Annotated in this window: 43 protein-coding genes (1 of these 43 cut by a window edge); 17 read left to right on the top strand and 26 right to left on the bottom strand. The window is 71.6% G+C overall.

Going from position 1 to position 46,879, the window contains the following annotated elements; translation table 11 throughout:
• Nucleotides 1-247, top strand: a 247-nt coding sequence (locus ACFYW5_RS12990; protein ID WP_389416990.1) for a hypothetical protein, incomplete at its 5' end; no start/stop codon positions are given.
• 420 nt (nucleotides 248-667) lie between these two features.
• Entirely contained in the window at nucleotides 668-1,687 is a 1,020-nt protein-coding gene (gene trpS, locus ACFYW5_RS12985) for a tryptophan--tRNA ligase (protein WP_389416989.1), read from the top strand.
• 42 nt (nucleotides 1,688-1,729) lie between these two features.
• On the opposite strand, the gene proC is transcribed toward trpS, so the two are convergent.
• The 6 genes from proC to ACFYW5_RS12955 all read right to left on the bottom strand — a co-directional run bounded on the left by proC (nucleotide 1,730) and on the right by ACFYW5_RS12955 (nucleotide 6,332).
• Nucleotides 1,730-2,542 carry a pyrroline-5-carboxylate reductase gene (gene proC / locus ACFYW5_RS12980; protein ID WP_389416988.1) on the bottom strand — a complete coding sequence of 271 codons (813 nt, stop codon included), beginning with the start codon at nucleotides 2,540-2,542 and terminating at the stop codon, nucleotides 1,730-1,732.
• A 109-nt stretch (nucleotides 2,543-2,651) separates the two neighbouring features.
• Complete coding sequence (locus ACFYW5_RS12975) at nucleotides 2,652-3,449, bottom strand: ABC transporter permease (RefSeq protein WP_389416987.1); 798 nt, start codon at nucleotides 3,447-3,449, stop codon at nucleotides 2,652-2,654.
• Complete coding sequence (locus ACFYW5_RS12970) at nucleotides 3,446-4,219, bottom strand: ABC transporter ATP-binding protein (protein ID WP_389416986.1); 774 nt, start codon at nucleotides 4,217-4,219, stop codon at nucleotides 3,446-3,448. Before ACFYW5_RS12970 ends, ACFYW5_RS12975 begins: the two co-directional genes overlap by 4 nt.
• A gap of 326 nt (nucleotides 4,220-4,545) precedes the next feature.
• Entirely contained in the window at nucleotides 4,546-5,313 is a 768-nt protein-coding gene (locus tag ACFYW5_RS12965; protein WP_389416985.1) for a class I SAM-dependent methyltransferase, read from the bottom strand.
• 70 nt (nucleotides 5,314-5,383) lie between these two features.
• Entirely contained in the window at nucleotides 5,384-5,878 is a 495-nt protein-coding gene (locus ACFYW5_RS12960; RefSeq protein ID WP_389416984.1) for an EamA/RhaT family transporter, read from the bottom strand.
• Nucleotides 5,879-5,999: 121 nt separating this feature from the next.
• Nucleotides 6,000-6,332 (bottom strand): SH3 domain-containing protein, encoded by a 333-nt coding sequence (locus ACFYW5_RS12955; protein WP_389416983.1) that lies wholly within the window; start codon nucleotides 6,330-6,332, stop codon nucleotides 6,000-6,002.
• Nucleotides 6,333-6,511: 179 nt separating this feature from the next.
• On the opposite strand from ACFYW5_RS12955, the gene ACFYW5_RS12950 reads away from it, so the two are divergent.
• Nucleotides 6,512-8,695 (top strand): serine/threonine-protein kinase, encoded by a 2,184-nt coding sequence (locus tag ACFYW5_RS12950; protein WP_389416982.1) that lies wholly within the window; start codon nucleotides 6,512-6,514, stop codon nucleotides 8,693-8,695.
• A 46-nt stretch (nucleotides 8,696-8,741) separates the two neighbouring features.
• Here ACFYW5_RS12950 and ilvD read toward each other — a convergent pair whose 3' ends face one another.
• The 4 genes from ilvD to ACFYW5_RS12930 form a co-directional block, all read right to left on the bottom strand.
• A complete protein-coding gene (ilvD, locus tag ACFYW5_RS12945; protein ID WP_389416981.1) occupies nucleotides 8,742-10,595 on the bottom strand; it encodes a dihydroxy-acid dehydratase in 1,854 nt (617 codons plus the stop codon).
• Nucleotides 10,596-10,712: 117 nt separating this feature from the next.
• A complete protein-coding gene (locus ACFYW5_RS12940; RefSeq protein WP_389416980.1) occupies nucleotides 10,713-11,324 on the bottom strand; it encodes a TetR family transcriptional regulator in 612 nt (203 codons plus the stop codon).
• The gene (locus tag ACFYW5_RS12935) at nucleotides 11,321-12,145 is read right to left on the bottom strand and encodes a sugar phosphate isomerase/epimerase family protein (RefSeq protein WP_389416979.1); all 825 of its coding nucleotides are present in this window, start codon (nucleotides 12,143-12,145) and stop codon (nucleotides 11,321-11,323) included. Before ACFYW5_RS12935 ends, ACFYW5_RS12940 begins: the two co-directional genes overlap by 4 nt.
• 437 nt (nucleotides 12,146-12,582) lie before the next feature.
• Nucleotides 12,583-13,515: a Ppx/GppA family phosphatase gene (locus ACFYW5_RS12930; RefSeq protein ID WP_389416978.1), complete on the bottom strand. Its 933-nt coding sequence runs from the start codon at nucleotides 13,513-13,515 to the stop codon at nucleotides 12,583-12,585.
• Between the two features lie 84 nt (nucleotides 13,516-13,599).
• On the opposite strand from ACFYW5_RS12930, the gene ACFYW5_RS12925 reads away from it, so the two are divergent.
• On the top strand, nucleotides 13,600-14,451 hold the full coding sequence (locus tag ACFYW5_RS12925) for a hypothetical protein (protein WP_389416977.1): 852 nt from the start codon (nucleotides 13,600-13,602) through the stop codon (nucleotides 14,449-14,451).
• Between the two features lie 11 nt (nucleotides 14,452-14,462).
• Here ACFYW5_RS12925 and ACFYW5_RS12920 read toward each other — a convergent pair whose 3' ends face one another.
• Nucleotides 14,463-16,217 carry a hypothetical protein gene (locus tag ACFYW5_RS12920; protein WP_389416976.1) on the bottom strand — a complete coding sequence of 585 codons (1,755 nt, stop codon included), beginning with the start codon at nucleotides 16,215-16,217 and terminating at the stop codon, nucleotides 14,463-14,465.
• A gap of 243 nt (nucleotides 16,218-16,460) precedes the next feature.
• On the opposite strand from ACFYW5_RS12920, the gene radA reads away from it, so the two are divergent.
• Entirely contained in the window at nucleotides 16,461-17,870 is a 1,410-nt protein-coding gene (gene radA, locus ACFYW5_RS12915; RefSeq protein ID WP_389416975.1) for a DNA repair protein RadA, read from the top strand.
• 81 nt (nucleotides 17,871-17,951) lie between these two features.
• The gene (gene disA / locus ACFYW5_RS12910) at nucleotides 17,952-19,076 is read left to right on the top strand and encodes a DNA integrity scanning diadenylate cyclase DisA (protein WP_389416974.1); all 1,125 of its coding nucleotides are present in this window, start codon (nucleotides 17,952-17,954) and stop codon (nucleotides 19,074-19,076) included.
• A 43-nt stretch (nucleotides 19,077-19,119) separates the two neighbouring features.
• On the opposite strand, the gene ACFYW5_RS12905 is transcribed toward disA, so the two are convergent.
• On the bottom strand, nucleotides 19,120-19,974 hold the full coding sequence (locus ACFYW5_RS12905; RefSeq protein WP_389416973.1) for a hypothetical protein: 855 nt from the start codon (nucleotides 19,972-19,974) through the stop codon (nucleotides 19,120-19,122).
• A 268-nt stretch (nucleotides 19,975-20,242) separates the two neighbouring features.
• Here ACFYW5_RS12905 and ACFYW5_RS12900 point away from each other — a divergent pair, with 268 nt between their 5' ends.
• The 5 genes from ACFYW5_RS12900 to cseC all read left to right on the top strand — a co-directional run bounded on the left by ACFYW5_RS12900 (nucleotide 20,243) and on the right by cseC (nucleotide 24,728).
• A complete protein-coding gene (locus ACFYW5_RS12900; protein WP_389416972.1) occupies nucleotides 20,243-21,172 on the top strand; it encodes an A/G-specific adenine glycosylase in 930 nt (309 codons plus the stop codon).
• A 202-nt stretch (nucleotides 21,173-21,374) separates the two neighbouring features.
• Nucleotides 21,375-21,914 (top strand): SigE family RNA polymerase sigma factor, encoded by a 540-nt coding sequence (locus ACFYW5_RS12895; protein ID WP_250079574.1) that lies wholly within the window; start codon nucleotides 21,375-21,377, stop codon nucleotides 21,912-21,914.
• The gene (locus ACFYW5_RS12890; protein ID WP_389416971.1) at nucleotides 21,902-22,573 is read left to right on the top strand and encodes a hypothetical protein; all 672 of its coding nucleotides are present in this window, start codon (nucleotides 21,902-21,904) and stop codon (nucleotides 22,571-22,573) included. The genes ACFYW5_RS12895 and ACFYW5_RS12890 overlap by 13 nt, the downstream gene beginning before the upstream one ends.
• Nucleotides 22,574-22,676: 103 nt before the next feature.
• Nucleotides 22,677-23,381, top strand: a complete 705-nt coding sequence (gene cseB, locus ACFYW5_RS12885; RefSeq protein WP_389416970.1) for a two-component system response regulator CseB — start codon at nucleotides 22,677-22,679, stop codon at nucleotides 23,379-23,381.
• A 12-nt stretch (nucleotides 23,382-23,393) separates the two neighbouring features.
• Nucleotides 23,394-24,728, top strand: a complete 1,335-nt coding sequence (cseC, locus tag ACFYW5_RS12880; protein ID WP_389416969.1) for a two-component system sensor histidine kinase CseC — start codon at nucleotides 23,394-23,396, stop codon at nucleotides 24,726-24,728.
• 816 nt (nucleotides 24,729-25,544) lie between these two features.
• Here cseC and ACFYW5_RS12875 read toward each other — a convergent pair.
• Complete coding sequence (locus ACFYW5_RS12875) at nucleotides 25,545-27,110, bottom strand: MDR family MFS transporter (protein WP_389416968.1); 1,566 nt, start codon at nucleotides 27,108-27,110, stop codon at nucleotides 25,545-25,547.
• A gap of 134 nt (nucleotides 27,111-27,244) precedes the next feature.
• On the opposite strand from ACFYW5_RS12875, the gene ACFYW5_RS12870 reads away from it, so the two are divergent.
• The gene (locus ACFYW5_RS12870; RefSeq protein ID WP_389416967.1) at nucleotides 27,245-27,838 is read left to right on the top strand and encodes a TetR/AcrR family transcriptional regulator; all 594 of its coding nucleotides are present in this window, start codon (nucleotides 27,245-27,247) and stop codon (nucleotides 27,836-27,838) included.
• On the opposite strand, the gene ACFYW5_RS12865 is transcribed toward ACFYW5_RS12870, so the two are convergent.
• Nucleotides 27,835-28,467 (bottom strand): M23 family metallopeptidase, encoded by a 633-nt coding sequence (locus tag ACFYW5_RS12865; RefSeq protein WP_389416966.1) that lies wholly within the window; start codon nucleotides 28,465-28,467, stop codon nucleotides 27,835-27,837. The genes ACFYW5_RS12870 and ACFYW5_RS12865 overlap by 4 nt on opposite strands.
• 374 nt (nucleotides 28,468-28,841) lie before the next feature.
• Between ACFYW5_RS12865 and ACFYW5_RS12860 the strand changes: the two genes are divergently transcribed.
• Together ACFYW5_RS12860 and ACFYW5_RS12855 are read left to right on the top strand one after the other, a co-directional pair.
• Nucleotides 28,842-31,958, top strand: a complete 3,117-nt coding sequence (locus ACFYW5_RS12860) for an NACHT domain-containing protein (protein WP_389416965.1) — start codon at nucleotides 28,842-28,844, stop codon at nucleotides 31,956-31,958.
• Nucleotides 31,959-32,072: 114 nt separating this feature from the next.
• Nucleotides 32,073-32,705: an HAD family acid phosphatase gene (locus ACFYW5_RS12855; protein ID WP_389416964.1), complete on the top strand. Its 633-nt coding sequence runs from the start codon at nucleotides 32,073-32,075 to the stop codon at nucleotides 32,703-32,705.
• A gap of 74 nt (nucleotides 32,706-32,779) precedes the next feature.
• Here ACFYW5_RS12855 and ACFYW5_RS12850 read toward each other — a convergent pair whose 3' ends face one another.
• Nucleotides 32,780-35,308: an ATP-dependent Clp protease ATP-binding subunit gene (locus ACFYW5_RS12850; protein ID WP_250077158.1), complete on the bottom strand. Its 2,529-nt coding sequence runs from the start codon at nucleotides 35,306-35,308 to the stop codon at nucleotides 32,780-32,782.
• Nucleotides 35,309-35,740: 432 nt separating this feature from the next.
• Here ACFYW5_RS12850 and ACFYW5_RS12845 point away from each other — a divergent pair, with 432 nt between their 5' ends.
• Nucleotides 35,741-36,349 (top strand): SCO3374 family protein, encoded by a 609-nt coding sequence (locus tag ACFYW5_RS12845; protein ID WP_389416963.1) that lies wholly within the window; start codon nucleotides 35,741-35,743, stop codon nucleotides 36,347-36,349.
• On the opposite strand, the gene ACFYW5_RS12840 is transcribed toward ACFYW5_RS12845, so the two are convergent.
• The 10 genes from ACFYW5_RS12840 to ACFYW5_RS12795 all read right to left on the bottom strand — a co-directional run bounded on the left by ACFYW5_RS12840 (nucleotide 36,328) and on the right by ACFYW5_RS12795 (nucleotide 44,451).
• Nucleotides 36,328-36,663: an Lsr2 family protein gene (locus tag ACFYW5_RS12840; RefSeq protein ID WP_389416962.1), complete on the bottom strand. Its 336-nt coding sequence runs from the start codon at nucleotides 36,661-36,663 to the stop codon at nucleotides 36,328-36,330. The two genes, ACFYW5_RS12845 and ACFYW5_RS12840, sit on opposite strands and share 22 nt — an antisense overlap.
• Before the next feature lie 217 nt (nucleotides 36,664-36,880).
• Complete coding sequence (locus tag ACFYW5_RS12835) at nucleotides 36,881-37,429, bottom strand: amino-acid N-acetyltransferase (RefSeq protein WP_389416961.1); 549 nt, start codon at nucleotides 37,427-37,429, stop codon at nucleotides 36,881-36,883.
• A gap of 9 nt (nucleotides 37,430-37,438) precedes the next feature.
• Complete coding sequence (locus ACFYW5_RS12830; RefSeq protein ID WP_389416960.1) at nucleotides 37,439-37,867, bottom strand: BlaI/MecI/CopY family transcriptional regulator; 429 nt, start codon at nucleotides 37,865-37,867, stop codon at nucleotides 37,439-37,441.
• A gap of 140 nt (nucleotides 37,868-38,007) precedes the next feature.
• Complete coding sequence (locus ACFYW5_RS12825) at nucleotides 38,008-38,187, bottom strand: hypothetical protein (RefSeq protein WP_389416959.1); 180 nt, start codon at nucleotides 38,185-38,187, stop codon at nucleotides 38,008-38,010.
• 48 nt (nucleotides 38,188-38,235) lie between these two features.
• Nucleotides 38,236-38,892 carry a hypothetical protein gene (locus ACFYW5_RS12820; RefSeq protein WP_389417016.1) on the bottom strand — a complete coding sequence of 219 codons (657 nt, stop codon included), beginning with the start codon at nucleotides 38,890-38,892 and terminating at the stop codon, nucleotides 38,236-38,238.
• Nucleotides 38,893-39,035: 143 nt separating this feature from the next.
• Complete coding sequence (locus tag ACFYW5_RS12815) at nucleotides 39,036-39,833, bottom strand: type III pantothenate kinase (RefSeq protein ID WP_389416958.1); 798 nt, start codon at nucleotides 39,831-39,833, stop codon at nucleotides 39,036-39,038.
• Nucleotides 39,834-39,849: 16 nt separating this feature from the next.
• Nucleotides 39,850-40,827 carry a carboxylating nicotinate-nucleotide diphosphorylase gene (gene nadC / locus ACFYW5_RS12810; RefSeq protein WP_389416957.1) on the bottom strand — a complete coding sequence of 326 codons (978 nt, stop codon included), beginning with the start codon at nucleotides 40,825-40,827 and terminating at the stop codon, nucleotides 39,850-39,852.
• A 5-nt stretch (nucleotides 40,828-40,832) separates the two neighbouring features.
• Nucleotides 40,833-42,545 carry an L-aspartate oxidase gene (locus ACFYW5_RS12805; protein WP_389416956.1) on the bottom strand — a complete coding sequence of 571 codons (1,713 nt, stop codon included), beginning with the start codon at nucleotides 42,543-42,545 and terminating at the stop codon, nucleotides 40,833-40,835.
• A complete protein-coding gene (panC, locus tag ACFYW5_RS12800) occupies nucleotides 42,542-43,534 on the bottom strand; it encodes a pantoate--beta-alanine ligase (RefSeq protein WP_389416955.1) in 993 nt (330 codons plus the stop codon). Before panC ends, ACFYW5_RS12805 begins: the two co-directional genes overlap by 4 nt.
• Entirely contained in the window at nucleotides 43,531-44,451 is a 921-nt protein-coding gene (locus tag ACFYW5_RS12795) for a Rossmann-like and DUF2520 domain-containing protein (protein WP_389416954.1), read from the bottom strand. The genes panC and ACFYW5_RS12795 overlap by 4 nt, the downstream gene beginning before the upstream one ends.
• Nucleotides 44,452-44,637: 186 nt before the next feature.
• Between ACFYW5_RS12795 and ACFYW5_RS12790 the strand changes: the two genes are divergently transcribed.
• The gene (locus ACFYW5_RS12790; protein WP_389416953.1) at nucleotides 44,638-45,831 is read left to right on the top strand and encodes a threonine aldolase family protein; all 1,194 of its coding nucleotides are present in this window, start codon (nucleotides 44,638-44,640) and stop codon (nucleotides 45,829-45,831) included.
• On the opposite strand, the gene ACFYW5_RS12785 is transcribed toward ACFYW5_RS12790, so the two are convergent.
• Entirely contained in the window at nucleotides 45,821-46,024 is a 204-nt protein-coding gene (locus ACFYW5_RS12785; protein WP_389416952.1) for a hypothetical protein, read from the bottom strand. The two genes, ACFYW5_RS12790 and ACFYW5_RS12785, sit on opposite strands and share 11 nt — an antisense overlap.
• Nucleotides 46,025-46,187: 163 nt before the next feature.
• Here ACFYW5_RS12785 and ACFYW5_RS12780 point away from each other — a divergent pair, with 163 nt between their 5' ends.
• Nucleotides 46,188-46,879, top strand: partial view of a DUF5937 family protein gene (locus ACFYW5_RS12780; RefSeq protein WP_389416951.1) — the 5' portion only. Its footprint extends 415 nt past the window's final position; the window shows 692 of its 1,107 coding nt (coding positions 1-692); it begins with the start codon at nucleotides 46,188-46,190; its stop codon lies off the right edge, out of view.

The following is a 46,879-nucleotide window of genomic DNA, read 5'->3' as shown; positions in this document are numbered from 1 at the left end:
GTTGAGTTCTCAAGGAACGGTCGCTTCCTTTGTACTCACCCTCTCGGGCTTTCCTCCGGGCTTCCCTTCGGTCTTGCGTTTCCGACTCTATCAGATCCTTTTCCGATCCGATTTCCTCGGCGCTTTCCAGGTTTCCGCTTTCGCGTTTCCCTTTCCGGCGGTTCCGACTCTATCAGATCCTTTCGGGCCTGATTCCCAGTCAGCGGGATTTGTCTGCCCGGCCGTTGCGGGCCGTTCCGACGAGTGAGACTTTAGCGGATTCCCGGCTCCCGAAGCCAATCGGGGGCCGCGTCCTTTCGAACGTGGATTCCTCATTTCGCAAATACACATGCCAATGACACGACGGCAGACAGATCGACTGTGTCGAGTGTTGGTTGGGACTTGCGAAATGGCTGTCCGGGGACCGACCGGAGTCGGCGCTCACGTCGGACAACTCGGAGAACAGTACGGACCGCGCCGAGGAGTGTCAACTCGGCTCCGTATGGCCCCCTGGAGGCGTAGCCTGGCCTGCATGACAACGCGTACGTGCACCCAGCTGTGGTGGGCCGCCTGACGGCGGCCGTAGTCACGTATGCACGCAACGGCCGCCGCTTCGGCGGCCGTTCTTGTATCTCCCTCCAGAGGGTCGGCCGGCCGGGGGCGGCGGTCTCGACCAGGAGGTGGAGAGATGACGCGGGTCTTCAGCGGGGTCAAGCCGACCGGGCATCTGACGCTGGGGAACTACCTGGGAGCCATGCGGCGGTGGGCGGAGGTCGACCAGCACCGGGCCGACGCGCTGTTCTGCATCGTCGATCTGCATGCGCTCACCGTGGAGCACGATCCGGCGCGGGTGCGCCGACTGAGTCGGCAGGCGGCGACGCTGCTGCTCGCGTCCGGGCTCGATCCGGCGCTGTGCACCGTGTTCGTACAGAGTCATGTCGACGAGCACGCGCGACTGTCCTATGTACTGGAGTGCGTGGCCACCGACGGCGAGATGCGCCGGATGATCCAGTACAAGGAGAAGGCCGGGCGGGAACGGGAGCGCGGGGGGAGCGTGCGGCTGTCGCTGTTCACCTATCCGGTGCTGATGGCGGCGGACATCCTGGCGTACGGCAGTGACGAGGTGCCGGTCGGGGACGACCAGGCGCAGCACGTGGAGCTGACGCGGGATCTGGCGGTGCGGTTCAACCAGCGGTACGGGAACACCTTCGTGGTGCCGCGGGCCACGCATCCCGCGGTGGCGGCTCGGGTGATGAACCTGCAGGAGCCGACGTCGAAGATGGGCAAGAGCGATGACGTCGGGCCGGGCATCGTCTACCTGCTCGATGAGCCGGACGTGGTGCGGAAGAAGGTCATGCGGGCGGTCACCGACAGCGGCCGGGAGGTCGTGTACGACCGGGAGGGGCGGCCTGGCCCGGCGAATCTGCTGGAGATCCTCGCGGCGTGCACGGGTGGGAACCCCGAGGACCTGAGCGGTGTATATGAGTCGTATGGCGCTTTGAAGAAGGACACCGCGGAGGCCGTGGTGGAGGTTCTCAGGCCCGTGCAGGAGAGGCACAGGGAGCTGTGCGCTGATCCTGGCTATGTGGAGGGGGTGCTGCGGGATGGTGCGGAGAGGGCTCGGGCGATGGCGCGGCCGACCGTGGATGCCGCGTATCGGGCGATCGGACTGCTGCCCGCGGCCGCGGATATCGGGGTGACCTCTTAGGGCGGCGTGCTGGGCCGCCCCTGGGACAGGGGCGGCCGGGCGTCAGCTGTTGTTGCCGGAGGCCAGTTCGCGGCTGCGGTCGCGGGCGGCTTCGAGGGCGGCGATGAGGGCGGCCCGTACGCCATGATTCTCCAGCTCGCGGATGGCGTTGATGGTGGTGCCGGCCGGGGAGGTGACGTTCTCGCGCAGCTTCACGGGGTGCTCGCCGCTGTCGCGGAGCATCGTCGCGGCGCCGATCGCGGACTGGACGATCAGGTCGTGGGCCTTGTCGCGGGGCAGGCCGAGCAGGATGCCGGCGTCGGTCATGGCTTCGACCAGATAGAAGAAGTACGCCGGACCCGAGCCGGAGAGGGCGGTGCAGGCGTCCTGCTGGGACTCGGGGACGCGGAGCGTCTTGCCGACGGCGCCGAAGATCTCCTCGGTGTGGGTGAGGTGGTCCTCGGTGGCGTGGCTGCCGGCGGAGATGACGGACATGGCCTCGTCGACGAGGGCGGGGGTGTTCGTCATGACACGGACGACGGGGGTGCCCGCGGTGAGGCGGTCCTCGAAGAAGGAGGTGGGGATGCCCGCGGCTCCGCTGATGACCAGGCGGTCGGCGGGGACGTGGGGGGCGAGTTCGTCGAGGAGGGTGCCCATGTCCTGCGGCTTGACCGTGAGGATCAGGGTGTCGGCGGTCTTGGCGGCTTCCGGGTTGCTGACCGGGGTGACGCCGTAGCGGCTGCGGAGCTCCTCGGCTCGCTCCTGACGGCGGGCGGTGACCAGGAGGTCGGCCGGGCCCCAGCCTGCTCGGATCATTCCGCTGAGCAGGGCTTCGCCGATCTTGCCGGTGCCGAGGACTGCGACTTTCTGCGTCATGGCTGAGCGCCCTCCGGGGTTGCGTCGTCCGGTGTTCATCCTCCCATCGGGGGCTTGAGTGCGGGTGGGGTGTCCGGTGGGCGGGACGTCTCCGGGCGGTGCGGGCCGGCTATGCCGTGCGGCGTCGCAGGGTGGCGGCTCCGAGGGTGAGGACGAGGAGGGCGCAGCCCGCCACGACCAGGGCGTCGCGCACGAAGGCGCCCGTCATGTCGGTGTGCTTGAGGACTTCGTTCATGCCGTCGACGGCGTAGGACATGGGAAGGACGTTGGAGATGGCCTCCAGGACGGGGTGCATGTGGTCGCGGGGGGTGAACAGACCGCAGAGGAGGATCTGGGGGAAGATCACGGCCGGCATGAACTGGACGGCCTGGAACTCGGAGGCGGCGAAGGCCGAGACGAAGAGGCCGAGTGCGGTGCCCAGGAGGGCGTCGAGGAGCGCGACCAGCAGGAGCAGCCAGGGGCTGCCGGTGACGTCCAGACCGAGGCCCCACAGGGCGAGGGCGGTGGCGAGGACGGACTGGACGATCGCGACGGTGCCGAAGGCGAGGGCGTAGCCGGCGATCAGGTCACCCTTGCCGAGGGGCATGGCGAGGAGGCGTTCCAGGGTGCCGGAGGTGCGTTCGCGCAGGGTGGCGATGGAGGTGACCAGGAACATCGTGATCAGCGGGAAGATCCCGAGGAGGGAGGCGCCGATGTTGTCGAAGGTGCGGGGGTCGCCGTCGAAGACGTAGCGCAGCAAGAAGAGCATCACGCAGGGGACGAGGATCATCAGCGCGATGCTGCGGGGGTCGTGGCGGAGCTGGCGCAGGACCCGGCCGGCGGTGGCGGTGGTGCGGGAGAGGTTGAGGGCGCTGGTCGGGGCCGGGGTGACGGTAGCGGTGCCGGATGTGGGGGTGGTGGTGCTCATCGGGTGGTCTCTTTCTCGCGGGCGGCGGCCGCGACGGCCTCGTCCACCAGGTGCAGGAACGCCGCTTCGACGGTCTCGGAGTCGGTGCGGGTGCGCAGGGCGTCGGGGGTGTCGTCGGCGAGGATCTGGCCCTCGCGCATCAGGAGGAGGCGGTGGCAGCGCTCGGCCTCGTCCATGACGTGGGAGGAGATGAGCAGGGTCGCGCCGCGCTGGTCGGCGATGGTGTGGAAGAGGCTCCACAGGTCGCGGCGCAGGACGGGGTCGAGGCCGACGGTGGGTTCGTCGAGGACCAGGAGTTCGGGGGTGCCGAGGAGGGCGACCGCGAGGGAGACGCGGCTGCGCTGGCCGCCGGAGAGGTTGCCGGCGAGGGAGTCGGCGTGGCTGGTGAGGTCGATGTCGTCGATGGCCCGGGTGACGTTCTCGTGGCGCTGGTCGGCGGCGGCGTGGCCGGGGGTGAGGACCGCCGCGAAGTAGTCGAGGTTCTGGCGGACCGTCAGGTCGTCGTAGACGGAGGGGGCTTGGGTGACGTAGCCGATGCGGGTGCGCAGTGCGGGGTGGCCCGCGGGGTGGCCGAGGACGTCGAGGGTGCCGGTGACCTTGGCCTGGGTGCCGACGATCGAGCGCATGAGGGTGGACTTGCCGCAGCCGGAGGGGCCGAGGAGGCCGGTGATCTGGCCGCGCGGGACGGTGAAGTCGATGCCGCGCAGGACGGTGCGGGGGCCGCGGGCGACGGTGAGGCCGTCGGCGCGGACGGCGGGTGAGGTGTCCATGTGCGGGGGTGCTCCGGTGGGTGGCGAGTCGGGATGGATATTCATCATGTGCGGATTAACCCTCCGGCCGAGGGGTGCCGTCAAGGGGTGGGGCTCGATGGCCTGGGTGCGTGCAGGGGTGACCGGAGGCGGGCGGTCCGGTTTGTGCGCCTTCATGGGTGCCGGAGCATGACTGCGCCGCGGCCCTGGAGGGGTGGGCCGCGGCGCGGGAAGTCGGGTGGAGGGGGGCAGGTATCGAGGCGGCCAGGGACTCAGGTGTTGCGGGTGATCAGGGGTTCAGGTGTTGAGGATGATCAGGGACTCATGTGTTGCGGGTGATCAGGGACTCAGGTGTTCAGGGCGACCAGGAGGTCCACGTCGTAGCTCTCCTCGACGATGCCGTCGGGGAAGGTTTCCAGCAGGCGGGTCCGTTCCGCGGTGAGGAAGGTGGTGCTCGCCTTCTCGCCGTGGACCAGGAAGATCGAGTGGCTGCCGAGATTGGCCAGGTGGGTGTCGATCGGGATGCGGCGGCTCCAGCGGACCACGCGCCGGGCGAAGTCGACTTCGCCCTCGGGGTCGGCGGTGCGGGCGCTGGTGCCGTTCTTCTCCTCGATGGGGTCGATGCCGAAGTGGCTCTCGATGCGACGGGCCTGGGCGGCTATCCAGGGGATGTCGAGGACGTAGGTGTTCCACCACAGGGCGAGCGCGCCGCCCGGGCGCAGGACGCGCAGGGCCTCCGGGATCGAGTGCTCCGGGTCGGTCCAGTGCCAGGCCTGGGCGTAGGTGAGCAGGTCGGCGGAGGAGTCGGCCAGGGGGAGGGTGTCGCCGGTGCCGCGGACCAGCGGGATCGCGGGGTGGGCTCGGCGGAACTGGGCCGCCATGCCCTCGCCGGGTTCCACGGCGAGCACCTCGGCGCCGCGCGCGTGCAGGAGGGCCGTGGCGATGCCCGTACCGGCCCCGACGTCCACCACGCGCGCGCCGGTGAGGGGGCGGCCGGCCAGGTCCTCGACGGCGTCGAGGAGGGCGGGCGGGTAGGAGGGGCGGTTGGCGGCGTACTGGGCCGCGGCGGCGTTGAAGGAGTGGGCGCGGGTGGAGTGGGAAGAGGCTGCCGTCATACGGCCATGGTGGCGGGGTGAGGGGCGGCGGGGGTCTAGTTCTGGAGAGAGGGGTTCCCGCCGGTCGGTATCAGGACTTGCGGCGCTTCTTCGAGGGGTTGCCCGAGCGGCGCTTGGTGCGCTTCGCGTACTGCTCGCGGGCTGTCTCGTACTCCTCGCGGTGGAGCTTCTCGCCGGGGGCCTCGGTGAGGGAGCGGAAGAAGTAGGCGAGGAGGGAGCCGACGAAGCCGATGGCCAGCAGACCGCGCAGGGACGCCTGGCGTTCGGGGTCGGGGCGCTTGCGGAAGCTCTCCCAGGTGTGGCGGAAGGCGAGGGCGCTGCAGATCGCGAACATCACCGTCATGAGCATGCTGACCAGGCCCTCGACGGCGGCGATCTGCAAGCCCTCGTAGGCGAAGCGGAGGACCAGGCAGGCGCCGACCGCCGCGGCGAGGGAGCCGACGGCGACGCCGATACGGCGGACCCCGTAGCCGTCGCTGTGCTCGACCCAGGTCGTGCCGAAGAAGCGGATGGGTTCGGGGCGGGGGCCCGCGGCCGGGTCGGGGGTGCCGTTGTCGTCGCTCACGCGTCGATTATGGCTCCGGTCGGACGCGGGCCCCGCGCGGGTCGGCCGCAGGGCGCGGTCAGGCGGCCGGCGCTGCCGTCCTCACGGGCCGATCACCCGCGCGCCCTGCTCGGCAGTGGTGTCAGAGCGCGCAGCGCGGCCGGATGTAGCCGTCGCTGCCCGTGTTCACGTAGGTGTCCGAGACGAACTCACTGTCGGCGATGTTGTCCCAGATGTTCGACGTGCCGTACGGACCGCTCACGGTCGTGCCCGGCGTCTGGCAGAAGATCGGCACCTTGGCGCCCTCGGAGAGGACGCGGGTGACGGGATAGTTGGTGCCGGGCCCTCTGCGGACGTTCAGGCGGACGCCCGGGGCGACCGAGTAGTAGCGCAGCGATGTCGCCACCATGGTCGCGGCTTCCGTCTCCTCGGCGCTCTGTGCCTCGGGTATCTCTTCCATACGCTCGACAGACATGACAGTCCTCCCCCGTTGCTCCCCATGCTGGTCATGGGCCCCGTTGATTCCCCCGAATCACGCCGGGAAACACTCATACGAAATTCGCACAGAGAGGCTAGCAAGCCGCCTCTGTCTCGTACGCCTCATCGACTAGGCTCCCTGCGTCGCGCGCGCGGACGAACAGCACGGGGGGTCCCATGGCGCCACAGCGGAACGCCGGAGCGGGCGCGGAAGCGGAACTTCCCGATTACGCCGGTCACTACCGTCTTGAGTCATGTCTCGGCTCCGGCGGCATGGGCGTCGTGCATCTGGCCCGCAGCACCTCGGGGATGAAGCTCGCGGTGAAGGTGATCCATGCCGAGTTCGCCAGGGACCGGGAGTTCAGGGGGCGGTTCCGGCAGGAGATAGCCGCGGCCCGGCGGGTGAGCGGTGCCTTCACGGCGTCGGTCGTCGATGCGGATCCGGAGGCCGACCGGCCCTGGATGGCCACGCTGTTCATCCCGGGGCCGACGCTCTCCGATCATGTGAAGCGGAACGGTCCGATGACTCCGGAGCAGTTGCGGCGGCTGATGGCCGGCCTGGCGGAGGCGCTGCGGGACATCCATCGGGTCGGGGTCGTGCACCGGGATCTGAAACCGAGCAACGTGCTCCTCGCCGAGGACGGTCCGAAGGTCATCGACTTCGGCATCTCCCGGCCCAAGGACAGCGAACTGCGGACCGAGACCGGCAAGTTGATCGGCACACCGCCGTTCATGGCGCCCGAGCAGTTCCGGCGACCGCGGGAGGTCGGACCGGCAGCGGACATCTTCGCGCTGGGGTCGGTCATGGTGCACGCGGCGACGGGACAGGGGCCGTTCGACTCTGACAGCCCGTATGTGGTGGCCTACCAAGTCGTCCACGACGAGCCCGACTTGACCGGCGTACCGGAGAATCTCGGCCCGCTGATCCAGCGGTGTCTCGCCAAGGAGCCCGACGGCCGTCCCACACCCGACGAGCTGATGCGGGAACTGCGGTCGGTGGCCGCCTCGTACGACACCCAGGCCTTCATCCCCACCCAGCGCACCGGGGAGGACGCCCGGCGTTCCGGCGAGGACCCCCAGAGCTCCGGTGAAGGCCCGCTGCGTACCGGCGATGGCCCTCTGCGTACGGGCGAGGAGTCCGGGCCGGCCCGGCCCCGCCCCGCCGACGGGCCGGAGGCACCCCGCTCCGGCAGGTTCCGGGGCCGGCGAACGGCCTGGGCGGCCGCCGCCCTGGCGCTCGTCCTGGGCGGGGTGTTCACGACCGTGCGGCTGCTGGGCGACGGTGACCCGGCACCGGCGGGAAGCGCCACCCGGAACACCCCGGCCGCCTTCAGCCCGTGGGAAGCGGAGTCGGTGTCCGCGACGGCGTCCACGCCCCAGTGCTCGTACGGCGCGGGCAAGGTGCTCTGCGCGCAGTCCGGCGTGGTGTTCGCCCTCGACGCCTCGGACGGCCGGCTGCTGTGGCGGCACACCGCCCCCGGAACCTGGGCCGGTCCGCCTGTCGTCGCCGGCGGCCTCGTACAGCCCGGACTCGGCCTGAGCCGCAGCCTTCAGGCCCTCGACCCAGGCACGGGCAAGCCCCGATGGCAGCGGGACGTGCCCCCGTACAGCGGCCTGGCCATGGCGGGCGACAGTCTCCTGTTCACCGGCACCGACGGCACGGTCACCGGGGTGGACGCCGCGTCGGGCGAACAGCGGTGGAGCCACCGGGTGCCCGGTCACCGGACGCCCTACTTCGTCTCCTATCCCGGGGACCCGCTGGCCTACGCCGTGAGCCGGTCCGAGAACGGCGGGACCACGCAGGTCACCGCGGTGGACCCGGAATCCGGTGCCGTGCGGTGGGCGGAGCGGCTGGACGGCGCGCTGAACCCGGTCGGCACGGCCGACGGGTCCGTCTTCCTCACCTCGGTCGGCACCGTCTACGAGGACGCCAGGGAGGTGGTCCGCTACACGCCCGGCACCGGGGCCTCCCGGCGTGTGCCGCTGCCCGTAGCGATCCAGCAGGCGCACGGCACCGTGCGCGGGAACGTCGTCTACCTCCTGGGCAACGGCGGATCGCTCGTGGCCGTCGACATGGCCGCGGGCGAGCAGCGGTGGAGCCTGGAGACCGGGGTGAGCCGGGGCTCGACCCCGGTGGCCGACGACCGGCACGTGTACTTCACGGCCCCGGACGGCCGGCTGGTCGCCGTGGACGCCGACGGTGACGGGCTCGCCGGGCAGACGTCCCCTCGGCTCGGCAGGAGCGCGGACCAGGTCGCGGCCGGGCTGCCCGAGCCGCTGGTCGTCGGCGACCGCGTCTACTCCGCCGCCCCCGACGGCACCGTCTTCGCCGTGGACACCCGGCGCCCCGCCGACTGGTGACGAAAGGGCCGGCCGGAAACCCGGCCGGCCCCGCTCGATCGGTCCGTCAGCCCAGCTTGGTCACGTCCCGCACCGCGCCCTTGTCGGCGCTCGTCGCCATCGCGGCGTACGCGCGAAGGGCCGCCGAGACCTTGCGCTCGCGGTTCTTGGGCGCGTACATCCCGTTCAACGCCTGCTCGCGGCGCGCGAGTTCCGCGTCGTCGACGAGCAACTCGATCGTGCGGTTCGGGATGTCGATGCGGATGCGGTCGCCGTCCTCCACGAGCGCGATGGTGCCGCCGGCCGCCGCCTCCGGGGAGGCGTGCCCGATGGACAGGCCCGAGGTGCCGCCGGAGAAGCGGCCGTCGGTGACCAGGGCGCAGGCCTTTCCGAGGCCCCGGCCCTTGAGGTACGAGGTCGGGTAGAGCATCTCCTGCATGCCGGGCCCGCCCTTGGGGCCCTCGTAGCGGATGACGACGACGTCCCCCTCCTTGACCTGCTGGGTCAGGATCTTCTGGACGGCCTCCTCCTGCGACTCGCAGACGACCGCCGGGCCCTCGAAGGTCCAGATCGACTCGTCGACGCCGGCCGTCTTCACCACGCAGCCGTCGACCGCGAGGTTGCCGCGCAGCACCGCGAGGCCGCCGTCCTTGGAGTACGCGTGCTCGGCGCTGCGGATGCAGCCGCCCTCGGCGTCCTCGTCCAGCGCCTCCCAGCGCTCGGACTGGGAGAAGGCCTCGGCGGAGCGGACACAGCCGGGGGCCGCGTGCCACAGCTCCACCGCCTCCGCCGACGGAGAGCCGCCGCGGACGTCCCAGGTCTTCATCCAGTCCGCGAGGGACGGGCTGTGGACCGCGTGCACGTCCTCGTTCAGCAGGCCCGCGCGGTGCAGCTCGCCGAGCAGGGCGGGGATGCCGCCGGCGCGGTGCACGTCCTCCATGTAGTACGTGCGGTCCTTGGCGACGTTCGGGGCAACCTTCGCGAGGCAGGGCACGCGCCGCGAGACCTCGTTGATCTCCTCCAGGCCGAAGGGGACGCCCGCCTCCTGGGCCGCGGCCAGCAGGTGCAGGATCGTGTTGGTCGAGCCGCCCATGGCGATGTCCAGGGCCATGGCGTTCTCGAAGGCGGCGATGGTGGCGACGTTGCGGGGCAGGACCGTCTCGTCGTCCTGCTCGTAGTAGCGGCGGGTGATGTCCATGACCGTGCGGGCGGCGTCGACGTAGAGCCGCTTGCGCGCGGTGTGGGTGGCGAGGACCGAGCCGTTGCCGGGCAGGGAGAGGCCGATGGCCTCCGTCAGGCAGTTCATCGAGTTGGCGGTGAACATGCCGGAGCAGGAGCCGCAGGTCGGACAGGCGTTCTCCTCGATACGGAGGATGTCCTCGTCCGAGATCTTGTCGTTCACCGCGTCGGAGATCGCGTCGACCAGGTCGAGCGTACGGACCGTGCCGTCGACCAGCGTGGCGCGGCCGGACTCCATCGGGCCGCCGGAGACGAAGACCGTCGGGATGTTCAGGCGCAGGGCCGCGTTGAGCATGCCCGGGGTGATCTTGTCGCAGTTGGAGATGCAGACCATGGCGTCGGCGCAGTGGGCCTCGACCATGTACTCGACCGAGTCCGCGATCAGGTCGCGGGACGGCAGGCTGTAGAGCATGCCGCCGTGGCCCATCGCGATGCCGTCGTCCACCGCGATGGTGTTGAACTCGCGCGGGATGCCGCCCGCCTCACGGATCGCCTCGCTGACGATCCGGCCGACCGGCTGGAGGTGGGTGTGGCCCGGCACGAACTCGGTGAAGCTGTTGGCGACCGCGATGATCGGCTTACGGCCGATGTCCGCACCGGGTACACCGGAGGCGCGCATAAGGGCGCGGGCGCCCGCCATGTTGCGTCCGTGGGTGACTGTGCGGGACCTCAGCTCGGGCATCGTCGCTCGCTCCTTCAGACAGATAGGGCTGCTATTGAGCGTACGCCGGTCATCCACGGTCCGGACACGGTGTCCGGAATGCGGGATGTACGTCTCGGTCGGCGGCCGGTGTGGGCTTCAGGGGCTCGTCAGATGGCCCTGCACGACCGGTGCCAGCCTCGCGATGAGCCGCTCCGGGTCCGCGGAGGCGATCGGCTCGATCTTGATGACGTACCGCATCATGGCGATGCCGACGAGCTGGGCCGCGGCCAGGTCGGCGCGCAGTTCGGCGTCCGGGAGGTCGAGCTGTTCGGCGATGCGGCGCAGCAACTGGGCCGCGACCAGCTTGCGGAAGACGGCGGCCGCGCTGTCGTTGTTGACGGCCGAGCGGACGATCGCGAGCAGCGGAGCCCTGGTCACGGGGTTCTCCCAGAGCCCGAAGATCATCCGGGTCAGCCGCTCGCCGGCACTGTCGAGGGGGCCGTCGAGGACGATGTCGCGGGCCTGGAACGCGGGGGCGAAGGCGACCTCGACGGCCGCCTCGAAGATCTGTTCCTTGGTGCCGAAGTAGTGGTGCACCAGCGCGGAGTCGACACCGGCCGCCTTGGCGATGCCGCGCACGGACGTCTTCTCGTAACCCCGCTCGGAGAACTCCTCGCGGGCCACGGCCAGGATCCGGGCGCGGGTGTCGGCGGCTTCACTGCGGGTACGGCGGCCCCGGCCCCTGCGTGGTGCTGCGGTGTCGGTCACGGCCGGGGCACCCTCACCGCCGAGGCCAGATGGAGCCGGGTGAAGGCCAGCGCCTCGGCGAGGTCGGCCTCCCGCTCGGCCCCGGACATCGCCCGGCGGGTGTTGACCTCGATGACGACATGGCCGTCGAAACCGGTCCGGGCGAGACGTTCCAGCACCTCGGCACAGGGCTGGTCGCCGCGGCCGGGGACGAGGTGCTCGTCCTTCGCCGAACCCCGGCCGTCCGCGAGGTGGACATGGCCGAGCCGGTCGCCCATGCGGTCGATCATGTGGATCGCGTCGGTGCGGGCGGTCGAGGTGTGGCTGAGATCGATCGTGAAGTGACGGTAGTCGTCCTTGGTGACGTCCCAGTCGGGGGCGTACGCGAGCATCTCGCGGTCCCGGTAGCGCCAGGGATACATGTTCTCTACGGCGAACCGCACGTCCGTCTCGTTCGCCATGCGCCAGATTCCGGCCACGAAGTCGCGCGCGTACTGGCGCTGCCAGCGGAACGGCGGGTGCACGACGACTGTGCTCGCGCCCAGTTTCTCGGCCGCCGCCCGGGCGCGCTGGAGCTTGGTCCAGGGGTCCGTGGACCACACCCGCTGGGTGATGAGCAGACAGGGGGCGTGCACGGCGAGGATCGGGATGTGGTGGTAGTCACTGAGCCGGCGCAGTGCCTCGATGTCCTGGCTGACCGGGTCGGTCCACACCATGACCTCGACCCCGTCGTACCCGAGGCGCGCCGCGATCTCGAAGGCCGTCGCCGTCGACTCCGGATAGACCGAGGCCGTGGACAGCGCGACCTTCGCATCCGGGATGCGCACCACTGGTTCTGCCACGAGGGACAGGGTACGGGGACTCGCTCGGCACCGGGGAGCCGATGGCCGCGGGCGGGCGGTGAAGGAGCGGCAATCGGCCAGGTGGGGCGGGTTGGGCCCGTCGGGGTCGGGTGGGTGACGGTGGTGCGGGGTGGCGCACTTCACTGCGCGTGCGCGAGGCGCGCGGGTCACTGGGCATGCGCCAGGCGGTGCGGGTCACTGGGCATGCGCTGAGGCACGCGGGTCACTGCGGTGCGCTGAGGCGTGCGGGTCACTGCGGTGCGCTGAGGCACGCGGGTCACTGCGCATGCGCTGAGGCGCACGAGTCACTGCACGTGCGCGAGGCATGCGGGTCACTGCGCGTGCCCGAGGCGTGCGGGTCACTGCGCGTGCGCTGAGGCACGCGGGTCGGATTCCAGCGCCGGGGGCGCACCCGCCGTAGGAGCGCGGGCGCTGCCTCACACGGCCGGAAGGTGGTCCATCCTGCGCAGGATCACGCCCTCCCGCAGGGCCCAGGGGCAGATCTCCAGGGTTTCCACGCCGAACAGGTCCATCGCGGCCTCGGCGACCAGGGCGCCCGCGAGGATCTGACCCGCGCGGCCCTCGGAGACGCCGGGGAGCTCGGCACGCTGCGCCGTCGTCATGCCGGCGAGCCGGGGGACCCAGGCCTCCAGGGACTCGCGCTTCAGGTCGCGCTGGGCGTACGGGCCGTCGGCGGAGCGGGCGGCGCCGGCGATGCGGGCGAGCTGCTTGAAGGTCTTGGAGGTGGCGACGACATGGTCGGGCCGTCCGAAGCGGCTGAACTCACCGACCGTGCGCGCTATCTCGGTGCGGACATGCCGGCGCAGGGCGCGGATGTCCTCCGGGTCGGGCGGATCGCCGGGCAGCCACCCGGCGGTGAGCCGGCCCGCGCCGAGCGGCAGCGACACCGCGGTGTCCGGCTCCTCGTCGATGCCGTAGGCGATCTCCAGGGAGCCGCCGCCGATGTCCAGGACCAGCAGTTTCCCGGCCGACCAGCCGAACCAGCGGCGGACCGCGAGGAAGGTGAGCCGGGCCTCCTCGGCGCCGCTGAGGACCTGGAGCTCCACCCCGGTCTCGGCCTTCACGCGCGCGAGGACGTCATCGGCGTTGGTGGCCTCGCGCACCGCTGAGGTGGCGAACGGCAGTACGTTCTCCACGCCCTTGTCCTCGGCGGCCTGCAGCGCTTCCTTGACGACCGATATGAGTTTGTCGATCCCGTCGGACCCGATGGCCCCGCTCTCGTCGAGCAGCTGGGCCAGGCGCAGCTCCGCCTTGTGCGAGTGCGCGGGCAGCGGGCGCGCACCGGGGTGCGCGTCCACCACCAGCAGATGCACCGTGTTCGATCCCACGTCGAGGACACCGAGTCTCATGTACGGAACGCTACTGCCCGCCGGACCGTGCACCGCCCCCCGGTACGGTCCCGGCCTGGGTCCCGGGCGACTTACTCTGGACACGTGCCAAAGACGAAAAAGGCGAAGGACCAGAAGACGGCCAAATCATCCGGCGGTTCTTCGCAGGTGATGCTGTCGAAGAAGGCGAAGAAGAAGATCCTGGTCGCGGATGAGAAGGGGCTCGACTTCGCACGCGCGTGGGTGGAGTTCCCCGATCCGGGAGACGACGAGCAGATCTTCCGGTGCGATCTGACCTGGCTGACCTCTCGCTGGAACTGCATCTTCGGCAGCGGCTGCCAGGGCATCCAGCCGGGCCGCGCCGCGGATGGGTGCTGCACCCTGGGCGCCCACTTCTCCGACGAGGACGACGAGAAGCGGGTGGCGGAGCACGTGGCGAGGCTCACGCCGGAGATCTGGCAGCACCATGACGTGGGCACACAGACCGGGTGGATCTCGGAGGACGACGAGGGCTCCCGGCAGACCCGCCCCTACGAGGGCTCGTGCATCTTCCAGAACCGGCCCGGCTTCGCGGGCGGCGCGGGCTGCTCGCTGCACATCCTGGCCCTCGCGGAGGGCCGCGAGCCGCTGGAGACCAAGCCGGACGTCTGCTGGCAGCTTCCGGTCCGGCGGACCTACGACTGGATCGACCGGCCCGACGACACCCGGGTGCTGCAGGTGTCGATCGGCGAGTACGACCGCCGCGGCTGGGGCCCCGGCGGCCATGATCTGCACTGGTGGTGCACCTCGGCGACCTCGGCACACGGCGCCGGTGACCCGGTGTACGTCTCCTACCGGGCGGAGCTGACCGAGCTGATGGGCAAGGCCGGCTACGACCGCCTGGTCGAGCTGTGCGAGGAGCGGCTGGCCTCGCAGCTGCCGTTGCTCGCACCGCATCCGGCGGATCCGGTGGTCTGACGGCCCGCGGACTACGACGTGGACGGGCTCGGGTCGCCGCTGCTTTCCGGCGGCGCGGAACCGGACGGATCGGCCGAGTCGGACGGGGGCGGATCCGGGTCGGACGACGAGGGCGGCGGGTCGCTCGGGGTGGGGTCCGTGGGCGGCGGGTCGGTCGGGGTCGGCTCGGGGTCGGTGGGCGTCGGGTCCGGGGACGTCGGGGGCGGGTCGCTCGGCGTGGGATCCGTCGGCCGCGGATCGGGGTCGGAGGGCCCAGGGTCGGAGGGTCCTGGGTCGGAGGGGCTGGGCGCGGTGCCGTAGCCCTCGATGCGGACGACGGCTCCGGCGGGTGAGACGGCGACTCGTGCGGTCCAGTACCCGGACGGCTCGCGCAGCGGGTCGACGTACACCTTGATCGTCAACGATTCGCCGGGGGCGAGGGTTCCCGACGACCGGCTCAGGTAGAGCCAGTGGGCGCCGGTGGTGGCGGACCAGCGGACCGGGGCGTCGCCGGTCGCGGTCAGCGTGATGAGCGTGGTGTCGCCGCGGTGGCCCGCCGTGACCTCCAGGTGTCCCGCGCCCTTCTTCCCGGCCCCGGTGACGCTGATCACCTCCACCGTGACATCGGGCCTGCCACCCTTGGTGAAGCCGCCGCCGGGGCGGGCGCCGGCGTTGCCCGCGTTCTCGTAACCCCCGCCCGCCGCGGCGCTGTTCAGGGCGTCCGGGCCGTGCGCCTCGCTCGCGCCGGCCGCCCGGCCCTCGGTGGCCTCGCCGGTGGGCGTGCCCCGGTAGGCCGCCCACAGGGCCAGCACGGGGGCGGCGACGACGGTGGCGACGACGGTCGTCGTGACGGCACGCGCGCGGAGGCGGTCCCGGCGGGCGGCCCGGTCCTTGGGGTCCATCGGGAAGCCGCGGCGGTCGAAGCGGGGAGCAGTGCCCCGCGCGCGCGGGACGCGCGCCATGGCCACGCACAGGGCCGCGCGGGGTGCCTCCAGGACGGGCAGTTCGGCGGGGGTGACGGTGGCGCCGGGCCAGCGGCCGGGGACCGCGCGCTCGGCGGTGCGGCGGCAGTGGGGGCAGTCGTCGACGTGGCGCACCAGCTCGCGGCGCAGGGCGCTGCTGAGGACCAGCTGGTGGTCGCCGGTGAGGCGGGCGACGCCCGGGCAGCTGCCGGTCTCCACCACGGCGAGGGCCGCGCGCGTGCGCTCGACCTCGCAGGCGGCGGAGGCGAGCAGTTCGCGGGCGGCGGCGGGGTCCATGCCGAGGACGGCGGCGACCTCGTGGGCGGCGAGATGGTGGCGAACCGCGAGTTCGAGCGCCTCACGCTGCTCGGGAGTGGTCCCGGCGGCCTCCGGCCAGGCCAGCAGGGCGAGTTGGCGCCTGCGCTCCTCCTGGGCCTGCTCGGAGACGGGCGGGGTGACGGACTGCCGGGGGGTGCCGGAGCGGCCCGCCGCGTGACCGGCCTGACGTTTCTGCTTGGCCTCGGCCAGCTTGCGCAGACAGGACCAGCGGGCCAGCGCGTACAGCCAGGCGCGGCGGTCGGCGGCGGACTCGGGGACGCGCTGGCCCCGGCGCTCGGCCAGGGCGAGGACGTCGCCGAGGGCGGCGGTCGCGGTGTCGTGGTCGCACAGGACGGAGAGGCAGTAGGTGAACAGGCCGTCCAGGTACGGCTCGTAACGCGCGGGCGGGCGCTGCGCGAGGGTGCGCGCGGCGCCTCGGTCGCGCGCCTCGCGGTGCGCTCGGTGTGCGCCGGTGGTGCGGGTCGTGGTCTCCGGTCGGCTGCTCATCACCCGTGGACCGTAGGCGGGTCGGGGAGGCGGCTTCCTCCACCTTGAGCACATTTAATCCGTACGGGTGAAACGATCCCTCATAAGGGGACACCGGCCTCGGATTCCATGGCCGGTTCCCATGGGTCGTGGCCGGTTCGTGAGGCCGGCCGGGGTGGTGCGGGGCGGTTCCCGCTCCCCCGCGGCCGCTCGGCACCGGCGGCGCCGAGGGCATTGTCAGTGGGGGCCTATACCGTTCCGTCCATGGCCACCCGTACGAAGTCCGCCAAAGAGCGTCCGTCCTACCGCTGCACCGAGTGCGGGTGGCAGACGGCCAAGTGGCTCGGGCGGTGCCCGGAGTGCCAGGCCTGGGGCACCGTCGAGGAGTACGGCGCGCCCGCGGTCCGGACGACCGCGCCGGGGCGCGTCACCAGTTCCGCGCTGCCCATCGGGCAGGTCGACGGGCGGCAGGCGACCGCCCGGTCCACCGGCGTGCCCGAGCTGGACCGGGTGCTCGGCGGCGGGCTGGTGCCGGGGGCCGTGGTGCTGCTCGCGGGTGAGCCCGGCGTCGGCAAGTCCACCCTGCTGCTGGACGTCGCGGCCAAGGCGGCCAGTGACGAACATCCCACGCTCTATGTCACCGGCGAGGAGTCGGCGAGCCAGGTGCGGCTGCGCGCCGACCGCATCAAGGCCCTGGCCGACCATCTGTACCTCGCCGCCGAGACCGACCTGTCGGCGGTGCTCGGCCACCTGGACGCGGTCAAGCCGTCCCTGCTGATCCTCGACTCCGTGCAGACGGTGGCCTCCCCCGAGATCGACGGCGCCCCGGGCGGCATGGCCCAGGTGCGGGAGGTGGCGGGGGCGCTGATCCGGGCCTCCAAGGAGCGCGGGATGTCCACGCTCCTGGTGGGCCATGTCACCAAGGACGGCGCCATCGCCGGACCCCGGCTGCTGGAACACCTGGTGGACGTCGTGCTGCACTTCGAGGGCGACCGGCACGCGCGCCTGCGCCTGGTGCGCGGCGTCAAGAACCGGTACGGCGCGACCGACGAGGTCGGCTGCTTCGAACTGCACGACGAGGGCATCACCGGACTTACCGACCCAAGCGGACTTTTCCTGACCCGGCGTGACGAACCGGTCCCCGGCACCTGTCTGACGGTCACCCTGGAGGGCCGCCGCCCGCTGGTCGCCGAAGTGCAGGCGCTCACCGTCGACTCGCAGATCCCCTCCCCGCGCCGCACCACCTCCGGTCTGGAGACCTCCCGGGTCTCGATGATGCTGGCCGTACTGGAACAGCGGGGCCGGATCAGCGCCCTGGGCAAGCGGGACATCTACTCCGCGACGGTCGGCGGAGTGAAACTCTCGGAGCCCGCCGCGGACCTCGCCATCGCCCTCGCGCTGGCCAGCGCGGCCAGTGACACCCCGCTGCCGAAGAACCTGGTCGCGATCGGCGAAGTGGGCCTTGCGGGCGAGGTCAGACGGGTCACGGGCGTCCAGCGCCGGCTCTCCGAAGCACACCGCCTGGGCTTCACCCACGCGCTCGTACCGGGCGATCCCGGGAAGGTCCCCGCGGGCATGAAGGTACTGGAAGTCGCGGACATAGGGGACGCCCTGCGCGTGCTTCCGCGCTCCCGTCGGCGAGAGGCCCCACGGGACGACGAGGACCGCCGGTAGACTTTGCCCTGGTCTCGCCCGTCCGTACGAACCGAGTATGCGAAACGGGAGCGCCCCAGAACTTGCGACCGGAGGAGTGCAGTGGCAGCCAACGACCGGGCAGCAGCTCCCGGAAAGTCCGGTGGGAGCTCCGGTGCCGATGCCCTGATGCGCGCCTCACTGAGCGCCGTGGCACCAGGCACGGCACTGCGCGACGGCCTTGAGCGGATCCTCCGCGGCAACACCGGAGGGCTCATCGTGCTGGGCTCCGACAAGACCGTCGAAGCCATGTGCACCGGCGGATTCGTCCTGGACGTCGAGTTCACGGCCACCCGCCTGCGGGAGCTGTGCAAGCTCGACGGCGGCATCGTGCTCTCCTCCGACCTGTCCAAGATCCTGCGCGCGGGAGTGCAGCTGGTGCCGGATCCGACGATCCCCACCGAGGAGACAGGCACCCGGCACCGTACGGCGGACCGGGTCAGCAAGCAGGTCGGGTTCCCCGTGGTCTCCGTCTCGCAGTCCATGCGGCTGGTCGCGCTCTACGTCGACGGGCAGCGGCGGGTGCTGGAGGACTCGGCGGCGATCCTGTCCCGGGCGAACCAGGCGCTGGCGACCCTGGAGCGGTACAAGCTGCGGCTCGACGAGGTCGCGGGCACGCTGTCGGCGCTGGAGATCGAGGACCTCGTGACGGTCCGGGACGTCTCGGCCGTCGCGCAGCGGCTGGAGATGGTGCGGCGGATCGCCACCGAAATCGCCGAGTACGTGGTGGAGCTGGGCACCGACGGACGGCTGCTGGCGCTTCAGCTGGACGAGTTGATCGCGGGCGTCGAGCCCGAGCGGGAGCTGGTCGTCCGGGACTACGTGCCCGAGCCGACGGCGAAGCGGTCCCGCACGGTCGAGGAGGCGCTGTACGAGCTGGACGCGCTGAGCCATGCGGAGCTGCTGGAAATGCCCACGGTGGCCCGGGCCTTGGGGTACACCGGGTCGCCCGAGGCGCTGGACTCGGCGGTGTCGCCGCGCGGGTTCCGGCTGCTGGCGAAGGTGCCGCGGCTGCCCGGGGCGATCATCGACCGCCTGGTGGAGCACTTCGGGGGACTGCAGAAGCTGCTCGCCGCGAGCGTGGACGACCTCCAGACCGTGGACGGCGTCGGCGAGGCCCGGGCCCGGAGCGTGCGCGAGGGGCTGTCGCGGCTGGCGGAGTCCTCGATCCTGGAGCGCTACGTCTGAGTTCGCAGCGTGCCGGTAGCCACCGGCACGCTGCTGGCAGGACCTAGTCCTTCGCCAGCACGAACGACGTCTGCGCCTTCGCGAAGCCCGGAGTCTTCGCTTCCACCAGGTAGGTGCCGGCCGCAGCCGAACCCGCCGGGGGCGTGGCGCACCGATCGGCGCTCGGCTTGCGGTCCCACTTGACGGCGTAGGTGACGCTGCTGTCGGCCGCGACCCGGAACATCAGGTGGCCGGCGGTCCTGGGGCAGTCCGCCGAGGACCAGTACTCCTCGTCGCCGCCCGCCTGAGTGATCGTCACCACCGCGTTCTTCGGGCCCAGATCGACCTTGCAGTCGCTCCCCGACGAGTTGGTCGCCGTGAGCCGAAGCGTCGGCGTCTCGCCGGGCCCGTAGGTGTTCCGGACACTCCGTACCGTCAACTTCACTGCGCCCGCAGTGCAGTTGGGCAGGGAAGAGCCCGCCGGAAGCGCGTCGCCCGCCCCCACGCCGGTACCGCCGCCCGTCGAGCCGCCGCCCGCGCTGCCGTCGGAGGAACCGGAACCCGACCCGTCCCCGGACCCCGCCGCATCGCCGGAGCCAGAGCCAGATCCGGAGCCGGAACCGTCACCGGACCCCGAGTCCGATCCCGACCCCCCGCCGGTCTCCTCGTCGCCCGACTCGTCCCGCCCGCCCGGGGCTTGGCTGATCGCCGGCCCGGAGCCGGACGGTCCCGGCGTGATCGTCGAGGGTGCGGGATTCTTGCCGTTGCCTCCGTCGGCGCCGTTGTCGCCGCCTCCGCCCGAGGCGAGCACCCAGGCGATCAGCAGCGCCAACAGGGCGAGCACGGACAGCAGTACGGCCCTCCGACGCCAGTAGATGGAGGAGGGAAGCGGCCCGACCGGATTGCGCAGAGATCCCACGGCGCAAACTGTACGAGAGATCGGCGCGTTAGCCGGCGCCACCCGCCGCCCCGGGCCGCAACTTTTCCGGATCATCATCCCGGACCGTCACCCCAACCGCCGTACCCACCCCGGCCTTTGGTGGGGTCGGGCGCGCGACGGTCGCAGCACGTTACGGTACCGGCCCGACGATCACCGTCCGTGATCACGGTCCGCGGGACCCGCCGTACCTCCAAGGGGTGGCGGTCCCCCCGTGCCCCCGCCCCCGCATGGCAGGATCGGTAGGGCCATGACTGCGCCCACGAAGCCCGACGCCCTCCCGGCCGCCCCCTCCGACTCCCCCGGCGGCGAGCCCCTGCACACCCCCGTCATCGACTGGTTCGACGGCCACGCCCGCGATCTGCCCTGGCGGCGGCCCGAAGCCGGGCCGTGGGGGGTGATGGTCAGCGAGTTCATGCTGCAGCAGACGCCCGTGAACCGGGTCCTGCCCGTCTACGAGCAGTGGCTCGCCCGCTGGCCGCGCCCCGCCGACCTGGCCGCCGAGGCCCCCGGCGAGGCCGTGCGCGCCTGGGGCCGGCTCGGCTATCCGCGCCGCGCGCTGCGGCTGCACGGCGCCGCGGTCGCGATAACGGAACGGCACGGCGGCGACGTACCGACCGACCACGCGCAGCTCCTGGCGCTGCCCGGGATCGGCGAGTACACGGCGGCGGCGGTCGCCTCCTTCGCGTACGGGCAGCGGCACCCGGTGCTCGACACCAACGTCCGTCGCGTCTTCGCGCGGGCGGTGACCGGCGTGCGGTACCCGCCGAACGCCACCACCGCCGCCGAGCGCAGGCTCGCCCGCGCGCTGCTGCCCGAGGACGAGCGGACCGCCGCGCGCTGGGCCGCAGCCTCCATGGAGCTGGGCGCGCTGGTGTGCACGGCGAAGAACGAGTCGTGCCACCGCTGCCCGATCGCCGCGCAGTGCGCCTGGCGGCTCGCGGGCAAGCCGGAGCACGAGGGACCGCCGCGCCGCGGCCAGACCTACGCCGGCACCGACCGCCAGGTCCGCGGCAAGCTGCTCGCCGTGCTCCGCGAGGCGCACGCGCCCGTGCCGCAGGCGGTCCTGGACCGCGTATGGCACGAGCCGGTACAGCGCGCCCGGGCGCTGGACGGTCTGGTGGCGGACGGTCTGGTGGAGCCGCTGCCCGGTGGTTCGTATCGGCTGCCGTTGACCTGACGCGACCGACAAATCACCCCGTACCACACCAATGCAGTGCGCTCCTTTACCCCTGGCCTACTTCCGTTACACAACCGACGGACAGCCGATTGCCAGCCGCGGGCTGCTTCGGACACCGCCGTGACAACGCCTCCGTAGCTTCAGTGCCGTGCCCGACGGGGTGGCACGGCAGCGAGTACACGGGGAAGCGGAGGCGGTCAACATGGCGCAGGGCGAGGTGCTCGAATTCGAGGAGTACGTCCGCACCCGGCAGGACGCGTTGCTGCGCAGCGCGCGCCGGCTGGTCCCGGACCCCGTGGACGCCCAGGACCTCCTCCAGACGGCACTGGCCCGGACGTACGGCCGCTGGGAGACCATCGAGGACAAGCGGCTCGCCGACGCCTACCTGCGCCGGGTGATGATCAATACGCGGACCGAGTGGTGGCGGGCGCGCAAGCTGGAGGAGGTGCCGACCGAGCAGCTCCCGGACGCCTCGGTCGACGACTCCACCGAGCAGCACGCGGACCGCGCCCTGCTGATGGACGTCCTGAAGGTGCTCGCCCCCAAGCAGCGCAGTGTGGTCGTGCTGCGACACTGGGAGCAGATGTCCACGGAGGAGACGGCCGCCGCCCTCGGCATGTCGGCCGGAACGGTCAAGAGCACGCTGCACCGGGCGCTCGCCCGGCTCCGCGAGGAGCTGGAGAGCCGCGATCTGGGCGCACGCGCGCTGGAGCGTGAGGAGCGGGAGCGTTGCGCGGCCTAGCCAGTGCGGCCACCGGGACGACCGGGCCCCGGGGGACCTCCCAGGCGGTGATCACGGCGGTGGCCGTGTTCGCCGCCCTCGCCCTTTTCACCTCAGCCTGCGGCACCGGCGGCACCGGCGCCCGCGACGAGGGCCCGGCACACGACGAGGCCGTGGCGGGCGCGGCCGTGGCCCCGCAGGGCTCGCCCTCGCCGTCGGCGGCCGGACGCCCCGGGGCGACCGAGCTCGTCCGGCTGATCAAGGCGGACCCGAAGGTGTCGACCGAGGTCAAGCGCGGCCTCAAGCCCTGCGCCGCCGACGCCTACCCCCTCGACACGTCCTTCGGCGACCTGACCGGCGGCACCGCCGACGATGTCGTCGTCAACGTCCTGACCTGCGGAGACGGTGTCGGCGTCGGCTCGTATGTGTATCGCGAGCAGAACGGCGCGTACGAGAATGTGTTCAAGGCGGAGGAACCGCCGGTGTACGCGCAGATCGACCGCGGTGATCTGGTGGTGAGCAAGCAGGTGTACGAGAAGGGCGACCCGGTGTCGAGTCCGTCCGGCGAGAACGTGATCACGTACCGCTGGCGCCAGGGCCGCTTCGCCCAGGAGTACTTCTGGCACAACGACTACGGCACGGTCGTCGGCGACGCGCCCTCGCCGGTGCCGGAGGCCTGAGCGCGGCCGGGATGAACCGATCGGGCGCTCGAATGAACCGATCGGGCGCTCGGACCGATCTCCTAGTAGGACACCCACCACCACGAGGACTGAGAGCACCGGGATGGCAGACCAGACCCACGTTCTGTTCGTCGAGGACGACGACGTCATCCGCGAGGCCACCCAGCTCGCCCTGGAGCGGGACGGCTTCGCGGTCACCGCCATGCCCGACGGCCTGTCGGGCCTGGAGGCGTTCCGGGCGGACCGGCCCGACATCGCCCTGCTGGACGTGATGGTGCCCGGACTGGACGGCGTCAGCCTGTGCCGGCGGATCCGGGACGAGTCGACCGTGCCGGTGATCATGCTGTCGGCGCGTGCCGACTCCATCGACGTCGTGCTGGGTCTGGAGGCGGGCGCGGACGACTACGTCACCAAGCCGTTCGACGGTGCCGTGCTGGTCGCGCGCATCCGCGCGGTGCTGCGCCGGTTCGGGCACGCGAGCGGCGGTGACCGGGGCGAGGAGCCGGGGGCGGCGGCGGCCGGCGGGGTGCTGACCTTCGGTGAGCTGGAGATCGACACCGAGGGCATGGAGGTGCGCCGGGCGGGCCGGACGGTCGCGCTCACGCCGACCGAGATGCGGCTGCTGCTGGAGTTTTCCTCCGCGCCGGGCACCGTGCTCTCCCGGGACAAGCTCCTGGAGCGGGTGTGGGACTACGGCTGGGGCGGGGACACCCGGGTCATCGACGTTCATGTGCAGCGGCTGCGCACGAAGATCGGCCAGGACCGGATCGAGACGGTCCGCGGCTTCGGCTACAAGCTCAAGGCCTGAACGGGGCGGGGAATGCGGGGGATCACCTGGCGCCGCGCGGATCTGCGCGCGGCCGATATCCGTACCGGGCTGAAGTGGAAGCTGAGTGCGGCCATCGCGCTGGTCGGCGCGCTGGTGGCGGTCGCGCTCAGCCTGGTCGTGCACAACGCGGCGCGGGTGTCGATGCTGGACAACGCGCGCGATCTCGCCGACGAGCGGATCCAGATCGCGCAGCGCAACTACGAGCTGTCCGGGCGCCCGAACTTCCCGAACGTCAAGGTCGACGACCGGCGGCTGCCCGAGCCGCTGCGGGAGAAGGTCGAGCAGGGGCGGCGGGCGACGTACGTCACCGACGCGGACGGCGGACCGGACATCTGGGCGGCCGTGCCGGTGCAGGACGGGCGGGTGCTGTCCCTGCACACCGGGTTCACCGACCGCAGCACCGACATCCTCAACGACCTCGACCAGGCCCTGGTGATCGGCTCCATCGCGGTCGTCCTCGGTGGCAGCGCGATCGGTGTGCTGATCGGCGGGCAGATGTCGCGCCGGCTGCGCAAGGCGGCGGCCGCGGCGGGGCAGGTCGCCCAGGGCGAGCCGGACGTGCGGGTGCGGGACGCGATCGGCGGCGTGGTCCGGGACGAGACGGACGATCTCGCGCGGGCGGTGGACGCGATGGCGGACGCGCTCCAGCAGCGGCTGGAGGCGGAGCGGCGGGTCACCGCGGACATCGCGCACGAGCTGCGTACCCCGGTGACCGGGCTGCTCACCGCGGCGGAGCTGCTGCCGCCGGGCCGGCCGACCGAGCTGGTCCTGGACCGGGCGAAGGCCATGCGCACGCTGGTGGAGGACGTCCTGGAGGTGGCCCGGCTCGACGGCGCCTCGGAGCGGGCGGAGCTGCAGGACATCCTGCTGGGCGAGTTCATCACCCGACGGGTCGCGGCGAAGGATCCGCACGCCGAGGTCCGCGTCGTGCACGAGTCGGAGGTCACCACCGACCCGCGGCGCCTGGAGCGCGTGCTGTTCAACCTCCTCGCCAACGCCTCCCGGCACGGCAAACCGCCGGTCGAGGTCACCGTCGAGGGGCGGGTCATCCGGGTCCGCGACCACGGCCCCGGGTTCCCGGAGGCGCTGCTCGCGGAGGGGCCGAGCCGGTTCCGCACCGGGAGCAGCGACCGGGCCGGCCGCGGGCACGGGCTGGGCCTGACCATCGCGGCCGGCCAGGCCCGGGTCCTCGGCGCCCGCCTCACCTTCCGCAACATCCGCCCGGCCGGCGCCCCGGAGCACGTACCGGCGGAGGGGGCGGTGGCGGTCCTGTGGCTCCCGGAACACGCACCGACGAACACGGGGAGCTACCCGATGCTGCCGTAACCCGCGGCAAGCCGAGCGATACGGACGAACACGGGGAGCTACCAGATGCTGCCGTTAGCCCCCGGCAAGCCGAGCGATACGGACGAACACGGGGAGCTACCAGATGCTGCCGTTAGCCCCCGGCAAACCGAGCGATACGGCCACGGGAGCCGACCGGATGCCACTGGGGAAACCTGGCAGGCACCGCCGTAGAACTCGGCCCGGTGCCGCCGCGTGGGCCTGCCCGATGCCGCCACGCGGACCTGCCGACGCCGCAGCAGAAGCCGCCCCGTCACCGCCGAGCACACCTGACCGGTCCCGCCGAGCGGAGCTGTCGGAGCTGCCACGCAGACCCGCCCGGGCCCGCCGAGCGGAGTTCTCGGATGCCGCTGCGCAGACCTGCCCCGCCACGCCGAGCAAAGCCACCGGATGCCGCTGCGCAGACCCGCCGACCCCGCCGCAGAAGCCCACCCGACACCGCCGAGCACACCTGGGCCGACCCCGCCGTAGAACCCAACCCAATACCACCGCGTAGACCTGCCCCGCCACGCCGAGCGGAGCCACCGGATGCCGCTGCGCAGACCCGCCCGACCCCGCCGCAGAAGCCCACCCGACACCGCCGAACGCACCTGGGCCGACCCCGCCGTAGAACCCAACCCAATACCACCGCGCAGATCTGCCGATGCCACCGCGCGGACCCGCCGATACCGCCGTAGAAGCCAGCCGCCGAGCAGACCCGGCCCCTGCCGCCGCGCCGACCCGCCGATACCGCCCCGCCGCCCGCCGACGCCCCCGCAGAACCCAGCCCCCGAGCACCCCCGCCCGCTCCCGGCGGCGTCAGACCGCCTCCGCCACCGGTGCCGTCGGCGTCGGGGCGTCGTCCTTCGGGCCCGCCCCCTTCAGCGGGACCTCCTTCACGAAGACCGCGGCGATCAGGGAGACCACCGCCACCACGGCCCCGAGCAGGAACGCCGAGTGGGTGCCCGCGGACACCGCGTGCTGGTACGCCTCCCGCGCCGCCTCCGGCAGCTTCGCCAGGCTCGCCGCGTCCAGTTGCGCGGACTGCTCGGTCACCTGGGAGCCGAGGGAGCCGGCCCGTTCGGCCATGACGTCGCCGACCCGGTGGTTGAACAGCGCGCCCATGATCGCGACGCCGAAGGAGGAGCCGAGGGTGCGGAAGAGGGTGGTGGAGGAGGACGCGACGCCCATGTCCTTCATCTCCACGCTGTTCTGCGCCACCAGCATGGTGATCTGCATCAGACAGCCCATGCCGAGACCGACCACGGCCATGAACACCCCGGAGACCAGCCGCGAGGTCCCGGTGTCCATCGTGGACAGCAGGTACAGCCCGACGACCATCAGCACACTGCCGACGACCGGGAAGACGTAGTAGCGCCCGGTGTTGGTGGTCACCCGGCCCGCGACCATCGAGGTCACCAGCATCGCGCCGAGCATCGGCAGGAGCAGCAGCCCGGAGTTCGTGGCGGACGCCCCCTGCACGGACTGCTGGTACAGCGGCAGGAAGAGCGTGGCGCCGAACATCACGAAGCCGGTAATGAAGCCGATGACGGACATCAGCGTGAAGTTGCGGCTGCGGAAGATGTGCAGCGGCAGCACCGGCTCCGCGGCCTTGGTCTGCCAGAACACGAACCCGACGAGCGCGGCGACGCCGATGCCGATCAGCTCCATGATCCGCGCGGACGTCCAGGCGTACTCGGTGCCGCCCCAGGTGGTGACCAGCACGATCGCGGTGATGCCGACGGTCAGCAGCGCGGCGCCCAGATAGTCGATCCGCGCCTGCGCCCGCTTCTTCGGCAGGTGCAGGACCGCGCTGATGGCGAGCAGGGCGACTATGCCGAGGGGGAGGTTGATGTAGAAGGCCCAGCGCCAGCCCCAGTGGTCGGTGATGGTGCCGCCGACCAGCGGTCCGCCGATCATCGCGAGCGCCATGACGCCGGCCATCATGCCCTGGTACTTGCCGCGCTCGCGGGGCGGGATCAGGTCGCCGATGATCGCCATCACGCCGACCATGAGTCCGCCCGCGCCGAGGCCCTGGACGGCCCGGAAGCCGATCAGCTGGCCCATGTCCTGGGCCATGCCGCTGAGCATGGAGCCGATCAGGAAGAGCACGATCGAGCCCATGAAGACGCCCTTGCGCCCGTACATGTCACCGAGCTTGCCCCACAGCGGGGTGGAGGCGGCGGTGGCGAGGGTGTACGCGGTGACGACCCACGAGAGATGTTCGAGCCCGCCCAGTTCACCCACGATCGTCGGCATCGCCGTACCGATGATCATGTTGTCGAGCATCGCCAGCATCATCGTGATCATGAGCGCGAGCAGGACCACCCGCACGCTCCTGGCCGGTTTCTCCGGTACCGCGTCCACGGCCTGTGTCTGCGCCATGACTCCCACTCCCCCAGCTCCCGCTACTTACTTGCCGACCGGCTAGTTGTCTACACTGCAGGAAAGTAGAGGCGTAACTAGCCGGGCGTCAAGTAAGTTTTTGCCAAGCGTCGAGGAGTACGAGGATGGGCGGCATGGGCGGCACGGATGGCACCAAGCAGGGGCGCCGCGGCAACACCCGCCAGCGCATCCAGGACGTGGCGCTCGCGCTCTTCGCCGAGCAGGGGTACGAGAAGACCTCGCTGCGGGAGATCGCCGAGCATCTCGACGTCACCAAGGCGGCGCTCTACTACCACTTCAAGACCAAGGAAGAGATCCTGGTCAGCATCTACGACGATCTGACCCGGCCGATCCTGGACCTGATCGAGTGGGGCAAGGGCCAGCCGCACACCCTGGAGACCAAGCAGGAGATCGTACGGCGCTACAACGACGCCCTGACCGACGCGGCCCCGCTGTTCCGCTTCATGCAGGAGAACCAGGCGACGGTACGGGAGCTGCGCGTCGGCGAGACCTTCAAGGAGCGCATGAAGGGCCTGCGGGAGATCATCATCGACCCCGACGCCCCGCTGGTCGAGCAGGTCCGCTACGTCAGCGCGATCTTCGCCCTGCACGCCGGGATGTTCTTCCTCCAGGACCTCGACGCGGATCCCGAGGACAAGCGCGAGGCCGTTCTGGAGGTGGCGATGGACCTGGTGATCCAGGCCCATCGCGGAAGCACGCGGGGTTAGAGCGACAGGCCCTTGGCGCGCAGGAAGGCCACCGGGTCGACGGCCGTGCCGTAGTTGGCGGTCGTACGGATCTCGAAGTGCAGGTGCGGGCCGCTGGAGTTGCCGGTGTTGCCGGACAGGGCGATGCGCTGGCCGGTCTTGACGATCTGGCCGGCCTTGACCTGGATCTTCGACAGGTGGGCGTACTGGGAGTACGTGCCGTTGCCGTGCTTGATGACGACGGCGTTGCCGTAGGCCGGGCCGTCACCGGCGCCGTTGGAACCGGCCTTGACCACGGTGCCGCCGCGGGCGGCGTAGACCTGGGTGCCGGTGGCGACGGCGAAGTCCTGGCCGCTGTGGGTGGACTGCCACATGCCGCCGCTCTGGGCGTAGCTCGCCGACTTCGTGTACTTCTTCACCGGCTTGACCCAGGAGGCGGCCTTGGCTGCCTTGGTCGCCTTGGTCGCCTTGGCGGTCGCGACGGCCTTCGCGGTCGTGGCGGTCTTCGCGGTCTGGGCGACGGCGGGCTCCGCGGCCGAGGCGACTCCGGCCCCCAGCACGACCGACGCCCCCAGGGCGGCGGCCACGGCGGCGACGCGAGTGCGGAGCGTGGACGTACGGGAAGAACGGACGGAGACGCGCTGGGACATCGAAAACCTCGTGAGGTGGGGGACATGAGAACCACCCGGCGCTCAGACAGCTGCCGGATGGGGCCACTCCTTGGTACCGCCGAGGCCCATCCCCGCCCAAACCCCCCATCTACGAGTCAAGCTAGTACTTGACCGTAAAACCGTCTTCCTTCTTGACACAGCTCTCATCCAGGACGAATCAGTCCATGACTGGAAAAGCGGGGTGGAGGTTCCGGGCCAAAAGTCCTTTTTGCCCGAACGGACCTTTCCACTACTCCGCCTAGTAACGGACAAATCGCCTGTGCGGCATGTCACCGGGCCCCAAGATCCAGGGACGCCGGAATGTGACCGGCGCTACGCTGACCTGCGTTCATGTGACGACGGGGGAGGGCGGGTTGGACCCGGCAGTACTCGGCGCCAGGCTGGCGTCCGGCTTGATCGGTCCGCTGGTGCGCAAGCTGTTCGTCAAGGAGGGCCCGGGCGCGGCCCTGGTCGACCGGCCGGTCCGGCTCTCGGCGCTGGTGTCCTTCCGGGGCGAGCGGAGCACCCTGGACCGGCCCGCCCTGCACAAGCTCTCCGCCGAGCTGGTCCGCCAGGCCCTCAAGGGCGGTGAGCGGCCCATCGGCGCCGACGAGGAACAGGCCGTCGCGCACGCCCTCACCGACACCCTGTACGCCCTGGGCGACCTGGCCATGACGGACGTGCAGGCGGTGGACCTCGGGCACGAGCACCTGGCCACGGCCCTGCGCCGCGCGAGCGGCCACCCGGACCGCGAACTCTCCTATGACGCAGGTCACTTCTACGCCCGCCTGCTCACCTCCGCCTGCCTGCACATCGTGCACTTCTTCACCCAGCGCTCCGCCTTCGTCCCCCGCACCCTGGTCGAGCAGTCCCGGCGCCAGCGCGAGCTCATCGCCAAGGTCGACGAGCTGATCGCCCGCACCCCGCCCACCGGCGGCACCGACACCGCCTTCGAGCGGCGCTATCTGTCGTACGTCCCCACCAGGCACGGCCGGCTCACGATCTACGGCATCGACCTGGCCCACTCCCCCGACCGCTGGCCCCTGGACGCCGCCTACCTCAGCCTCCAGGCCCTCGGCCCCGCCGAGGACGACCGCGCCACCGGCCCCGGCGGGCTGCACATCGCCTCCGCCGACGGCGCCCTCCCAGCCGAACAGGCCTTCGCGGAACACGACCGGGTGCTGCTGCGCGGGGTGGCCGGCTCCGGCAAGACCACCCTCGTGCAGTGGCTCGCGGTGACCGCGGCCCGCGGCGAGCGCGGCGACCGGGTCCCGTTCGTCCTGCCGCTGCGCACCCTGGTCCGCCGGGGCCTCCCGGCGCCCGACGCCTTCTTGTCCGCCGTGCAGGTCCCCTTCCACGGGAACCAGCCGGACGGCTGGGCCGACCGTGTCCTGACCGCCGGCCGGGGGCTGCTGCTGGTCGACGGCATCGACGAGATACCCGAGCGCGAACGGGAACGCACCCGCCGCTGGCTGCGCGACCTCCTCGACGTCTACCCCGGCAACCAGTGGCTGGTCACCTCCCGCCCCTCCGCCGTGCACGAGGACTGGCTCTCCGCGGACGGCTTCGCGGAGCTGGCGCTCACCCCGATGAGCCAGGACGACGTCGCCGCGTTCATCGACCGCTGGCACGCGGCGGCCCGGATCGACGCGCCCGACCCGGAGCGCCTGGACGGGTACCGGCGCTCCCTGCTCGACGCCGTCCGCACCAAGCCGGACCTCGGGCGGCTCGCCACCAACCCGCTGATGTGCGGACTGATCTGCGCCCTGCACCGGGACCGGCGCGGGTATCTCCCGCACGGCCGCAAGGAGTTGTACGACGCCGCCCTGTCGATGCTGCTGGCACGGCGGGACGAGGAGCGGGACATGTTCCCGCCCGGGGAACCGGGCGGAGTGTTCCTCACGGAGCTGCCCCAGATCCAGCTGCTGCAGCGGCTCGCCTACTGGCTGATCCGCAACAACCAGTCCGAGCTGGACCGCGACCGCGCCGAGCGGATCATCGCCGACGTCCTGCCGTCCCTGCCGGTCGCCGGCGAGCAGGGCGACGCCGGTCAGATCCTGCGCCATCTGCTGGTCCGCAGCGGCCTGCTGCGCGAACCGGCCGCCGGGACCGTGGAGTTCGTCCACCGCACCTTCCAGGACTACCTGGGCGCCAAGGCCGCCGTGGAGGACGGCGACTTCGGACTGCTGGTGCGCGGCGCGGCGGACGAGCAGTGGGCGGACGTGCTCCGGATGGCGGTGGCGCATGCGCGCCCACGCGAACGGGCGGATCTGCTACGGGACTTGAGTACGGCGGCACAGCGGGCGGACGGAGCGGTGAGCGCGCGGATCCGGCTGCTGGCGCTGGCGTCCCTGGAGCACGCGACGGAGCTGGACCCGCGGGTGCGGGCGGAGGTCGAACGCAACGCGGCCTCGCTCATCCCGCCCCGCACCACGGAGGAAGCCCGCGCCCTGGCCTCCGTAGGACCGCTCGTCCTGGAGCTGCTGCCCGGCCCGGAGGGGCTGGACGAGGAGGAGGCGCGGGCGGTCGTCGTCACGGCGTCCCTCATCGGCACGGAGGCGGCACTGCCGGTGCTGGCCCGGTTCCGGAGCCATCCGGGGCTCGACGTACGCGCCCAGCTCTCCTGGAGCTGGTCCCGGTTCGCCACGCGCCGGTACGGCGAGGAGATCGTCGCGCATCTCCGGCAGGAGGAGCTGTTCTTCACCGCACGCTCGGCCGAACAGCTGCGTTTTCTGAGGCAGTTGGGCGGCAGGCCTTCGGTCCAGCTCGTCGGCGGTATCGCGGCGGACGAGATCGGCGCCGGGCTCGTCCCGGAGGCCACGACCGAACTCGTCCTGCGTGCCAATGACGAGCTGCGTGATCTGAGGTGCCTGGCGGGCCTGCACCGGCTGAGCTATCTGGACGTGAGCAGATGCTCCCACCTGGAGAGTCTGTCCGCGGTGGCCCGTCTCCCGCTGATCTGGCTCTCCCTGGACCTGCTGCCCCGGGGCCTCGACCTGTCCGTCCTCGCCGGCTCGCCGACGCTGGACCAGCTCGACCTCGGTGTCCTGCTGGAGGGCGCCTCCCTCGACGAGGCGCTGCCGCGGGACCTGGGACTGCGCTACCTGCGCTTCACCAAGCACGCTCTGGAGCTGACCGGCCTGCGCGGCCTGCGTCACTTCCGCTCGCTGAAGCGGCTGAGCCTCGCCAAGCTGACCTCCGCGCTCTCCCCCGCCGACCACGAGGAGATCGCCCGGCTCCCGGAGTTGCGGCATCTGCACATCGACTGGCAGCACAACGGCGGCTGGCAGGGCCCGCCCCTGCCGGGGGTCACCCACCTCCGCCTCAACAACCTCCAGGGCACCGAGGATCTGTCAGCCGTCCCGGACCGGTTCCCCGACCTGCGCTCGGTCACCGTCGTCTACGCCCCGGACGTCACCGAGATCCCCCCGGCCGTCCTCGCCCCCCTCCCGGTGACCCCGTCCTTCGAACGGATCCGCCGCGTCGTGTGACGCGCACGCCTCTAGCCACCTACCGTCCAGTAACCCTACGGTTCCCCTCGCGCCACCCGCTCGCACGAACATGCACACGACATGCCGGCCGTACGCGAAGGGACCCCCACCCACATGACCACCCGACGCCCCTGGGCGCTCCGCACAGGTGCCACCGCCGCCTCCGCCGCCGCCCTGGTGGCTTTCGCCGTACCCGCGCAGGCCGCGACGAGCACCGGCACCCCGACCGTCGCCACCGCCGCCGCCACCGCGGACGTCGACTACGACACCTGGCAGAAGGACTGCCGGCTGGTGATGAACCAGGCACTGCCCCAGCTGCAGCAGCGGATCGCGAACCCCAGGCCGGGCGAGAAGCAGGCGATCGTGCTCGACATAGACAACACCAGCCTGGAGACCGACTTCGGCTTCAGCTACCCCCAGCCGGCCAACAAGCCGGTCCTGGAGGTCGCCAAGTACGCGCAGGAGCACGGCGTCGCCCTGTTCTTCGTGACCGCCCGCCCGGGGATCATCCAGTCGGTCACGGACTACAACCTCAAGTACCGCGGCTACAAGGTCGCCGGACTCTACGTCCGCGGCTTCCTCGACCTGTTCAGGAACGTCGGCGACTACAAGACGGCCCAGCGCGTCGACATCGAGAACAAGGGCTACACGATCATCGCGAACATCGGCAACAGCTCCACCGACCTCTCGGGCGGCCACGCCGAGAAGACGTACAAGTTGCCGGACTACGACGGCCAGCTGTCCTGAGCGACGGCATGAAAAGGGGCTGCCCCAGGACGAGGTCCCGGGGCAGCCCCTTTGGTTCAAGCCCAGCGCGGCGGCTAGGCCTCCTTGCTCAGGTTGGGCCCGGCACCGCCGGCCGCCTGCTCGATCGGCGGGACGTCGGGCAGCGCCGACTTCTCCTCACCGCGGAAGGTGAAGGTCTGGGTCTCGCCCTCGCCCTCGGTGTCCACGACCACGATGTGACCGGGGCGCAGCTCGCCGAAGAGGATCTTCTCCGACAGCGTGTCCTCGATCTCGCGCTGGATGGTGCGGCGCAGCGGACGCGCACCCAGCACCGGGTCGTAACCCTTCCTGGAGAGCAGCTCCTTGGCGGACTGGGAGAGCTCGATGCCCATGTCCCGGTCCTTCAGGCGCTCGTCCACCTTGCCGATCATCAGGTCGACGATCGCGAGGATGTCGGCCTGGGTCAGCTGCGGGAAGACGACCACGTCGTCGACGCGGTTGAGGAACTCGGGCCGGAAGTGCTGCTTGAGCTCGTCCGAGACCTTGTTCTTCATGCGCTCGTAGTTGGTCTTCTTGTCGCCCGAGGCCGCGAAGCCCAGGTTGAAGCCCTTGGAGATGTCCCGGGTGCCGAGGTTGGTCGTCATGATGATGACCGTGTTCTTGAAGTCCACGACCCGGCCCTGGGAGTCGGTCAGCCGACCGTCCTCCAGGATCTGCAGCAGCGAGTTGAAGATGTCCGGGTGGGCCTTCTCGACCTCGTCGAAGAGGACCACGGAGAACGGCTTGCGGCGGACCTTCTCGGTCAGCTGGCCGCCCTCTTCGTAGCCCACGTAGCCGGGGGGCGAACCGAAGAGCCGGGAGACCGTGTGCTTCTCGCTGAACTCCGACATGTCGAGGGAGATCAGCGCGTCCTCGTCGCCGAAGAGGAACTCGGCGAGCGCCTTGGACAGCTCGGTCTTACCGACACCGGAGGGGCCGGCGAAGATGAACGAGCCACCGGGACGCTTGGGGTCCTTCAGACCCGCACGGGTACGACGGATCGCCTTCGACAGCGCCTTGACGGCGTCGACCTGGCCGATGACCCGCTTGTGGAGCTCGTCCTCCATGCGGAGCAGACGCGAGGACTCCTCCTCGGTCAGCTTGAAGACCGGGATGCCGGTGGCGGTCGCGAGGACCTCGGCGATCAGCTCGCCGTCGACCTCGGCGACGACGTCCATGTCGCCGGCCTTCCACTCCTTCTCCCGCTTGGCCTTCGCGGCGAGGAGCTGCTTCTCCTTGTCACGCAGGGAGGCGGCCTTCTCGAAGTCCTGCGAGTCGATCGCGGACTCCTTGTCCCGGCGGACCCCGGCGATCTTCTCGTCGAACTCGCGCAGGTCCGGCGGCGCGGTCATCCGGCGGATGCGCATCCGGGAACCGGCCTCGTCGATCAGGTCGATCGCCTTGTCCGGCAGGAAGCGGTCCGAGATGTACCGGTCGGCCAGGGTGGCGGCCTGGACCAGCGCCTCGTCGGTGATGGAGACGCGGTGGTGCGCCTCGTACCGGTCACGCAGACCCTTGAGGATCTCGATCGTGTGCGGCAGCGACGGCTCGGCGACCTGGATGGGCTGGAAGCGGCGCTCCAGGGCCGCGTCCTTCTCCAGGTGCTTGCGGTACTCGTCGAGCGTGGTGGCACCGATGGTCTGGAGCTCACCGCGGGCCAGCATCGGCTTGAGGATGCTGGCGGCGTCGATCGCGCCCTCGGCGGCACCCGCACCCACCAGGGTGTGGAGCTCGTCGATGAACAGGATGATGTCGCCGCGGGTGCGGATCTCCTTGAGCACCTTCTTCAGGCGCTCCTCGAAGTCACCGCGGTAGCGGGAGCCGGCGACCAGGGCGCCGAGGTCCAGGGTGTAGAGGTGCTTGTCCTTGAGGGTCTCGGGCACCTCGCCCTTGACGATGGCCTGGGCGAGGCCCTCGACGACGGCGGTCTTGCCGACACCGGGCTCACCGATCAGGACCGGGTTGTTCTTGGTCCGGCGGGACAGCACCTGCATGACCCGCTCGATCTCCTTCTCGCGCCCGATGACCGGGTCGAGCTTGGATTCGCGGGCCGCCTGGGTGAGATTGCGGCCGAACTGGTCGAGGACCAGGGAGGTCGAGGGCGTGCCCTCGGCCGGGCCGCCCGCCGTGGCGGCCTCCTTGCCCCCGGAGTAGCCGGAGAGCAGCTGGATGACCTGCTGCCGCACCCGGTTGAGATCTGCGCCCAGCTTGACGAGGACCTGGGCGGCGACGCCCTCGCCCTCGCGGATCAGGCCGAGCAGGATGTGCTCCGTGCCGATGTAGTTGTGGCCCAGCTGAAGAGCCTCGCGGAGCGAAAGCTCCAGGACCTTCTTGGCACGGGGGGTGAAGGGGATGTGCCCGGACGGGGCCTGCTGGCCCTGGCCGATGATCTCCTCCACCTGCTGGCGGACCGCCTCGAGCGAAATCCCGAGGCTCTCAAGGGCCTTGGCGGCGACACCCTCACCCTCGTGGATCAGGCCCAGGAGGATGTGCTCGGTGCCGATGTAGTTGTGGTTGAGCATCCGGGCTTCTTCCTGAGCCAGGACGACAACCCGCCGCGCGCGGTCGGTGAACCTCTCGAACATCGTTAATCGCTCCTCAGAGCGGTCAGGCAGTGGGGGGAACTTCCCCTCCCTGTCCTTCCGCAGCTTAGTCCCGCAAGCGGGGACCGCTCATTCCAACTGCCGACACCGTCGATGGCCTCCTGACCCCGCTAACGCCGACATCTCCTCCAACCCGATGGTGCGAGACGATGTTCCCGCAGGCCAGGCAGTTACCCGCTTCGCCAGTACGCCGATGGCGAACGTGAGACGCCCGGTCCTGCGTGTCGCCCCCTCCCACTAGGGATGTCTTACCCGCAGGCACCGACAGTCCATGCCGCGCAGACCCGTTCCCTCCGCTACGGGCGAACAACCTCGCTCCTCCGCGCACCCCCGCACGCCCCCTCCATCGGCACTCTGTGCATTCGCAAGACCACCCAGCGTAACCCGGACGCTCTTCGGACGGTTGCACTTGGCATGGTTGGCACCCCCCGCCCGGTCACCACGGTCCCGTCCCCCCGCCGGCCGCTCGATCCGAGCGATCAGGTCCGCCGGTGGTACGAGAACGAACTGGGGTGGCCGACAGTGCCCGGGAGCCCGCTGGGGCTGCGGCTGGGCGAGCGCTTCGACGTCCTGGACGTGCCGGCCGAGGCGGGCCGCGCGGCGCTGCGTCATCTGGCGCCGGGTTCTCCGGTGGCGATGCGGGGCGACCGGATGCGGCTGCTGGTGGCCGCGGGCAGCGCGGAGGAGCTGCCCGGGGTGCTGGCCTGGCTGGAGTGGGGCGGGCTCGCCCTCGATCTCACGGTGACCGGCGAGGGCGGCGTCATAGAGGCGCCGGAACCCGGTGGGGCGGGGGCAACCGACAGGCGGCCGTCCCGGGGCCACGCCGGCACGCCGCAGGGGGCCGCTGTCTGGCTGCGGCCCCCCGAGCCGGGGCGCGAGGTCGAGGCCTCGCTGCCGACGCTGTCGGCCTTGGGGGGCGGTGGGGGCGCCCCCGATCTCGTACGACTGCTGGACACGGTGGCCACCCAGTGCCACCGGCTGCGGCTGCGGCGCTTGTGCGCTCAGCCGTTGGCCTTCTCGTAAGCCTCGCGAATGGACGCGGGAACACGGCCGCGGTCGTTGACGTCGTAGCCGTTCTCCTTCGCCCAGGCACGGATCTGGGCGGTGTCCTGGCTGCCGCCGGACGCGGCACGTGCCTTTCCACGCCCACCCGAAGCACGGCCTCCGGTACGCCGACCACCCTTCACGTAAGGCTCGAGAAGGCCACGGAGCTTGTCCGCATTGGCGGTCGTGAGGTCGATCTCGTACGTCTTGCCGTCCAGCGCGAACGTCACGGTCTCGTCCGCCTCGCCACCGTCGAGGTCGTCGACAAGAAGGACCTGAACCTTCTGTGCCACCGGATTTCCTTTCATCGATAACTTGAGGACTGGGGCCCGCGGCGTCCGCCGTTTCGCCGTCCCCTTGTTATATGCAGTACTGCAGTACGTCGGAAAGCAAACCGCTTTTGCTGGAAAAACACAAACCCCTGGCAGAGACTCACAGCCCGCTCCCCGCCCGGAAACATGCGCGTTTCGGACATAGGGCACCGGGAGTCCGGTTCGGCTTACCCGGCGATCACAGATGCAGAAGCATCCGACTGTTGCCCAAGGTGTTCGGTTTCACTCGTTCGAGACCGAGGAACTCCGCGACGCCCTCGTCATAGGAACGCATCAGCTCCGCGTACACATCGGTGTCGACCGGCGTCTCACCGATCTCGACGAAGCCGTGCTTGCCGAAGAAGTCCACTTCGAAGGTCAGGCAGAAAACCCGGCGAACACCGAGCCAACGCGCGGTCTGGAGCAACTTCTCCAGCAACTGGTGACCGACGCCCGCGCCCTTCAGTCCGGGCTTCACCGCGAGAGTGCGGACTTCCGCGAGGTCTTCCCACATCACATGCAGGGCGCCGCAGCCGACGACCTCCGCGTTGTCGTCACGTTCCGCGACCCAGAACTCCTGGATGTCCTCGTAAAGGGTCACCGTCGCTTTGTCGAGCAGGATGCCGCCGCGGACGTACGCGTCAAGCAGGCGGCGCACCGCCGGGACATCGCTGGTGCGGGCCCGGCGGACGGTGAGGGCTTTTGCGGTGACTTCGGGGCTCTGAGCCGGTGAGCTCTGTGCGGACATGAGCGGACGCTATCGCCCGTCGGCCTCCGGCGCCGAGCCGGGGTTCTCCGGGGCCGTATCGGGGCGGGTATCGCCTTGCTCGGTTTGTTCCGGTCCTTGGGCGATGCGGACGGCGTCGCGGAGAGCAGTTCGCTGTTCGTCGCTCATCATCCCGAAGAAGGCGACGAGGGCGGCGGCGGGGTTGTCGCTCTGCGACCACGCCTCGTTCATGAGGGCGGCGGCGTAGGCGGCCCGTGTGGAGACCGCCTCATATCGATAGGCCCGGCCTTCCGCCTCGCGGCGCACCCAGCCCTTCTGATGGAGATTGTCCAAAACGGTCATCACCGTGGTGTAGGCGATGGACCGTTCCTGCTGAAGATCTTCAAGGACTTCCCGAACGGTCACCGGGCGGTTCCACTTCCACACCCGCGTCATGACCGCGTCTTCGAGTTCTCCCAATGGGCGAGGCACAGTTCAGCACAATAGTGGGAGATGCCGGGATTGACCTGCCGGACGTGCGCTTTCGGCAGCAAAAAGGCACAAAAAGGGCGTACGACTCGGAAAGCGAGGAGTCGTACGCCGGGAACGGTCCGCCTGGGTCAGCCGTCGCTCCGCACGGAGGTCTGACGGGCCCCCTCGGCCCGGGCGAGCGCCGCGTCCACCACGGCGTCCTCCTTGGCCTTGTTGGCACCGCCCTGAGTCTTCACGATCACCCGGATCACCCCGCCGAAGAACACGGCCATGACGACGGGGGGCAGCAGCGCGGAGACGTAGTCCATGACTTCAGGGTAGCGAGGGGGACGGGTGGTCCGGGGCCGGGGTGGGGCTCAGCCCGCGGCCAGTTGCTGCGGCGGCCGGGCGGGGGGCTCGGCGGGTTTGCGGCGGGGGAAGACCTCGCCCGGAGTGGGGACGGGGCGGCGGGGCTGCTGGGGCTCGGCGGGGCCGGGGGTGGCCGGTTTCTCGGCGGGCCGGGTCGCGGGTTTCTTCGCGGGCTGCCGGTCGGGGTCCTGCCCGGCGGCGGGGGGCGCGGCCGCGAGGCCCCCAGGGAGGGCCAGAAGGCGGGTACGGGAGGCGGGGACGCTCGGGGCGGCCGTGGCCACCCGGCGGCCCGTCCCGCGCGCGAGACGGGCCCGTACGTCCTGTTCTGCGAGGACCAGGCAGCGGCTCAGCAGGGCGGCGGCGACGGGGTTGCCGCGCAGGGCGCGCAGGGCGGCGAGATCGTCCGGCTCGGGCCGGTAGCCGGCGCCCAGGGCCTCCTCCATGAGGGCGAGGTAACCGGCGGCGGTGCCGGGCAGGGCGGCGCGGTACCGGGCGAGGTCGGCCACCAGGAAGGCGCGCAGCCGTGCGCCCTCGCGCATCGCTTCGTCCAGCGACTGGGCGAGGGAGAGACAGTCCTGGACATCCTCGGCCGGGGCAGGGGCGGGGTTCAGGGCAAGAGCGAGCGCGCGGCGGAGCACACGCAGCTCCTCCACACCGAACGCCATGCCGCCTCGGGATCCGTATGGCGTGGGCATGCGGCGACGATACGCGCTAATCAGACAAGCCCGACATAGGGGATGGGCGTGGCGCGGGGGAGTTACCCGGTTGGGCCGCCGCTACGGGGACCCCGCCGCACGCACGCGTGCCGTCACATCCGGGACACGTTCCGCTCGTAGACCAGCCGCAGTCCGATCAGCGTCAGCCAGGGCTCGTGCTCGTCGATCACCGACGACTCGCCCAGCACCATCGGTGCCAGACCGCCCGTCGCGATCACCGTGACCTCTTCCGGGTCGTCCGCCAGCTCCCGGGCCATCCGGCTCACCACGCCGTCCACCTGCCCGGCGAAGCCGTAGACGATCCCGGACTGCATGGCCTCGACCGTGTTCTTGCCGATCACGCTCCGGGGCCGGGCGACCTCGATCTTCCGCAGCTGCGCGCCCTTCACCCCGAGCGCCTCCACCGAGATCTCGATCCCCGGCGCGATGACCCCGCCGACGTACTCCCCGCGCGCGCTGACCGCGTCGAAGGTCGTCGCCGTTCCGAAGTCCACGACGATCGCGGGACCGCCGTACAGCTCGACGGCGGCCACCGCGTTGATGATCCGGTCCGCGCCGACCTCCTTGGGGTTGTCCGTGAGGATCGGCACCCCGGTCTTCACCCCGGGCTCGACGAGCACGGCCGGCACGTCGCCGTAGTACCGCCGCGTCACCTCCCGCAGCTCGTGCAGCACGGACGGCACGGTCGCGCAGATGGCGATCCCGTCGATGCCGTCGCCCAGCTCCTCCCCGAGGAGCGGGTGCATGCCCATCAGGCCCTGGAGCAGCACCGCCAGCTCGTCGGCGGTGCGGCGCGCGTCCGTGGAGATGCGCCAGTGCTCGACGATGTCCTCGCCGTCGAACAGGCCGAGGACGGTGTGGGTGTTTCCTACGTCGATCGTCAGCAGCATGGCCGCTTCCCGCTCCCTACTCCGCCGCTCGCAGGTCCAGCCCGATGTCCAGGATCGGCGCGGAGTGGGTCAGCGCCCCGACGGCCAGGTAGTCGACGCCCGTGTCCGCGTACGCCCTGGCGTTGTCCAGGGTCAGCCGGCCCGACGCCTCCAGCGCCGCGCGGCCGTGCACCAGCGCCACCGCCTCCTCGCACTCCCCCGGCGTGAAGTTGTCCAGCAGGATCAGGTCGGCGCCCGCGTCCACCGTCTCGCGCAGCTGGTGCAGGGTGTCCACCTCGACCTCGATGGGCAGCTGGGGGAAGGCCTCCCGCACCGCCTTGAAGGCCTGCGCGACTCCGCCCGCGGCGACCACGTGGTTGTCCTTGACCAGGGCCGCGTCGGACAGCGACATCCGGTGGTTGACGCCCCCGCCGCAGCGGACCGCGTACTTCTCCAGGGCGCGCAGTCCGGGCGTGGTCTTGCGGGTGTCCCGTACGCGTGCCTTGGTGCCCTCCAGGGCGTCCGCCCACGCGCGGGTGGCGGTCGCGATGCCGGAGAGGCGGCACAGCAGGTTCAGCGCGCTGCGCTCGGCGGTCAGCAGGTCGCGCGTGCGCGTGGTGACCGACAGCAGCTTCTGACCGGCCGCGACCCGGTCGCCGTCCTCCACGTGCCGCTCGACCTCGAACTCGTCGGTGCAGACCACGGAGATCACCGCCTCGGCGACCCGGAGGCCGGCCACGACACCGGCCTCGCGCGCGGTGAAGTCGGCGGTGGCGACCGCGTCCTCGGGGATGGTCGCGACCGTCGTCACGTCCACGCCGTTGTCCAGGTCCTCCTGGATGGCGACGTTCGCGATGTCCTCGATCTCCAGCGGGTCCAGGCCCGCGTCGATCAGGAGCTGCGCGAGCGCGGGGTCGAGCCCGCACTCCAGATACGTCTCGTCGGTGTCCGCCCCGCAGGCGCAGCCGTCGCCGCAGCCGTCGTCCTGGACGAGGGGAAGGTCGGGGGTGCTCACGTCTGTCACTGCTCCTGGGGCTGCCGGGTCGGGGGGAAGTCTGCGGTATCGGTGGGGTGCACGGCGAGTGTGCGGTCCGGATTCAGCCGTACGACGATGTGGCGGCGCCATGCCGTGTCGTCGCGCTCGGGCCGGTCCTCGCGCCAGTGGCAGCCGCGCGTCTCCTCGCGCAGCACGGCGGCGGCGACCAGGACCCGGGCCACGCACAGGAGGTTGGTGGCCTCCCAGGTGTCGACGCCGGGCTCCGCGGTCTTGCCGTTCTCGACGAGGGCCTCACGCGCGTCGGAGTGCAGCCGCTGGAGCTGCTCGCCCGCCCGCGTGAGGGAGTCGGCGGAGCGCAGGACGCCCGCGCCCTCGGTCATGATCCGCTGGATGGCGAAGCGGGCCTCGGCCGCGAGCAGCGGATGCGCGGGCACCTCCGGGGACGGCACCGGGTGCGGCACCCGCGCGTGGAGGGCGTTTCCGGCGTGGCCCGCCGCGATGTCGGCGGCGATGCGCTCGGCGTAGACCAGTCCCTCCAGCAGGGAGTTGGAGGCGAGCCGGTTCGCGCCGTGCACGCCGGTGCACGCGACCTCGCCGCACGCGTACAGGCCGGGCACGGTCGTACGGCCCTGGGAGTCGGTGCGCACGCCACCGGAGGCGTAGTGGGCGGCCGGGGCGATCGGGATGGGTTCGTGGACGGGGTCGATGCCGTGGGCGCGGCAGGCGGCGAGGATCGTCGGGAAGCGGTGCTCCCACATCTCGGCGCCGAAGTGCCGGGCGTCGAGGAACATGTGCTCGGCGTCCTGCTCCTGCATCCGGCGCATGATGCCCTTGGCGACGATGTCCCGGGGCGCGAGCTCGGCCAGCTCGTGCTGGCCGACCATGAAGCGCACGCCGTCGGCGTCGACCAGGTGGGCGCCCTCGCCGCGCACGGCCTCGGAGACCAGCGGCTGCTGGCCCTCGGCGTCCGCGCCGAGGAACAGCACGGTGGGGTGGAACTGCACGAACTCCAGGTCGGAGACCTCCGCACCGGCGCGCAGGGCGAGCGCCACGCCGTCGCCGGTGGACACCGACGGGTTGGTGGTCGCGGAGAAGACCTGCCCCATGCCGCCGGTCGCGAGGACCACCGCGGGGGCGTGCACGGCGCCCACGCCGTCGTGCTGGCCCTCGCCCATCACGTGCAGGGTCACGCCCGCGGTGCGGCCGTCGGCGTCCGTGAGCAGGTCCAGGACGAGCGCGTTCTCGATGGTGCGCAGCCCCTTCGCGCGGACCGCCTCGACCAGTGCGCGGGAGATCTCCGCACCGGTCGCGTCGCCGCCCGCGTGCGCGATCCGGCGCCGGTGGTGGCCGCCCTCGCGGGTGAGCTCCAGGCCGCCCTCCTCCGACTCGTCGAAGTGGGCGCCCGTCTCGATCAGGCGGTGCACGGCGTCCGGGCCCTCGGTGACCAGGAGGCGTACCGCGTCCTCGTCGCACAGCCCGGCGCCCGCCACCAGGGTGTCGGCCAGGTGCTGCTCGGGGGTGTCGCCCTCGCCGAGGGCCGCGGCGATGCCGCCCTGCGCCCAGCGGGTGGAGCCGTCGTCGAGGCGGGCCTTGGTGACGACGACCGTCGTCAGACCGGCGGCCTCGCAGCGCAGGGCCGCGGTCAGTCCGGCGACGCCGGAGCCGACGACCACCACGTCCGCGTCGATGGACCACCCGGGCGCGGGCGCGTGCAGTCGTATGCCTGTGCTGGTCACGAGGCGGCTCCGAAGGTGAGGGGGAGGTTGTCGATCAGCCGGGTCGTCCCGACCCGGGCGGCGACCGCGAGAACGGCCTCGCCGGTGAAGTCGTCGTCGATCTCGGTGAAGTCGGTGGGGTCGACGAGGGCGAGGTAGTCCAGCACGAGCGGCGGGGTGAGCCGGGCGGCCTCGTCCAGGACCAGACGGGCGGCGGCGCGGACGGCGGCCGGGCCGGCCGGGGCCGCCTTGGCGACGGCGTGCGTGTCGGCGGCGGCGCGGGACTCCCCGAGGGCGCTGAGCGCCTCGGCACGAGCGTGCGTGGCGGGCACTTCCCGGGCCCGCGCGCGCAGCGCCTCCTGCGCCGCGTGCCGGTCCTGGCCGGCGAACAGCGCCCGGGACAGGGCGAGCGCGGTGCGCCGGTCGGCGGGCGAGAGATAGCGGTTGCGGCTGGACAGGGCCAGGCCGTCGTCCTCGCGCACGGTGGGCACGCCGACGATCTCGGTGCCGAAGTTCAGGTCGCGGACCATGCGGCGGATCAGGGCGAGCTGCTGGGCGTCCTTCTGGCCGAAGAGCGCGATGTCGGGGCGGGTGAGGTGGAGCAGTTTGGCGACGACGGTGAGCATGCCGTCGAAGTGGCCGGGGCGGGCGGCGCCCTCCAGCCGCTCGCCCATGGGGCCCGCGCTGACCCGCACCTGCGGTTCGCCGCCCGGGTAGACCTCGTCGACGGAGGGCGCGAACACCACGTCCGCACCGGCCTCCCCGGCGATCTTGAGGTCGGCTTCCAGGGTGCGCGGGTAGCGGTCGAGGTCCTCGCCCGCGCCGAACTGGAGGGGGTTGACGAAGACGGTCACCACGACCTCGCCGTCCGCTCCGGCGAGCTCGCGCGCGGAGCGGACCAGGGTGGCGTGGCCCTCGTGCAGGGCGCCCATGGTCATCACAACCGCGCGCCTGGCCGTACGCGCGCGTGCGGCCAGTTCGGCGGCGGTGCGCAGCAGGGTGATGGTCATCCCGCTTCTCCCTCGGTGCTGTCGGCGAGCACTCCCAGCAGGTCTTCAGCGAGCTCCGGCTTGAGCAGGCCGTGGGCGAGCGCGCGGTCGGCGGTCGCGCGGGCCATCGCCAGGTAGCCGGCGACGGCCTGCGGGGCGTGCCGGCGCAGCTCGGTGACGTGCGCGGCGACGGTGCCCGCGTCCCCGCGCGCGACGGGACCGGTCAGGGCGGCGTCGCCGGAGCGCAGGGCGTTGTCGAGGGCGGCGCCGAGGAGCGGGCCGAGCATCCGGTCGGGGGCCTCGACGCCGGCCGCGCGCAGCAGTTCCATGGACTGCGCGACCAGCGTCACCAGGTGGTTGGCGCCCAGGGCGAGGGCCGCGTGGTAGAGCGGCCGCATGTCCTCGGCGATCCACTCCGGCTCGCCGCCCATCTCGATGACGAGGGCCTCGGCGGCCAGCCGCAGTTCCTCGGGGGCGGTGACGCCGAAGGAGCAGCCGGCCAGCCGGTCGACGTCCACCGGGGTGCCGGTGAAGGTCATCGCCGGGTGCAGGGCCAGCGGGAGCGCGCCCGCGCGCAGGGCGGGGTCGAGGACCTGGGCGCCGTACCGCCCGGAGGTGTGCACCAGCAGCTGGCCCGGTCGTACGGCCCCGGTCTCGGCGAGTCCGGCGACGAGGCCGGGCAGGGCGTCGTCGGGGACGGTCAGGAGCACCAGTTCCGCGCTCCTGAGCACCTCGGCGGGCGTCATGAGGGGTACGCCGGGGAGCAGGTGCTCGGCGCGGCGCCGGGAGGCGTCGGAGACTCCGGAGACGGCCACGGGCCGGTGCCCGGCGAGCTGGAGGGACGCGGCGAGCGCGGGGCCCACCCGGCCGGCACCGACGACGCCGACGGTGAGCCGCGCTGGGCGGTCCTTCGGATCTGGCTGTTGGCTTGTACTCACGCGACGGCGGCCTTCCCGTTCCAGTCCGCTCCGGGTACCGGACGATTTCTCGTCATGTTAACGCGATCGGTTCGAGGGGCGGTCGGTTGTCCACAGGCTGTGGGTTTTTGTGAGCCGAGGGCGCCCGGAGAAACGCGTCCCGAAAAGCGAGTGCCCCGGTGCGGCGGGGCGCGACATCATCCGCGCATGAGTGATGCGGCGGAGACGACGAACCATGGCGAGCAGCTCCCGGAGACCGAACGGCGCCGGCGCATCAGAGAGCGGCGCATCAGCGCGTCCCGAAACGCTGAGCGCGCGCTGGGGCGCGCGGGTGCCCTGCGCACGCTCCGGGAGCGGCTCGCGCTGCTGGATCAGGCGTCGGACGTGTACGACCTGGACCAGCCGGCCGACATGTACGGCGACGGTGTCGTCGAGGCCCTGGAGGACAAGGTCGCCGGGCTGCTCGGCAAGGAGGCCGCCGCGTTCTTCCCCACCGGCACCATGGCCCAGCAGGTGGCCCTGCGCTGCTGGGCGGGCCGCACCGGCAACCCGGTCGTCGCCCTGCACGCGCTGGCCCACCCCGAGGTGCATGAGCGGAACGCCTTCAGCCAGGTCAGCGGGTTGCGCCCGGTCAGGGTCACCAGCGAACCGCGGCCGCTCACGGCCGACGAGGTGCGCGGCCTCGACGAGCCCTTCGGCACGCTGATGCTGGAGCTGCCGCTCCGGGACGCCGGTTTCGTGCTGCCGTCCTGGCAGGAGCTCACCGAGGTGGTCGAGGTGGCACGGGAGCGCGAGGCGGTGGTGCACTTCGACGGAGCGCGCCTGTGGGAGGCCACGGTCCACTTCGAGCGCCCCCTGGACGAGATCGCGGACCTCGCGGACAGCGTCTACGTCTCGTTCTACAAGTCCCTCGACGGCTACGGCGGCGCCGCGGTCGCCGGGCCCCGCACGCTCGTCGACGAGATGAAGGCCTGGCGGCACCGGTACGGCGGCACCGTCTTCCAGCAGTTCCCGACCGCACTGTCGGCGCTGGTCGGCCTGGAGCGCGAGCTGCCCCGGCTGCCCGGCTACGTGCGGCACGCGCGCGTGGTGGCCGGCGCGCTGCGCGAGGGGTTCGCGGCAGCGGGGCTGCCCTGGGCCCGCGTCCACCCCGAGGAGCCGCACACCAACGAGTTCCGGCTCTGGCTGCCGTACGACGCCGATGTCGTCGCCGAGGCGGCGGTCCGGCACGCCGAGGAGACGCGGACCCTGCTGTTCGCCCGCCCCTGGGACGCGCCGGGCCCGGGCCTCGCGGTCACCGAGATCGACGTCCGGGCCGCGGGCCTGACCTGGACGGCCCACGACGTACGCGTGGCGGTCGCGGAGTTCGTGGCGCGGCTGAAGGAGCAGGTCAGCGGCTAGGCCGCAGCCGCCGGCCCAGGAACCGCCAGGGCCCGCCCCCCACCGGGCGCCCGGCGAGAACGGCCCGGAAGCGGCGCTCCTCGCGCCAGGCCCGTACGACCTGCCGGTCGTGTGCGCCCGGGGCGGGCGGGGCGGGCTCGCCGTGCTGCCGGGCCCGGTAGGTGTCGAGGAGGTACTGCTGGGTGACGTTCATGGCGGTTCACCTCTTCCCGAAGGCAGGACGGATGCGGCGGGACGGCTCCGGCTGCCCCGGCCGGTCCTCCCAGCCTGCGCCGATCGCGCGGCGGCGTCGCGTCGATTGACGGCGGGCGTCAATCAACGGCGGCGTTGTCAGTGGCCGGGTGCACCATGAGGGCATGAGCGTGAGCATCGACATCGCGGGGCTGCGGCCGGAGAGGGTCGCCGTCGTTCCCTCGCCCCTGGCCGAGCTGGGCATGGCGCTGCACGCGCTGTCCGAGCCGGCCCACCACCCGGGCCTCCAGGGCTGGGCCACGAGCGTGACCGCGGCGCTCGACCCGCATCTGGCCGACCGGATGTGCGAGGCCGACTTCCTGTGGCGTACGACGTTCTCGGACCTGTTCCTGCCCTGCGCCGGCATCCCCGGCGGGCCCACCCTCCCGGGCGCCGATCTCGCCGGGGACCTGGACCTGCTGGACAAGCTGACGGACGAACAGTTCGTGGACGCCGCCCTGGAGTTCACCTGCGCGCTGCCGTACACCACCCCCGGCCCCTCCGTGCTCGACGACCCCGACCTGCGCCGCCGCGCCCTGGAGCTGGCCGCCGCGCGCGGGCCGCAGCAACTGCGGTTCACCAGGCGGCTGCTGGAGGATCCGCCGCGGATCCGGGCCTGGCTGCGGCAGTTCCTGGCCGACTGCGAGGAGGCGTTCTTCGCGGACGTCTGGCACCGCGTGCGGCACCAGCTCGCCGCCGACGCCCGGCACCGGACCGACCTGCTGCGGCACAAGGGGCTCGCCGAGGCGCTGACCTCGGTGTCCGCGGCGGTCACGTTCGACGAGGCCGGCGGCCGGATCACCATCGACAAACTGCG

This window comes from Streptomyces sp. NPDC002779, from assembly GCF_042888685.1.
In the GTDB taxonomy this organism is placed as follows: domain Bacteria; phylum Actinomycetota; class Actinomycetes; order Streptomycetales; family Streptomycetaceae; genus Streptomyces.
This window is presented reverse-complemented; position numbering and strand designations above follow the sequence as displayed.

What these genes read in the sequence shown, in the direction of transcription:
- panC (WP_389416955.1), bottom strand. Translation starts at nt 43,534, where the DNA reads ATGACCATCACCCTGCTGCGCACCGCCGCCGAACTGGCCGCACGCGCG.
- ACFYW5_RS12845 (WP_389416963.1), top strand. Translation starts at nt 35,741, where the DNA reads ATGGTTGGCACCCCCCGCCCGGTCACCACGGTCCCGTCCCCCCGCCGG.
- trpS (WP_389416989.1), top strand. Translation starts at nt 668, where the DNA reads ATGACGCGGGTCTTCAGCGGGGTCAAGCCGACCGGGCATCTGACGCTG.
- ACFYW5_RS12900 (WP_389416972.1), top strand. Translation starts at nt 20,243, where the DNA reads ATGACTGCGCCCACGAAGCCCGACGCCCTCCCGGCCGCCCCCTCCGAC.
- ACFYW5_RS12825 (WP_389416959.1), bottom strand. Translation starts at nt 38,187, where the DNA reads ATGGACTACGTCTCCGCGCTGCTGCCCCCCGTCGTCATGGCCGTGTTC.
- radA (WP_389416975.1), top strand. Translation starts at nt 16,461, where the DNA reads ATGGCCACCCGTACGAAGTCCGCCAAAGAGCGTCCGTCCTACCGCTGC.
- ACFYW5_RS12850 (WP_250077158.1), bottom strand. Translation starts at nt 35,308, where the DNA reads ATGTTCGAGAGGTTCACCGACCGCGCGCGGCGGGTTGTCGTCCTGGCT.
- ACFYW5_RS12920 (WP_389416976.1), bottom strand. Translation starts at nt 16,217, where the DNA reads ATGAGCAGCCGACCGGAGACCACGACCCGCACCACCGGCGCACACCGA.
- ACFYW5_RS12895 (WP_250079574.1), top strand. Translation starts at nt 21,375, where the DNA reads ATGGCGCAGGGCGAGGTGCTCGAATTCGAGGAGTACGTCCGCACCCGG.
- ACFYW5_RS12955 (WP_389416983.1), bottom strand. Translation starts at nt 6,332, where the DNA reads ATGTCTGTCGAGCGTATGGAAGAGATACCCGAGGCACAGAGCGCCGAG.
- cseB (WP_389416970.1), top strand. Translation starts at nt 22,677, where the DNA reads ATGGCAGACCAGACCCACGTTCTGTTCGTCGAGGACGACGACGTCATC.
- ACFYW5_RS12820 (WP_389417016.1), bottom strand. Translation starts at nt 38,892, where the DNA reads ATGGCGTTCGGTGTGGAGGAGCTGCGTGTGCTCCGCCGCGCGCTCGCT.
- ACFYW5_RS12785 (WP_389416952.1), bottom strand. Translation starts at nt 46,024, where the DNA reads ATGAACGTCACCCAGCAGTACCTCCTCGACACCTACCGGGCCCGGCAG.
- ACFYW5_RS12930 (WP_389416978.1), bottom strand. Translation starts at nt 13,515, where the DNA reads ATGAGACTCGGTGTCCTCGACGTGGGATCGAACACGGTGCATCTGCTG.
- ACFYW5_RS12855 (WP_389416964.1), top strand. Translation starts at nt 32,073, where the DNA reads ATGACCACCCGACGCCCCTGGGCGCTCCGCACAGGTGCCACCGCCGCC.
- ACFYW5_RS12815 (WP_389416958.1), bottom strand. Translation starts at nt 39,833, where the DNA reads ATGCTGCTGACGATCGACGTAGGAAACACCCACACCGTCCTCGGCCTG.
- ACFYW5_RS12975 (WP_389416987.1), bottom strand. Translation starts at nt 3,449, where the DNA reads ATGAGCACCACCACCCCCACATCCGGCACCGCTACCGTCACCCCGGCC.
- ACFYW5_RS12970 (WP_389416986.1), bottom strand. Translation starts at nt 4,219, where the DNA reads ATGGACACCTCACCCGCCGTCCGCGCCGACGGCCTCACCGTCGCCCGC.
- cseC (WP_389416969.1), top strand. Translation starts at nt 23,394, where the DNA reads ATGCGGGGGATCACCTGGCGCCGCGCGGATCTGCGCGCGGCCGATATC.
- ACFYW5_RS12870 (WP_389416967.1), top strand. Translation starts at nt 27,245, where the DNA reads ATGGGCGGCACGGATGGCACCAAGCAGGGGCGCCGCGGCAACACCCGC.
- ACFYW5_RS12875 (WP_389416968.1), bottom strand. Translation starts at nt 27,110, where the DNA reads ATGGCGCAGACACAGGCCGTGGACGCGGTACCGGAGAAACCGGCCAGG.
- ACFYW5_RS12865 (WP_389416966.1), bottom strand. Translation starts at nt 28,467, where the DNA reads ATGTCCCAGCGCGTCTCCGTCCGTTCTTCCCGTACGTCCACGCTCCGC.
- ACFYW5_RS12790 (WP_389416953.1), top strand. Translation starts at nt 44,638, where the DNA reads ATGAGTGATGCGGCGGAGACGACGAACCATGGCGAGCAGCTCCCGGAG.
- proC (WP_389416988.1), bottom strand. Translation starts at nt 2,542, where the DNA reads ATGACGCAGAAAGTCGCAGTCCTCGGCACCGGCAAGATCGGCGAAGCC.
- ACFYW5_RS12965 (WP_389416985.1), bottom strand. Translation starts at nt 5,313, where the DNA reads ATGACGGCAGCCTCTTCCCACTCCACCCGCGCCCACTCCTTCAACGCC.
- ACFYW5_RS12950 (WP_389416982.1), top strand. Translation starts at nt 6,512, where the DNA reads ATGGCGCCACAGCGGAACGCCGGAGCGGGCGCGGAAGCGGAACTTCCC.
- ilvD (WP_389416981.1), bottom strand. Translation starts at nt 10,595, where the DNA reads ATGCCCGAGCTGAGGTCCCGCACAGTCACCCACGGACGCAACATGGCG.
- ACFYW5_RS12835 (WP_389416961.1), bottom strand. Translation starts at nt 37,429, where the DNA reads ATGTCCGCACAGAGCTCACCGGCTCAGAGCCCCGAAGTCACCGCAAAA.